General features: G+C 61.5%; 52 protein-coding genes and 2 tRNA genes (2 of these 54 only partly in view). 29 read left to right on the top strand and 25 right to left on the bottom strand.

The annotated features are described in order from the left end of the window. Window positions 1-113: the start of a hypothetical protein gene (locus ACIPO9_RS20130; protein WP_400783007.1), read on the bottom strand. Its footprint begins 448 nt before the window's first position; 113 of the gene's 561 nt are visible here — the first part of the coding sequence; it begins with the start codon at window positions 111-113; its stop codon lies off the left edge, out of view. A 1,185-nt stretch (window positions 114-1,298) separates the two neighbouring features. Here ACIPO9_RS20130 and ACIPO9_RS20125 point away from each other — a divergent pair. Continuing rightward, the gene (locus ACIPO9_RS20125) at window positions 1,299-1,925 is read left to right on the top strand and encodes a response regulator transcription factor (RefSeq protein WP_274136755.1); all 627 of its coding nucleotides are present in this window, start codon (window positions 1,299-1,301) and stop codon (window positions 1,923-1,925) included. A gap of 105 nt (window positions 1,926-2,030) precedes the next feature. Here the strand turns inward: ACIPO9_RS20125 and ACIPO9_RS20120 are convergent, their stop codons facing one another. From ACIPO9_RS20120 to metG, 4 genes are all read right to left on the bottom strand, one after another. Further along, the gene (locus ACIPO9_RS20120; RefSeq protein ID WP_274136753.1) at window positions 2,031-2,213 is read right to left on the bottom strand and encodes a PA3496 family putative envelope integrity protein; all 183 of its coding nucleotides are present in this window, start codon (window positions 2,211-2,213) and stop codon (window positions 2,031-2,033) included. 107 nt (window positions 2,214-2,320) lie between these two features. Continuing rightward, on the bottom strand, window positions 2,321-2,959 hold the full coding sequence (gene nth / locus ACIPO9_RS20115) for an endonuclease III (RefSeq protein ID WP_400604460.1): 639 nt from the start codon (window positions 2,957-2,959) through the stop codon (window positions 2,321-2,323). Window positions 2,960-3,014: 55 nt separating this feature from the next. Then, window positions 3,015-4,049, bottom strand: a complete 1,035-nt coding sequence (gene rsxB, locus ACIPO9_RS20110; protein WP_400783004.1) for an electron transport complex subunit RsxB — start codon at window positions 4,047-4,049, stop codon at window positions 3,015-3,017. A gap of 48 nt (window positions 4,050-4,097) precedes the next feature. Further along, window positions 4,098-6,146: a methionine--tRNA ligase gene (metG, locus tag ACIPO9_RS20105; protein WP_400783001.1), complete on the bottom strand. Its 2,049-nt coding sequence runs from the start codon at window positions 6,144-6,146 to the stop codon at window positions 4,098-4,100. Between the two features lie 796 nt (window positions 6,147-6,942). Here metG and apbC point away from each other — a divergent pair. Beyond that, a complete protein-coding gene (gene apbC, locus ACIPO9_RS20100; protein ID WP_400782999.1) occupies window positions 6,943-8,037 on the top strand; it encodes an iron-sulfur cluster carrier protein ApbC in 1,095 nt (364 codons plus the stop codon). Window positions 8,038-8,079: 42 nt separating this feature from the next. Here apbC and catA read toward each other — a convergent pair whose 3' ends face one another. Continuing rightward, window positions 8,080-9,009 (bottom strand): catechol 1,2-dioxygenase, encoded by a 930-nt coding sequence (catA, locus tag ACIPO9_RS20095; RefSeq protein ID WP_400782997.1) that lies wholly within the window; start codon window positions 9,007-9,009, stop codon window positions 8,080-8,082. Between the two features lie 198 nt (window positions 9,010-9,207). After that, on the bottom strand, window positions 9,208-10,911 hold the full coding sequence (locus tag ACIPO9_RS20090) for a sigma 54-interacting transcriptional regulator (protein WP_400782995.1): 1,704 nt from the start codon (window positions 10,909-10,911) through the stop codon (window positions 9,208-9,210). Between the two features lie 355 nt (window positions 10,912-11,266). Here ACIPO9_RS20090 and ACIPO9_RS20085 point away from each other — a divergent pair, with 355 nt between their 5' ends. The 7 genes from ACIPO9_RS20085 to ACIPO9_RS20055 all read left to right on the top strand — a co-directional run bounded on the left by ACIPO9_RS20085 (window position 11,267) and on the right by ACIPO9_RS20055 (window position 16,951). Continuing rightward, complete coding sequence (locus ACIPO9_RS20085; protein ID WP_400782992.1) at window positions 11,267-11,524, top strand: phenol hydroxylase subunit; 258 nt, start codon at window positions 11,267-11,269, stop codon at window positions 11,522-11,524. A gap of 63 nt (window positions 11,525-11,587) precedes the next feature. Further along, window positions 11,588-12,583, top strand: coding sequence for an aromatic/alkene monooxygenase hydroxylase subunit beta (locus ACIPO9_RS20080; RefSeq protein ID WP_400782990.1), 996 nt, complete (start codon window positions 11,588-11,590; stop codon window positions 12,581-12,583). Beyond that, window positions 12,580-12,849, top strand: a complete 270-nt coding sequence (locus tag ACIPO9_RS20075) for an MmoB/DmpM family protein (RefSeq protein ID WP_400782989.1) — start codon at window positions 12,580-12,582, stop codon at window positions 12,847-12,849. Before ACIPO9_RS20080 ends, ACIPO9_RS20075 begins: the two co-directional genes overlap by 4 nt. Before the next feature lie 42 nt (window positions 12,850-12,891). Further along, window positions 12,892-14,463, top strand: a complete 1,572-nt coding sequence (locus ACIPO9_RS20070) for an aromatic/alkene/methane monooxygenase hydroxylase/oxygenase subunit alpha (RefSeq protein WP_400782987.1) — start codon at window positions 12,892-12,894, stop codon at window positions 14,461-14,463. 61 nt (window positions 14,464-14,524) lie between these two features. Beyond that, the gene (locus ACIPO9_RS20065; protein WP_400782985.1) at window positions 14,525-14,884 is read left to right on the top strand and encodes a phenol hydroxylase subunit P4; all 360 of its coding nucleotides are present in this window, start codon (window positions 14,525-14,527) and stop codon (window positions 14,882-14,884) included. Window positions 14,885-14,894: 10 nt separating this feature from the next. Further along, window positions 14,895-15,956, top strand: a complete 1,062-nt coding sequence (locus tag ACIPO9_RS20060; RefSeq protein WP_400782983.1) for an NADH:ubiquinone reductase (Na(+)-transporting) subunit F — start codon at window positions 14,895-14,897, stop codon at window positions 15,954-15,956. 134 nt (window positions 15,957-16,090) lie between these two features. After that, window positions 16,091-16,951 carry a transporter gene (locus ACIPO9_RS20055; protein ID WP_400783026.1) on the top strand — a complete coding sequence of 287 codons (861 nt, stop codon included), beginning with the start codon at window positions 16,091-16,093 and terminating at the stop codon, window positions 16,949-16,951. A gap of 62 nt (window positions 16,952-17,013) precedes the next feature. Here ACIPO9_RS20055 and ACIPO9_RS20050 read toward each other — a convergent pair whose 3' ends face one another. Then, window positions 17,014-17,223: a cold-shock protein gene (locus tag ACIPO9_RS20050; protein WP_274136797.1), complete on the bottom strand. Its 210-nt coding sequence runs from the start codon at window positions 17,221-17,223 to the stop codon at window positions 17,014-17,016. Window positions 17,224-17,533: 310 nt separating this feature from the next. On the opposite strand from ACIPO9_RS20050, the gene dcd reads away from it, so the two are divergent. Both dcd and ACIPO9_RS20040 read left to right on the top strand, forming a co-directional pair. Beyond that, complete coding sequence (dcd, locus tag ACIPO9_RS20045) at window positions 17,534-18,100, top strand: dCTP deaminase (RefSeq protein ID WP_016965530.1); 567 nt, start codon at window positions 17,534-17,536, stop codon at window positions 18,098-18,100. A 109-nt stretch (window positions 18,101-18,209) separates the two neighbouring features. Beyond that, the gene (locus tag ACIPO9_RS20040) at window positions 18,210-18,431 is read left to right on the top strand and encodes a hypothetical protein (protein WP_274136796.1); all 222 of its coding nucleotides are present in this window, start codon (window positions 18,210-18,212) and stop codon (window positions 18,429-18,431) included. 242 nt (window positions 18,432-18,673) lie between these two features. Here ACIPO9_RS20040 and pdeM read toward each other — a convergent pair whose 3' ends face one another. The 6 genes from pdeM to ACIPO9_RS20010 form a co-directional block, all read right to left on the bottom strand. Then, entirely contained in the window at window positions 18,674-19,330 is a 657-nt protein-coding gene (gene pdeM, locus ACIPO9_RS20035) for a ligase-associated DNA damage response endonuclease PdeM (RefSeq protein WP_400782981.1), read from the bottom strand. Next, window positions 19,327-21,819, bottom strand: a complete 2,493-nt coding sequence (locus tag ACIPO9_RS20030; RefSeq protein WP_400782978.1) for a ligase-associated DNA damage response DEXH box helicase — start codon at window positions 21,817-21,819, stop codon at window positions 19,327-19,329. The genes pdeM and ACIPO9_RS20030 overlap by 4 nt, the downstream gene beginning before the upstream one ends. A gap of 68 nt (window positions 21,820-21,887) precedes the next feature. Continuing rightward, window positions 21,888-22,262 (bottom strand): DUF2892 domain-containing protein, encoded by a 375-nt coding sequence (locus ACIPO9_RS20025; protein ID WP_274136793.1) that lies wholly within the window; start codon window positions 22,260-22,262, stop codon window positions 21,888-21,890. Between the two features lie 84 nt (window positions 22,263-22,346). Continuing rightward, on the bottom strand, window positions 22,347-22,835 hold the full coding sequence (locus ACIPO9_RS20020; protein ID WP_074752637.1) for an RNA methyltransferase: 489 nt from the start codon (window positions 22,833-22,835) through the stop codon (window positions 22,347-22,349). Between the two features lie 158 nt (window positions 22,836-22,993). After that, complete coding sequence (locus ACIPO9_RS20015) at window positions 22,994-23,356, bottom strand: YajD family HNH nuclease (RefSeq protein WP_274134278.1); 363 nt, start codon at window positions 23,354-23,356, stop codon at window positions 22,994-22,996. A 94-nt stretch (window positions 23,357-23,450) separates the two neighbouring features. Further along, complete coding sequence (locus ACIPO9_RS20010) at window positions 23,451-24,137, bottom strand: spermidine synthase (RefSeq protein WP_274134279.1); 687 nt, start codon at window positions 24,135-24,137, stop codon at window positions 23,451-23,453. Between the two features lie 112 nt (window positions 24,138-24,249). Here ACIPO9_RS20010 and ACIPO9_RS20005 point away from each other — a divergent pair, with 112 nt between their 5' ends. Beyond that, complete coding sequence (locus ACIPO9_RS20005; RefSeq protein WP_400604447.1) at window positions 24,250-24,543, top strand: hypothetical protein; 294 nt, start codon at window positions 24,250-24,252, stop codon at window positions 24,541-24,543. Between the two features lie 10 nt (window positions 24,544-24,553). Here ACIPO9_RS20005 and ACIPO9_RS20000 read toward each other — a convergent pair whose 3' ends face one another. Beyond that, entirely contained in the window at window positions 24,554-25,027 is a 474-nt protein-coding gene (locus ACIPO9_RS20000; protein ID WP_400782976.1) for a cyclic nucleotide-binding domain-containing protein, read from the bottom strand. 110 nt (window positions 25,028-25,137) lie between these two features. Further along, entirely contained in the window at window positions 25,138-27,195 is a 2,058-nt protein-coding gene (locus tag ACIPO9_RS19995) for a S9 family peptidase (RefSeq protein ID WP_400782973.1), read from the bottom strand. Window positions 27,196-27,303: 108 nt separating this feature from the next. On the opposite strand from ACIPO9_RS19995, the gene ACIPO9_RS19990 reads away from it, so the two are divergent. From ACIPO9_RS19990 to ACIPO9_RS19965, 6 genes are all read left to right on the top strand, one after another. Continuing rightward, window positions 27,304-27,813 carry an MFS transporter gene (locus ACIPO9_RS19990; RefSeq protein WP_400782970.1) on the top strand — a complete coding sequence of 170 codons (510 nt, stop codon included), beginning with the start codon at window positions 27,304-27,306 and terminating at the stop codon, window positions 27,811-27,813. A gap of 138 nt (window positions 27,814-27,951) precedes the next feature. Continuing rightward, window positions 27,952-28,728, top strand: a complete 777-nt coding sequence (locus ACIPO9_RS19985; protein ID WP_400604440.1) for a class II glutamine amidotransferase — start codon at window positions 27,952-27,954, stop codon at window positions 28,726-28,728. 9 nt (window positions 28,729-28,737) lie between these two features. After that, window positions 28,738-29,262: a DUF2937 family protein gene (locus ACIPO9_RS19980; RefSeq protein ID WP_400782968.1), complete on the top strand. Its 525-nt coding sequence runs from the start codon at window positions 28,738-28,740 to the stop codon at window positions 29,260-29,262. A 185-nt stretch (window positions 29,263-29,447) separates the two neighbouring features. Further along, on the top strand, window positions 29,448-30,200 hold the full coding sequence (locus ACIPO9_RS19975; protein WP_400782965.1) for a 5-oxoprolinase subunit PxpA: 753 nt from the start codon (window positions 29,448-29,450) through the stop codon (window positions 30,198-30,200). Further along, window positions 30,197-30,901: a 5-oxoprolinase subunit PxpB gene (gene pxpB, locus ACIPO9_RS19970; protein WP_400782963.1), complete on the top strand. Its 705-nt coding sequence runs from the start codon at window positions 30,197-30,199 to the stop codon at window positions 30,899-30,901. The genes ACIPO9_RS19975 and pxpB overlap by 4 nt, the downstream gene beginning before the upstream one ends. Continuing rightward, window positions 30,898-31,824, top strand: a complete 927-nt coding sequence (locus ACIPO9_RS19965) for a biotin-dependent carboxyltransferase family protein (protein ID WP_400782960.1) — start codon at window positions 30,898-30,900, stop codon at window positions 31,822-31,824. Before pxpB ends, ACIPO9_RS19965 begins: the two co-directional genes overlap by 4 nt. A gap of 93 nt (window positions 31,825-31,917) precedes the next feature. Here ACIPO9_RS19965 and ACIPO9_RS19960 read toward each other — a convergent pair whose 3' ends face one another. Both ACIPO9_RS19960 and ACIPO9_RS19955 read right to left on the bottom strand, forming a co-directional pair. Then, entirely contained in the window at window positions 31,918-33,096 is a 1,179-nt protein-coding gene (locus tag ACIPO9_RS19960) for a VWA domain-containing protein (protein ID WP_400782958.1), read from the bottom strand. 30 nt (window positions 33,097-33,126) lie between these two features. Next, window positions 33,127-33,972 carry a MoxR family ATPase gene (locus ACIPO9_RS19955; RefSeq protein WP_274134292.1) on the bottom strand — a complete coding sequence of 282 codons (846 nt, stop codon included), beginning with the start codon at window positions 33,970-33,972 and terminating at the stop codon, window positions 33,127-33,129. 203 nt (window positions 33,973-34,175) lie between these two features. Here ACIPO9_RS19955 and ACIPO9_RS19950 point away from each other — a divergent pair, with 203 nt between their 5' ends. After that, window positions 34,176-34,406, top strand: coding sequence for a DUF4160 domain-containing protein (locus ACIPO9_RS19950; RefSeq protein ID WP_400782955.1), 231 nt, complete (start codon window positions 34,176-34,178; stop codon window positions 34,404-34,406). Continuing rightward, a complete protein-coding gene (locus tag ACIPO9_RS19945; protein WP_400783025.1) occupies window positions 34,403-34,909 on the top strand; it encodes a DUF2442 domain-containing protein in 507 nt (168 codons plus the stop codon). The genes ACIPO9_RS19950 and ACIPO9_RS19945 overlap by 4 nt, the downstream gene beginning before the upstream one ends. 6 nt (window positions 34,910-34,915) lie before the next feature. On the opposite strand, the gene ACIPO9_RS19940 is transcribed toward ACIPO9_RS19945, so the two are convergent. Further along, window positions 34,916-35,992: a DUF748 domain-containing protein gene (locus ACIPO9_RS19940; RefSeq protein WP_400782952.1), complete on the bottom strand. Its 1,077-nt coding sequence runs from the start codon at window positions 35,990-35,992 to the stop codon at window positions 34,916-34,918. Between the two features lie 139 nt (window positions 35,993-36,131). On the opposite strand from ACIPO9_RS19940, the gene cysK reads away from it, so the two are divergent. The 3 genes from cysK (at window position 36,132) to ACIPO9_RS19925 (ending at window position 39,405) form a co-directional block, all read left to right on the top strand. Further along, on the top strand, window positions 36,132-37,106 hold the full coding sequence (gene cysK / locus ACIPO9_RS19935; protein ID WP_400782950.1) for a cysteine synthase A: 975 nt from the start codon (window positions 36,132-36,134) through the stop codon (window positions 37,104-37,106). A 131-nt stretch (window positions 37,107-37,237) separates the two neighbouring features. Continuing rightward, window positions 37,238-38,176: an aspartyl/asparaginyl beta-hydroxylase domain-containing protein gene (locus ACIPO9_RS19930; RefSeq protein ID WP_274134295.1), complete on the top strand. Its 939-nt coding sequence runs from the start codon at window positions 37,238-37,240 to the stop codon at window positions 38,174-38,176. A gap of 374 nt (window positions 38,177-38,550) precedes the next feature. Beyond that, window positions 38,551-39,405 carry a DMT family transporter gene (locus ACIPO9_RS19925; protein WP_274134296.1) on the top strand — a complete coding sequence of 285 codons (855 nt, stop codon included), beginning with the start codon at window positions 38,551-38,553 and terminating at the stop codon, window positions 39,403-39,405. Window positions 39,406-39,546: 141 nt separating this feature from the next. On the opposite strand, the gene ACIPO9_RS19920 is transcribed toward ACIPO9_RS19925, so the two are convergent. Beyond that, window positions 39,547-41,172, bottom strand: a complete 1,626-nt coding sequence (locus tag ACIPO9_RS19920) for a methyl-accepting chemotaxis protein (RefSeq protein WP_400782947.1) — start codon at window positions 41,170-41,172, stop codon at window positions 39,547-39,549. A 432-nt stretch (window positions 41,173-41,604) separates the two neighbouring features. After that, a complete protein-coding gene (locus ACIPO9_RS19915; protein ID WP_400782945.1) occupies window positions 41,605-45,078 on the bottom strand; it encodes a NahK/ErcS family hybrid sensor histidine kinase/response regulator in 3,474 nt (1,157 codons plus the stop codon). A 346-nt stretch (window positions 45,079-45,424) separates the two neighbouring features. Between ACIPO9_RS19915 and ACIPO9_RS19910 the strand changes: the two genes are divergently transcribed. Then, entirely contained in the window at window positions 45,425-46,570 is a 1,146-nt protein-coding gene (locus ACIPO9_RS19910; RefSeq protein ID WP_400782944.1) for a TDT family transporter, read from the top strand. A gap of 111 nt (window positions 46,571-46,681) precedes the next feature. Then, complete coding sequence (locus tag ACIPO9_RS19905) at window positions 46,682-48,553, top strand: MFS transporter (RefSeq protein ID WP_400782943.1); 1,872 nt, start codon at window positions 46,682-46,684, stop codon at window positions 48,551-48,553. 104 nt (window positions 48,554-48,657) lie between these two features. Here ACIPO9_RS19905 and ACIPO9_RS19900 read toward each other — a convergent pair whose 3' ends face one another. Next, complete coding sequence (locus ACIPO9_RS19900; protein ID WP_400604415.1) at window positions 48,658-49,611, bottom strand: bile acid:sodium symporter family protein; 954 nt, start codon at window positions 49,609-49,611, stop codon at window positions 48,658-48,660. A 134-nt stretch (window positions 49,612-49,745) separates the two neighbouring features. Then, a complete protein-coding gene (gene rdgC / locus ACIPO9_RS19895; protein WP_274134302.1) occupies window positions 49,746-50,666 on the bottom strand; it encodes a recombination-associated protein RdgC in 921 nt (306 codons plus the stop codon). Between the two features lie 160 nt (window positions 50,667-50,826). On the opposite strand from rdgC, the gene ACIPO9_RS19890 reads away from it, so the two are divergent. Next, window positions 50,827-50,902: transfer RNA gene (locus ACIPO9_RS19890), tRNA-Val, on the top strand. 20 nt (window positions 50,903-50,922) lie between these two features. After that, a tRNA-Asp gene (locus ACIPO9_RS19885) sits at window positions 50,923-50,999 on the top strand. Window positions 51,000-51,133: 134 nt separating this feature from the next. On the opposite strand, the gene ACIPO9_RS19880 is transcribed toward ACIPO9_RS19885, so the two are convergent. After that, a complete protein-coding gene (locus ACIPO9_RS19880; RefSeq protein ID WP_274134303.1) occupies window positions 51,134-51,604 on the bottom strand; it encodes a MaoC family dehydratase in 471 nt (156 codons plus the stop codon). Between the two features lie 50 nt (window positions 51,605-51,654). Beyond that, window positions 51,655-52,599: a lysophospholipase gene (locus tag ACIPO9_RS19875; protein ID WP_400782940.1), complete on the bottom strand. Its 945-nt coding sequence runs from the start codon at window positions 52,597-52,599 to the stop codon at window positions 51,655-51,657. A gap of 208 nt (window positions 52,600-52,807) precedes the next feature. Here ACIPO9_RS19875 and fadD2 point away from each other — a divergent pair, with 208 nt between their 5' ends. Both fadD2 and fadD1 read left to right on the top strand, forming a co-directional pair. Then, window positions 52,808-54,496: a long-chain-fatty-acid--CoA ligase FadD2 gene (gene fadD2, locus ACIPO9_RS19870; protein ID WP_274134305.1), complete on the top strand. Its 1,689-nt coding sequence runs from the start codon at window positions 52,808-52,810 to the stop codon at window positions 54,494-54,496. A 393-nt stretch (window positions 54,497-54,889) separates the two neighbouring features. Next, a protein-coding gene (gene fadD1, locus ACIPO9_RS19865) for a long-chain-fatty-acid--CoA ligase FadD1 (RefSeq protein ID WP_274134306.1) crosses the window boundary here: on the top strand, window positions 54,890-56,134 show its 5' portion. 453 nt of this gene lie beyond the right edge of the window; the window shows 1,245 of its 1,698 coding nt (coding positions 1-1,245); the start codon lies at window positions 54,890-54,892; its stop codon lies beyond the right edge, outside the window.

Genomic DNA, 56,134 nt, shown 5'->3' with positions numbered 1-56,134 from the left:
CCTTCAGCAACCACATTGATGATCCCTCCCTGGGCGACATAGCGTTCGATGGCCTGGGCAATCTCTAGGTTTTCAGTAAAGGTCTTCGCTGTTAATTCTGCTTTTCTGGTCATGGTTTATTCCTTTGAACATGTAGGTATAAGGCGTAGCCCGGCGAACATGCAGGTGCCCGGATAACTTTCACGCATCGGCTGCGGCATGTTCAGGGTTGGCCGAAGCCCGCTCGCGCTCGACATCAAGGCAAGATAAATAGCGGAATGGTGGTCAGGGTGTTACAACTCGGGATTGGCTTAGTGTGCCGTTTTAGTTGTCGGATTAGAGCGGTAATTCATAAAAAAAGTAACGATTGAATTCGGGATTTGCAAGTGGAAAATATTTTTTTGAAAGAGTTTTTCAAAAGTGATTTCCAAGTTCTTACATGGGAGGCGCAGCGGTCTGTCAGTGTTGTAGTATTTTTCTTATTTGAGCGAAGTTGTCTGGATTTAATAAGAAGAATGGTATTACGTAGGCGTCGGAAGAATGCTTTGCCGCACAAACGTTACTGATGAGGCTGCATGACTACTCCTGCCGATTGACTCAGACCTGGGGCGCCTCTTCGATTCATGACAAAAAAACGCTGGCTGCTCTGCGCCGAAGGGCCCGGCGGGACGAATGATGCGGATTCAGAAGTTTCCGAATATGTCGTAGGCTTTTTCCGTAAATATATATGTATGTAAAAAGACTTTTTCCAGTGTGTATTTTTCAACCACGCCGTTCGCTGAACGAGTCGTGGTGTGACTTGCAATATTTTCTGGTGGTGCACCTCTGGCATGTCCGCGCGATGCGCTTATTCTGATCGAATACGCCACCGCAAGGTTCGCTGGCCCGAAAGTCGGCCGGGCCGGCAAGGGGGCAGGGTCGGTTCAAGGCGCGCCGCCAGGATGAGTCGTCAGCCTTTCATTTTGGAAAGATCGTCCGCCGGGCGCGTATATATTCTTCACGTCGCGCTCGGACCGATCGAATAGTCCCATGAGGTATTACGCAAATGGACGAGCATGCTGTAGTAATGGGCGTGTGGGTTGTGTGGCCTACGCGCCATGAGCCTTCATCGCAGCTCACAGGAGTTCATCAGGCAGAGAAAGACAAATGGAAGCCCTGCCAATGAACGCATATAAGTCAAAAAATGTAGGAAATTTCTGTTGCTTGAGTGGGAAAGGTCTTTGCCTGCTTGTACAGCGGGAGGAGCGCCATGCAAAGCACTAAACGACTAAGCTATTGTGCGGGCTCTGAAAATTCGAATAGCGAAGAATGGATTGCTCATGAATAAAGTGTTGATCGTGGATGATCACCCTGTCATTCGACTCGCCGTGCGCATGTTGATGGAGCGCCACGGTTACGAGGTCATCGCCGAAACGGATAACGGTGTGGACGCGCTGCAACTGGCGCGGGAGCATTTGCCCGACATCGTCATCCTGGACATCGGCATTCCCAAGCTCGACGGCCTGGAGGTCATCGCCCGTCTCACGGCCATGACATTGCCCTTCAAGGTGCTGATCCTGACGTCCCAGTCCCCCGGGCATTTCTCGATGCGCTGCATGCAGGCGGGCGCCGCAGGCTACGTGTGCAAGCAGCAGGACCTCACCGAGTTGCTCAGCGCGATCAAGGCCGTTTTGTCCGGGTACAGCTATTTCCCGAACCAGGCGCTGCACACGGTGCGTTCCAGCCTAGGCAATGCCAGCGAGGCAGAGATGGTCGATCGCCTGTCGGCGCGGGAAATGATGGTGCTGCAGCAGTTGGCGCGTGGGAAAACCAACAAGGAGATTGCCGATGGCATGTTTCTGAGCAACAAGACGGTCAGTACCTACAAGACCCGGTTGCTGCTCAAGCTCAACGCCCACTCGCTGGTGGACCTGATCGAACTCGCCCAGCGCAACGGGCTGGTGTAGGGATGGGCGTACATCCCTACCGGAATCTTGCAGGCTGCCCCAATTGAATTCATGTCGTCAGGCCTGGCCTCTCATGCTGCCCGAGAGGCTGTTGGCGCCCGAAGATCAGAGGTCGAAGTCGTAGTCCGCCAACTGCTTCTGCAAACGGCGTTCTTCCAGCAGGTTGTCGATGGTGCGGCGCTTGCTGAGGTTGGTCTTTGCGGTTTCCGCAGGTACTTGCGCGGCTTCGTCTGTATCTGTGGATACGAAGTCGTCGTCTACATCCATCTGCTCTTTGTCAGTACTCATGAAAGTCGACTCCAGGCTTAGACTGTCTTTGGCGGACCTTATAACGACAAACCTCGACCGGGTAAAAAAGATTTTTTCAATCGATCAACCCCTGTAAACGCTATCGCTCAATCGTCTGAGGTTTTCTGCTTGAATTCGCACAGGTCCTCGATTCTGCAACTGCCGCAGCGGGGCTTGCGGGCGATGCACACGTAGCGGCCATGCAGAATCAGCCAGTGATGGGCGTCCAGCAGATAGTCCTTGGGGACGAACTTCATTAACTTGTTTTCGACCTCCACGACATTCTTGCCGGGTGCAATGCCGGTGCGATTGCTCACGCGAAAAATGTGGGTGTCCACCGCCATGGCCAGTTGCCGGAACGCGGTATTGAGCACGACATTCGCCGTCTTGCGTCCCACGCCGGGCAGTGCCTCAAGGGCTTCGCGGGTCTGCGGCACTTCTCCGCCATGCAGTTCGACCAGCATGCGGCAGGTCTCGATGACGTTCTTGGCCTTGCTGTTGTACAGGCCGATGGTCTTGATGTAGTCCGACAGCCCTTCGACGCCCAGGTCGTAGATCGCCTGGGGCGTATTGGCAACGGGATACAACCGGGCGGTCGCCTTGTTGACGCCTACGTCCGTGGCTTGAGCGGAGAGGATGACCGCGATCAGCAGTTCGAAAGGTGTGGTGTAGGAGAGTTCGGTTTTAGGGTCGGGATTGTCCTCGTGCAAGCGACGAAAAATTTCCAGACGTTTTGCTGCATTCATGAGAGGCGCTTTCCCTGGGAAACGGTCGTGTCGGGCGTCGGGTGTTCTGGCAGGTTCAAGCCGGGCCGGGTTCAAGGGCCTTGAGTGTGTGTTCGGCTTGCATAACCTGATCGCTCAAGGCGGCGATGTCCTCACTGGAGGCTTCAGCAGCCTGGGCCTTCTTCAGCGCGGCGCGACTCATCGCCAATTGAATCTTCGCGCGGTTCAGGGTGGCCTTGTCAGCTTTTTCCATCGCAGCGGGCGGTGCAGGCTGCGCGGCAGCCTCCCGCGATTCAGCGGCCTGCAGTTTCGCCAGCACCTCTTCAGCATCATCCAGCTCGCGCTGCATGACCACCAACTGCGCGGCTTGCTCGGCAATGGGCGGATGACCGAAGGCTTTCAGTGATTTGTTCAACTGGGCGCGGCTCATGGCAACGTTGATCCGTGCCTGTTTCAGTGCCGCCTCGGCATCCGGGGCTTTCTGGGCGCTGATCCTCGCCAGTGCGGCCTGTACCGGGTCCGGCGTGGCCGCTCGTGGCGCTGTCAGCGGCTGCTTGCGCGCCAGGCGTTCTGCCTGTCGCTGGCGTTCCTCACGCTGCAACCTGGCGTTGCGTGCTTCGAAGCGCTGGCGAGCGTGATTGCGTTTGGCTGTGCGCTCGGCTCGTTGAGCGTCGTTCGCCGCCAGGCCGCCGACAATCGGTACCACGGTCGCCAGGGGCAGGGGAAGCATGTCGATGCAGTCCACGGGGCAGGGCGCCACGCACAGGTCGCAGCCGGTGCACTCATCGACGATGACCGTGTGCATCAGCTTCGCGGCACCGACGATGGCATCCACCGGGCACGCCTGAATGCACTTGGTGCAGCCGATGCATTCGGCTTCGCGGATAAACGCGACCTGAAGCGGGGCGCTGCCGCGTTCGGTGTCCAGGGCGATGACGTTGACATTCAGCAGGTGCGCCAGGGCTGCGATGGTTTCATCGCCGCCAGGAGGACACTTGTTGATCGCTTCACCGCTGGCGATCCCTTCGGCGTAGGGCTTGCAGCCGGGGTGGCCGCATTTGCCGCACTGGGTTTGCGGCAACAGGGCGTCGATGCGCGAAATAAGGCTCATGATTTGACCCGGCCAACGCCCCGCAAGAAACGTTGGCCACGTGCAGGGTTACTTGATGCGCTGACCTGGCTTGGCGCCGCTGTCAGGGCTCAGCAGGTAGATCTCTTCGCCACCAGGGCCTGCCGCCATCACCATGCCTTCGGAGATGCCGAAACGCATTTTGCGCGGCTTGAGGTTGGCGATCATCATGGTCAGGCGACCTTCCAGTTCGGCGGGGTTCGGGTAGGCGCTCTTGATGCCGGAGAACACGTTGCGCTTCTCGTCACCGATGTCCAGGGTCAGGCGCAGCAGTTTGTCGGCACCTTCCACGTGCTCGGCCTTTTCGATCAGCGCGACGCGCAGGTCGATGGCGGCAAAGGCGTCGAAGTCGATTTCCGGCGACAGCGGGTCCTTGGCCAGTTCGCCATTGCCTTGTGGCGCGGAACCGGTGTCGGTGGCGCTGGCGGCGAGGTCTTCTTTCGAGGCGTTGGTCATGGCTTCCACTTTGGCCGGGTCGATACGGGTCATCAGGGCCTGGAACGGGTTCAACTGATGGTTGCTGAGCAGGGTCTGGTGGTCGTCCCAGGTCAGCGGGGCGACGTTGAGGAACTGTTCGGCGTCGGCCGCCAGGTTCGGCAGCACCGGCTTGAGGAAGATCACCAGTTGGCGGAACAGGTTCACGCCCAGGGCGCAGATGGCCTGGACTTCGTCCTGCTTGCCTTCCTGCTTTGCCAGCGACCACGGCGCCTTGTCGGCGATCCAGGCGTTGGCGCGGTCGGCCAGGGCCATGATTTCACGCATGGCACGGGCGAAGTCGCGGGCCTCGTAGGCTTCGGCGATGCTTGGGGCAGCGGCGAGGAAAGCGTCGGTCAGCTCCGGCGCGGCATTGCCGGCCACCAGCACGCCCGCGTTGCCCTTGTGAATGAAACCTGCGCAGCGGCTGGCGATGTTGACCACCTTGCCGATCAGGTCGGAGTTGACCTTCTGCACGAAGTCTTCGAGGTTCAGGTCCAGGTCGTCGACGCCACGGCCCAGCTTGGCCGCGTAGTAGTAACGCAGGTACTCCGGCGACAGGTGCTCGAGGTAGGTGCGCGCCTTGATGAAGGTGCCGCGGGACTTGGACATCTTCTGGCCGTTGACGGTCAGGTAGCCGTGCACGTTGATGCCGCTCGGCTTGCGGAAGCCCGAGCCTTCGAGCATGGCCGGCCAGAACAGGGCGTGGAAGTTGACGATGTCCTTGCCGATGAAGTGGTACAGCTCGGTGGTCGAATCCTTGTTCCAGAACGCATCGAAATCCAGGCCCGGGGTGCGGTCGCACAGGTTCTTGAAGCTGGCCATGTAGCCGATCGGTGCGTCCAGCCAGACGTAGAAGTACTTGCCGGGTTCGTCCGGAATTTCAAAACCGAAGTACGGCGCATCGCGGGAGATGTCCCACTGTTGCAGGCCCGAGTCCAGCCATTCGGCGATCTTGTTCGCCACGGCGTCCTGCAGGGTGCCGCTGCGGGTCCAGCTTTTGAGCATGGCGTCGAAGGCAGGCAGGTCGAAGAAGAAGTGCTTGGAGTCCTTGAGTACCGGGGTCGCGCCGGAAATGGCCGATTTCGGGTCTTTCAGGTCGGTCGGGGCGTAGGTTGCGCCGCATTTTTCGCAGTTGTCGCCGTACTGGTCTTCGGTGCCGCACTTGGGGCAGGTGCCCTTGATGAAGCGGTCGGCCAGGAACATTTTCTTTTCCGGGTCGAAATACTGGGTCACCGAACGAGTGGCGATGTGCCCGGCGTCACGCAGACGGGTGTAGATCAGGCTCGACAGCTCGCGGTTTTCTTCGGCGTGGGTCGAGTGGAAGTTGTCGAAATCCACCAGGAAGTCGGCGAAGTCACCGCTGTGCTCGGCCTGGACATTGGCGATCAGCTGTTCAGGGGTGATCCCTTCCTTTTCCGCGCGCAGCATGATGGCCGAGCCGTGGGCGTCGTCCGCGCACACATAAATGCACTGGTTGCCGCGGTGCTTCTGGAAACGCACCCACATGTCGGTCTGGATGTACTCGAGCATGTGGCCAAGGTGAATGGAACCATTGGCATAGGGCAGGGCGCTGGTGACGAGGATCTTGCGTGGCTCGGACATGGGGCTCGGCTACTTGAAGTGAAACGGAGGTCGGTAACTATAAAGGCCTGAGCGTTTTTTTTCATCCCGCAGATGCGCGATCTGCGGCGTTCGCGAAATCTGGATACAACATCGCCGGTCGCGGGCAAGCGCGCTCCTGCAGGATTGAAGTCGGACACACCCGTAGCAGCACGGCTTGCCGGCGGGGGCGTCTTCAAGATCGCCGACGCCGGCAAGCCGGACTGCTACGTTTCGTTTACCTCAACCCTGTAGGAGTGAGCTTGCTCGCGATGGCGGCCGCAAAATCGCCCCCGCCGGCAAGCCGTGCTGCTACGGGTCGGTGGTGTGTTTTAGATTTTGATCCTGATCTTCGTCCGCGATGGTGCAGACGACGCCGGGCGCGACGTTAAGGCGCCAGGCCGAGCGCAGGCGTCGTGCAGGGGGATGAGCGGCAGGGATGCCGCGAAAGCCGTGCGGGCCATGGATGGCCCATCATGGCGTGCCCCCGGAACGGCGCCGGAGTCGAGGGAAGTCCGAAGGACCCTAGCCAGGAGCAAATGGTTTGCCTACTTTCCCGGAAGAAAGTAGGTCGCCCGTAAGGGGCGAAACCCTAAAGTCCAACCACCGCGAAAACGGATCAACCCCCAATCCCAAAGTCACCCAGCGACGCGGAGCGTCTAACCAGGCGTTACCACGCGCAGCGTGGGAACGATCAACAAGGACGGCAGAAAAGCCGGATGCAAAACCCGCCCCCTCTCACCTGACAGACGCGGTAGGATAGCCGCCTGTTTTGCTCAGTCTTTTTCGGGAGTGACCCATGAGCGCCGTGAATCGCGCAACGGTGGAAGCCGTCCTTCGCCAGTATACCGATCCTTATTTGAATCAAGACCCGGTCAGCGCCGGTTGCGTGCGTGCCATCGACATCGAAGGCGACCGCGTCAATGTGCAGCTGGAACTGGGCTACGCCGCCGACCTGTTCAAGAACGGCTGGGCGCAGATGCTGCAAATGGCCATCGAAGGCCTGGAGGGCGTGGCCTCGGCCAAGGTCCAGATCAACACGCTGATTACCGCGCACAAGGCCCAGGGCCAGATCCCGGGCCTGGCCAGCGTCAAGAACATCGTTGCCGTGGCCTCGGGCAAGGGCGGCGTGGGTAAGTCCACCACCGCCGCGAACCTGGCATTGGCGCTGTCCCGCGAGGGCGCGCGAGTGGGCATTCTGGACGCCGACATCTATGGCCCAAGCCAGGGCGTGATGTTTGGCATTCCCGAAGGCACCCGACCCCAGGTCAAGGACCAGAAATGGTTCGTGCCAATCCAGGCCCATGGCATCGAAGTCATGTCGATGGCCTTCCTGACCGACGACAACACTCCCATGGTCTGGCGCGGGCCGATGGTCTCCGGCGCACTGCTGCAGCTCATCACCCAGACGGCCTGGAACGACCTCGATTACCTGGTCATCGACATGCCGCCAGGCACCGGCGATATCCAGTTGACCCTGGCGCAAAAGGTCCCGGTGGCCGGTGCGGTCATCGTCACCACCCCGCAGGATCTGGCGCTGCTGGATGCGAAAAAGGGTGTCGAGATGTTCCGCAAGGTCAACATCCCGGTGCTGGGCGTGGTCGAGAACATGGCCGTGCACATCTGCTCGAACTGCGGCCATGCCGAGCACCTGTTCGGTGAAGGTGGCGGCGAGAAACTCGCCTCGCAGTACGGCGTGGAATTGCTGGCGTCGCTGCCGTTGTCGATGCTGATCCGCGAGCAGGCCGACGGTGGCAAACCCACGGCCATCGCAGAGCCTGAAAGCCAGATCGCCATGGTCTACCAGGAGCTGGCCCGCCATGTTGGCGCGCACATTGTGTTGCAGGAAGCGGCAACGCCTGCGATGCCCAGCATTTCCGTCAGCGACGATTGAGTGGCTGCCGTTCCCGCGCAACAGGTGCGGGAACGGCAAGGCTCACACCTCCAGTGCGCGCAGGCGCTGTCTGCGCGTCTCCTCATCCGGCATCTGGCTGGCCAGCAGCGTGAAGTCGAACTCGATCTCGGCGAAACGCCCGCTCACTCCTTTCGCATCGGCGGCTGCCGGGTCATCGTTGAAGTGAATCTCGGCGATCAATTCGTCTCGAGTGGCGTAGGCGAAATCATCGTGCAGGTATTTGTCGCCCGCCAGATTGATCTGGGTCGTCAGATGGCGATGACCAGGCGCGCTGATGAAGAAGTGGATGTGCGCCGGGCGCTGGCCGTGCCGACCGATGGCGTCCAGTAGCTGCTGGGTCGGGCCGTCCGGCGGGCAGCCGTAGCCACTGGGCACGATGCTGCGCAACTGGTAGCGGCCGTCGGCGTCGGTTTCGATGCGCCGACGCAGGTTGTAGTCCGACTGACTGCTGTCGAAATACGAGTAGCTGCCAAGGGTGTTGGCGTGCCAGACGTCGACGATGGCGCCGGCCAGCGGCTGGCCGTCAACGTCCAGCACCCGACCCTGCATGAACAGCACGGTGCCCGGATCGCGGCCATCGTCCAGCCGAGCGAAATGCTTGCTCAGTGGAGCGCCTGCGACATACAGCGGACCTTCGATGGTGCGCGGGGTGCCGCCCTCCAGGCCGGCTTCGGCATCCTGGGCGTCCAGCAACAGGTCCAGATAGTGCTCAAGTCCAAGGCCCGCGGCGAGCAACCCGGCCTCGCTGCGTGAGCCCAGCACGTTCAGGTAGTTCACGGCGGTCCAGAATTCTTCGGGGGTCACCTGCATGTCTTCGATCAGGCGCACGCTGTCCTGCAGGATGCGATGAATCAGCGCTTTGAGTCGCGGGTTGCCTGCGTCGTTGTGCAGGCCGCTGGCCTCTTCGAGAAATTGCCGGGCAGCCGCCGTTTGGGAAATTTTCACGGTCATGAACGCATCTCGTCTTCTTGTTGTGGTGTGCAGGCAAGCCTTTGCCTGCGTCGTTCACCTCAGAGCAAGCCTGATGCCAATGTGCCAAATATCTGTTAACTGTCTGTTTTTATTAAATAAATGCATTTGTTCATTGCGACCTCCAAGCGAGCCGGCTTGAGCAGATGCTCAATTGGGCTCGCCGGGTTGCTCAAATGATCAATGTTCCCCCGGTGCTTCCTCTGCCGGGCCTTTCTTGAGCCGATAGGCCAGGGCTGGCCGCGTCATGCCCAGCAGCCGTGCCGCCTCGGAGACGTTCTGCTGACTGCGGTCCAGTGCCGCCTGCATGAGTTGGTCCTCGACCGATGCGAGGTTGATACCGGCATCGAAAATCTGATCGATCCAGGCCTGCGCCTGTTTGCCGGTCTGGCTGGCCAGGCGCCCGTCGCTGGTCAGGCCCACGCTTGGCGACGGTGGCGGGTCGTTGGGAAAGAGTGAATCGACCGCGATGCTCTGGTTCACGTCGGTGATGATGACCCCGCGCTCCATCAGGTTTTCCAGCTCGCGGATATTGCCCGGCCAGTCGTAGTGCAGGCAGGCTTGCAGGGCGCGGTCTGACAGACCCAGGGTCTTTTTCCCATAGCTTTCGTGCAGCTTGTCGAGGAAGTGCTCGATCAGCAGCGGGATGTCTTCGCGCCGGTCGCGCAGTGCCGGAATGTTCACCGGGAACACGTTCAGGCGATAGAACAGGTCGGCGCGGAACCGCCCGGTCTTGACCGCGTTTTCGAGGTTTTCATGGGTGGCGGCGATCACGCGCACATTGACCCGCCGCGTCTGGGAATCACCCACACGCTCCAGTTCCTGCTCCTGCAGGACGCGCAACAACGAAGCCTGGGCACGCGGGGTGAGTTCGATGATTTCGTCGAGGAACAGCGTGCCGTTGTGGGCGCGTTCGAAGCGGCCCATGCGCGACTGCTGGGCACCGGTATAGGCGCCTTTCTCGACACCGAACAGCTCGGCCTCGATCAGGTCCGGCGGGATCGCGGCGCAGTTGAGCGCCACGAACGGGCCGCCCGCGCGCTCGCTGCGCAGGTGCAGGCTGCGGGCGATGACCTCCTTGCCGACCCCGGTTTCACCCAGTAGCAACACCGACGCCTTGCCCGCAGCCACCTTGTCGATCAGCGAACAGGTCTTGCGATAGACCGCCGACTCGCCGATGCCATAGAACTGCCCGGCCGCCTGTTGCAGGCGTTGGCGCATGTTGGCGACCTGGACCTGCAGCACTTGCAGTTCGTCGATGATCGGATCGCTCTGGAAGTAACGCATGAAGGTGTCGGCATCGTCCCATTGTTCCGCCGGTTTGCCGATGATCCGGCACTTTTCGTCACCGCAGCCGCGGCAGCTCACTTCTTTGTAGAGGATCTGCCGGCCCAGGAAAAACGAGCTGTAACTGATGGCATAACCCAGCAGCATCCAGCACACCGGCTGTTCGGAATGCAGGTGTTCGGACGCACAGTTTTCCACCTCGAAAGAGTCCTGCCACTCGATGTCGGCGTAGAAATGGCCGTTGTCCAGGTCGATGTCGATTTCCTGGGGCAGGACGTTGACCATGCCCTTGAGCGAGTGCAGTTGGGGGCCGGTGAAAAACATTTCGACATCGCTGCCATGGGGACGCAGCTTGCGGGCGAGTTCGGCGTCCTTGAGCCCGGATTGATAGCCCAGGCGCAGGAAAAATCCCTTGGCCCGCTCGATGCCGAGCATCTCGATCAGCTCGCGTCTGCAGGACGCCATCATCGACACCTGGACCAACAGCATGCGCTGTTCCTCAAGCCAGATCTTGCCTTCGGTGCCATGAAAGCGAACCTGATCGGTCAGGTCCTTGAGCGCCGGCGCAGGCTGCGACGCTTTGTACGTGGTCATCATTGATACGCCCCTGATTTGTAGTTGTTGGGGTGGCGTTGAGGCTTGCATCGCGACCTCGGTTTTGGCTCAGGCCGGTCGCGCTTTTCTTTTTCTAAGCGGCCTGAAAGCGCGAGAAAAGTCAATCGCCCGAATCGATTTGTCATTTGCGTGAGTGGCGGCTTGGGCTTGATCAAATGGTGAATCCGGCGGGCGCGATCAGCCGCCAGCAGGCGCTGGTGCGAAGTGCCATTGAAAATATAACTATCTGAAATAGAAAGGAAAAATAGAGAGTTTGGCGATTTTTTACTGCGCTGGCACAGCCGTTGCTGAGGACCCTTTGCCTTGACCGGGCAAGCCTCAGCAGGAGTTGCCGAACATGAACAACAACACCCCCTTCGACCAGATGCAGCGCTACGTGCGAGTACGCAGTGGTCCGGACGAAACCTTCGTCGAATTCGACTTCGCCATCGGCTATCCCGAGCTGTTCGTCGAGCTGGTCCTGCCGCGTCGGGCCTTCGCGCTGTTCTGCGAGCACAACAACGTGCAGCACATGGATGCGGCCATGGCCCAGGCCGTGGACGACGACATGCGCAAGTGGCGATACGGCGAGGGCAATGAGCCCACCGAGCATTGAGCGCCGCCCATCCCTGGCCTGCCCGAACACCTGACGCACCCATAAAAACAACAGGACTCTGTCATGAGTATCGAGATTAAAACCACCACCGTGGAGCCCATCAGGCACACCTTCAGCCACACCCGCCGGCGCTTCGGCGACAAGCCTGCCAGCCGTTACCAGGAGGCCAGTTTCGATATCGAATCGGCCACCAACTTCCACTACCGGCCCCTGTGGCAACCGGACAAATTGCTCAACGACGCCAGCCGCACCGCCGTGGTGATGGCCGACTGGGGTGCGATCAGCGACCCTCGCCAGTTCTATTACGGCGCCTACGTGCAGGCCCGGGCCAAGATGCAGGAGAACGCCGAGCACGACTTCGCCTTTTGCGAAAAGCGCAACCTGCTGGCCGGCCTCAACTCCGTTCAACGGGAGCAGATCACCCGCTTATTGCTGCCCCTGCGCCATGCCGAGCTTGGGGCGAACATGAACAACAGCGGCATCGCCGCCGACGGTTTCGGCACCAGCCTGACCCAGATGCACATGTTCACCGCCATGGATCGCCTGGCCATCGCGCAGTACCTCTCGCGGATCGGGCTGATGCTCGAAGACGATGGCCTGGCCTTGCTCGCCTCGGCCAAGCAGCAATGGCTTGAAGATCCGGCCTGGCAGGGCATGCGCCGCTACGTCGAGGACACCCTGGTGGTGCGTGACTGGTTCGAGCTGACCCTGGCGCAGAACCTGGTCAGCGATGGCCTGGTGTACCCGCTGCTGTTCCAGGCGTTCGACGAGCAACTGAGCGCCAACGGGGCAGGGCAGGTCGGGATGCTGACCGAGTTCATGCGCCTGTGGTTTGCCGAAAGCCAGCGCTGGGTCGATGCGCTGATCAAGACCGTGGCCGGTGAGAGTGCCGCCAACCGCGAGCTGATCGAAGGCTGGATCGCCCACTGGCGCCCTCGTGCCGTGCAGGCGCTGGCACCACTGGCGGATATCGGACCTGGCGCTGACGCACTGACCTCTATCGACAACGACTTTGCAGCCCGCCTGAAGAAGCTTGGCCTGGCCGGAGGTGCCCAATGAATTCCCTCGTGTACATCGCGTTCCAGGACAACGACAACGCCCGTTACATCGTCGAGGCCATCGCCCAGGACAACCCTCACGCCCAGATCCAGCACCAGCCGGCCATGATCCGCGTGCAGGCCCCCAACCGCCTGGAAATCCATCGCGCCACGGTCGAGGAAAAGCTCGGCCGCGCCTGGGACGTGCAGGAAATGCTGATCGACGTCATCACCCTGGGCGGCAACGTCGAGGAAGAAGACGACAGCTTTGTCCTGCACTGGAACTGACACGCGCAGCCACTTCGCCAAGAACAAGAACCGGAGAACATCATGGTCGCCAAGCGCCTGAATCAGAAAGACAAATACCGTTGCCTGACCCGCGATCTGGGTTGGGAGCCGAGCTATCAGACCAAGGAAGACATCTTCCCCTACGAGCGTTTCGAGGGGATCAAGATCACCGACTGGGACAAGTGGGAAGACCCTTTCCGCCTGACCATGGACGCCTACTGGAAATACCAGGCCGAGAAAGAGAAGAAGCTCTACGCGATCTTCGATGCGTTCTCGCAGAACAACGGTCACACCAACATTTCCGACGCCCGCTACGTCAACGCGCTGAAGCTGTTCCTGTCCGGCGTGACGCCGCTCGAATACCAGGCCTATCAGGGCTTTGCCCGGGTCGGCCGGCACTTCGGCGGCACCGGCGCGCGGGTCGCCTGCCAGATGCAGGCCATCGATGAACTGCGCCATGTGCAGACGCAGATCCACGCCATGAGCCACTACAACAAGCACTTCAACGGCCTGCATGACTTTGCCCACATGCACGACCGGGTGTGGTTCCTGTCGGTGCCCAAGTCGTTTTTCGAGGATGCCCGCACCGCCGGCCCGTTCGAATTCCTCACGGCCATTTCGTTCTCCTTCGAGTACGTGCTGACCAACCTCCTGTTCGTGCCGTTCATGTCGGGCGCCGCCTACAACGGCGACATGGCGACGGTCACCTTCGGCTTCTCGGCGCAGTCCGACGAGGCGCGGCACATGACTCTGGGCCTTGAGGTGATCAAGTTTCTGCTCGAACAGCACGAAGACAACGTGCCGATCATCCAGCGCTGGATCGACAAGTGGTTCTGGCGCGGCTACCGGCTGCTGACGCTGGTGGGGATGATGATGGACTACATGCTGCCCAACAAGGTGATGTCCTGGGCCGAGGCCTGGGAGGTGTATTTCGAGCAGGCCGGCGGCGCGCTGTTCAAGGACCTTGAGCGCTACGGCATTCGTCCGCCCAAGTACGTCGAGCAAGCCAATATCGGCAAGGAGCACATCTCCCACCAGGCCTGGTCGATCTTCTATCAGTACAGCCAGGCGACCAACTTTCACACCTGGATGCCCACCGACGAGGAGCTGGACTGGCTGTCGGCCAAGTACCCGGACAGCTTCGACAAGATCTACCGCCCGCGTTTCGAGCATTGGCGCGCCTTGCAGGAAAAGGGCGAGCGCTTCTACAACCCGACCTTGCCGATGCTGTGCCAGATCTGCCAGATCCCGCTGTCGTTCACCGAGCCGGACGACCCCAACACCTTGAGCCATCGCAGTGCCGAGTACGAGGGTGAGCGCTACCACTTCTGCTCCGACGGTTGCTGCGACATCTTCCAGTACGAGCCGGTGAAGTATGTGCAGGCGTGGCTGCCGGTGCACCAGATTCTGCAGGGCAACTGTGGCGGCGCGGATGTCGAGTCGGTGGTGCGCGACTACTACAACATTCATTCAGGGCAGGACAACTTCGAGTACCAGGACTCGCCCGAGCATCGGCGCTGGCAACAGTGGCACCCCAACGGCAAGGGTGCGGCCCACGCCCCGATGGCCGACCAGGCGCCACCGGATACCGATACCCCGCGCAAGGCTGGTTGACTCGACCCGCGGCGGGTGCCGGTCGCCCGCCCTTTTTTATAAGAACAAGGAAACACACATCATGTCCGTGATCGCCATCGGCAACTACAGCGCCGAACCCCTGGACCTGCAACGCAACTTCCACGGTGCGCAACTGGTGTACCTGTGCTGGGAAAACCACCTGCTGTTCTGCGCGCCGTTCACCTTTCCGCTGCCTGCGCAAATGGGCTTCGGCGACTTTCTCACCCAGGTGCTCACCCCGGCCATTTCGCAACATCCGGACGCCGCCTCGGTAGACTTCAGCGCCGCTCGCTGGCGCCTCAACGACGCGCCTTTCACCCCGGACAACACCTTGAGCCTCGGGGACAACGGCATTACCCACAAGAGTCTGCTGCACCTGTCCACGCCAGGCCTGAACGGGTTGGCGGGCAGCGGCAACTGAGGAGGTCGCCATGAGTTATCAAGTCACCATCGAGCCGACCGGCGAGCAGATCGAGGTCGAAGAGGGCCAGACCATCCTGCAGGCGGCCCTGCGCCAGGGCGTGTGGCTGCCGTTCGCCTGCGGGCATGGCACCTGCGCGACGTGCAAGGTGCAGGTGCTGGAGGGCGAGGCCGATATCGGTGCCGCATCCTCTTTTGCCCTGATGGACATGGAGCGCGATGAAGGCAAGGTGCTGGCGTGCTGCGCCGTGCCCCAGAGCGATATGGTCATCGAGGCCGACATCGACGTCGACCCGGACTTCAAGGGTTACCCGGTCACCGATTACCGCGCGGTGGTCAGCCGGATCGTGGACCTGTCGCCGACCATCAAGGGTATTCACCTGAAGCTGGACCGACCCATGGCGTTCCAGGCCGGCCAGTACATCAACCTGCAGTTGCCGGGCATTGAAGGCACGCGGGCGTTCTCCCTGGCCAACCCGCCGGCACAGGCCGACGAGATCGAACTGCACGTACGCAAGGTCGACGGCGGAGTGGCCACCGGCTTCATTCATGAGCAGTTGCGCGAGGGCGACGGCGTCGAGGTCTCGGGGCCGTACGGGCAGTTCTTCGTGCGGGGATCACAGGCTGGCGACCTGATTTTCATCGCCGGCGGGTCGGGTCTTTCCAGCCCTCAGTCAATGATTCTGGAACTGCTGGCCCAGGGCGATAAACGCAGCATCGTGCTGTTTCAGGGCGCGCGTACACGGGCCGAGCTGTACAACCGTGAGCTGTTCGAGGGGCTGGCGCTCAGGCACGCCAACTTCGTGTACGTCCCGGCCCTGAGCCAGGCTGCCGAGGATGAGCAGTGGTCTGGCTTTCGCGGCTACGTGCACGACGCAGTGAGAAAGCACTTCGACGGCCGTTTCAGCGGCAACAAGGCCTACCTGTGCGGTCCGCCGCCGATGATCGACGCGGCGATCACCTGCCTGATGCAGGGCCGGCTGTTCGAGCGCGACATCTTCATGGAGCGCTTCTACAGCGCAGCCGACGGGACGGGCGAGTCGCAACGCTCGGCGCTGTTCAAGCGCATCTGACACCACGCTTTTCGCAAACCGACACCCTTGCTTCCTGATCCCGAGATCAGGAGGCGGGATGCGCTCGACCCATAACAATAAAAAGGTTGATTCTGATGGCTGAAAAAAACACAGGTACGCTGCTTCCCGTTTCCATGCTCGCACTGCTGGGGCTCTGCTGCGGCGCGCACGCTTCCGAGGGAGGCGGCAGTTCCTACCCCATGGGGGCGGAAAACTACATGTCGGGGGCCATGCCGCCACCCGGCTTTTACGGGCAGTTGTTCGTCAATCACTATGAGGCAGACAACTTGCGGGGCAATGATGGCAAGAAGCTTCCAGTGGATTTTCAGGTGCGCGCCAACGCGATCACGCCACGGCTGATCTGGGTTACTGACCAGACCCTGCTGGGCGGCAGTTTGGCCATGCACGCCATCGTACCGCTGGTGGATCTGAAGGTTTCGCTCAATGGCCAGTCCCAGAGCAAGCAGGGGCTGGGTGACGTGATTTTTGGCACGGCGCTGGGATTTCATCACAGCGATAAACTTCACAGCATCGTGTCGCTGGATTTCATCGCGCCGACCGGGCGCTACGACCGGGATGACCTGACCAATATCGGCCGAAATTACTGGGTGTTCGAGCCGGTTTACGCCTTGTCCTACATCGACCCGGACGGGCTGAATGTGGACACCAAGATCATGTACGACTTTAACCGCAGGAACCCTGACACCGACTACCGTTCCGGGCAGGAACTGCACGTCGATTACGCGGTGGGCTGGGGGCTGGGCAATGGCTGGGTGCTGGGTGTGGGCGGGTACATGCTGCGCCAGACCACCGACGACCGGCAGGACGGCCACACCATCGAAGACAACAAGGGCCGGGCGTTCGCCATCGGGCCTTCAGTCAAGTACACCAGCAAGGACGGCTGGTTCCTGACGGCCAAGTGGGAGTCGGAAACGCAGGTGAGAAACCGCGCCCAGGGCGATGCCTACTGGCTGAAACTGACTGTGCCGTTCTAAACCACAGGCATAAAAAAACCCCGCTGCGAGAGCGGGGTTCTTATCAAGCGAGGAAGCGCAAGTTAGACAACTTGTACTTCTTCAGCCTGCATGCCTTTCTGGCCGCGGGTAGCGACGAAAGAAACCTGCTGGCCTTCTTTCAGGGTTTTGAAACCGTCAGCCTGGATGGCTTTGAAGTGTACGAACAGGTCGTCACCGGATTGTGGGGTGATGAAGCCGAAGCCTTTCTCATCGTTGAACCACTTGACGGTACCGGTTTGGCGATTAGACATGGTGTATCTCCTTGGACAAAGTTAACTGCGACTCAGGAAGTACCCTGGCCGAGACTGAGTGCAAAGAGCAGGAAAAATTCTTGGAGATGGTTGGATCGAAATTCAACATCGTGTAGAGATTCTCAGTGACACAAGCAACACAGTGGACGCACCTTACCCCTTTTTCAGCAATGTGCCAATGGCATTCGGACGTTTATTTCCCCAGATGACCGACGGTTTGCAGCCCGCGCCGTTCGCAGTCTTTGTGCCGCACGCCCGACCCCGGTAAGATGCCCGACATCTTTTTCACCTCGCTATTCAGGACAACGCCATGAGCATCAAATCGGACAAGTGGATTCGCCGCATGGCGCAAGAGCACGGCATGATCGAGCCCTTCGTGGAACGCCAGATGCGCGGCGAAGGCCCGGACCGCCTGATCTCCTTTGGTGTGTCCAGCTACGGCTACGACGTGCGCTGCGCCGACGAATTCAAGGTGTTCACCAACATCAATTCGGCGACCGTCGATCCGAAAAATTTCGACGAGAAGAGCTTCGTCGACATCAAGAGCGACGTCTGCATCATCCCGCCGAACTCGTTCGCACTGGCCCGCACGGTCGAATATTTCCGCATCCCGCGCAACGTCCTGACTATCTGCCTGGGTAAGAGCACCTACGCGCGCTGCGGCATCATCGTCAACGTGACGCCGCTTGAGCCGGAATGGGAAGGCCACGTGACGCTGGAGTTCTCCAACACCACCACGCTGCCGGCCAAGATCTACGCCAACGAAGGCGTGGCGCAGATGCTATTCCTCGAGTCCGATGAGGAATGCGAGGTTTCCTACAAGGATCGCGGTGGTAAATACCAGGGTCAGCGTGGTGTCACACTGCCACGTACCTGATTGCACCGTTGGTCATCCTGAAAAGGAATTTGTCGGGAAAAGCGCACTCTATTGACTGAACTGTTCCCATCCGCGCCTCGCGGATGGGGCCTACGCTCAGGAGTGCCCTATGAAGAGACAACACAAACCGAGCAGCAAGGAGTACGACCCCGGACAGAACCAGGTCGGAATGCTGGCTTGGTCGCTGTTAGCGCATCCCCATCTGAACAACATGGTTGCCGGCGGCATTCCCGGCCAGCCAACGCCCGATACGCCCAACGATTACCCCCAGCCTGAAGAGCCCGGCGAGCCGACGTTGCCAGACGAGCCGCCTCCCGCTCCGGTTGCCTGACCCCTATTTCCCCGATGGCCCCTTTCCGGCTATCCACTTCGTAGCAGCACGGCTTGCCGGCGGGGGCGATGTAAAGATCGCCCCCCGCCGCAGCGGGTATGCCAGATAAATCCTGTGGGAGCGGGCTTGCCCGCGAATGCGTCGGCACCTAGTGCCCAGGTCGTGGCTGGGCGACCGTCTTCGCGGGCAAGCCCTCTCCCATAGCGATCGCACTCATCTGGGGACCGTGCCCACGGTTCCCTCTATACGGCTTCCCACACCGCTCCATCCCCCACCACATACACCCGGCTGCCCGGCTGGCGCTCGATGTTCATGCCGCCTGTGAACGCGCCGAAGGCCGGCAGCAGGCTGATGTTTTGCAAGATGTAGAAGCAGGGCAGGCGCAGGCGTTGTCGGCCTTTGCCCAGCAGCCGGTAGGCCGGGTGCACATGGCCAGCCAGTACATGATGGCTGGAATGCGGCGTGGGCTCGTGTTGCAAGGCGAACGGGCCCAGTAAAAGCGGTTCAGCCACCACCTCAAAACCCAGGCTGACCGGTGGATCGCCCGCGCGTTTGTCGTGGTTGCCGCGGATGAGGGTGATTTGGAGTGAGGGATGCCGCTGGCGCCAGTCCTGCAACGCGGCCAGCGTCGCCGAGGCGTGGGATTCGGGGGCGTGGAGAAAGTCCCCCAGAAAGATCAGCCGCTCGCAGTCGTACCCGGCCAGCAGCGCATCGAGCCGCGCAAGATTGTGATCGGTGGTGCCGTGGGGCACTGGCTGCCCGAGCCGACGGTACGCGGCCGCCTTGCCGAAATGGGCGTCGGCGATCAGCAGCGCGCGTTCGGCAGGGTAATAGATGGCCTTGTCTGCCAGCAGCCACAGCTCGGCGCCTGCCAACTGGATCGCAAGGTAGGGCCTCATGAACTCACCTCCGGCCCTGCCGCGGTTTCGAGGTCGCGCACCATCCGCGCGATCCGGTCGGACAGTTTCTCGGTGCTCATGCTCTCGCGCATGCGCTCCACCAGCAGCGGGAAGGCCATGGGGGTGGGCCGCTTGATCAGGTGCAAGTCCAGGGTGCGCTGATTGATACGGCGCAGCGTGTGCTCAAGGCGGCTGACGTCCAGCTCCTGACGCAACACCTCTTCCTCGGCCTGAGTCAGCAACAGGTTGCCCGCGTCATACTGCTTGAACACCTCGAAAAACAGGCCGCTGGAGGCTTGCAACTGACGGTTGCTTTTCGGGGCGCCGGGGTAGCCTGAGAACACCAGCCCGGCAATCCGGGCGATTTCCCTGAAGCGGCGCAGGGCCAGTTCACCAGCGTTGAGGCTGGCAATGATGTCAGCCAGCAGCCCGTCCTCGCTGAAGAGTTGCGGGTTCAGCTGCCCGGACCAGTCCACTTCGGTCGCGCTCAGCAGCTCGAAGCCGTAGTCGTTGACGGCGATGGAGAAGGTCAGCGGCGTGTCTCGGCTCAAACGCCAGGCCAGCAGGCTCGCCAGGCCCAGGTGCACATGGCGCCCGGCGAACGGATACAGGAACAGGTGCCAGCCCTCCCGCGACTTGAGCACCTCGGCCAGCAGCGAATCCTTGCGTGGCAGGGATGACCATTGGCGCTGAACTTCCAGCAGCGGGCTGATGCTGTGCATTTCCGGGCCGTCGAACACATTGTGGGCAGCGGCGTCGAATCGGGCGACCACCGCGTCAGCCAACTCGCTGGACAGTGGCATACGTCCGCCATTCCAGCGTGGGACCGCCGCCTTCTTGGTTGTAGCCCGTCTCACATAGGCGGTCATGTTTTCCACCCGTACCAGCTCAAGCAGGCGTCCGCTGAACAGAAAGCCATCACCGGGCTTCAACCGGGCGATGAAACCTTCCTCGACGCTGCCCAGCGAGCCACCCCCGCCGCCTTTGCTCCAGTACTTCACGTTGATGCTGGCATCGCTGACGATGGTGCCGACGCTCATGCGATGGCGCCGGGCCAGACGTGCATCGGGCACGCGCCAGATGCCGTGCTCGTCAGGCTCGACCCGGCGATAATCCGGGTAGGCCGTGAGGGACAGCCCGCCGTGGCGCACGAAGGCCAGCGCCCAGTCCCATTCTTCGTCGGTAAGCTGGCGATAGGCCCAGGCCGTACGAACCTCGGCCAGCAGCTCGTCAGGCAAGAAACCGCCGCCCAACGCCATGCTGACCAAATGCTGTACGAGGACATCCAGCGGCTTGTGGGGTGATTCCCGGGGTTCGATCAGACGCGCCTCTACGGCGTCACGGGCCGCGGCGGCTTCCACCAATTCCAGGCTGTGGGTCGGCACCAGCGTCACGCGGGATGGTCGCCCCGGCGCATGGCCCGAACGACCGGCCCGTTGCATCAGACGGGCGACGCCCTTGGCCGAGCCGATCTGCAGCACGCGCTCGACCGGCAGAAAATCTACCCCCAGATCAAGGCTGGAGGTGCAGACCACGGCCTTGAGGTGACCTTCTTTCAGGGCACGCTCGACCCAGTCGCGAACCTCGCGCGACAGCGAGCCATGGTGCAGCGCGATCAATCCGGCCCAGTCTGGCCGGGCTTCAAGCAGCGCCTGATACCAGATCTCCGATTGCGCCCGGGTGTTGGTGAACAGCAGGCAACTGGCACTGCTGTCCACCTCGGCCAGCACCTGGGGCAACATGCGCAGCCCCATGTGCCCGGCCCAGGGAAAGCGCTCGATGGAGGGAGCGATGAGGGTATCGACGATCAGTTCCTTGACCACCTTGCCCTCGACCGTGGTGCCGTGTTCACCCACCAGCACCTGCTGCGCGTGGGCCTGATTGCCCAGGGTGGCGGACAGCCCCCAGACCATCAGTTCGGGATTCCAGCGGCGCAGGCGCGCCAGGGCCAGTTGCAATTGCACGCCGCGCTTGTTGCCGATCAGTTCGTGCCATTCGTCGACGACGATCATTTTCAAGGTCGAGAAAATCACCTGGGCGTCGGCGCGGGTCAGCAACAGGGTCAGGCTTTCCGGGGTGGTGATCAGGGACGAGGGCAGGCGTCGCCCCTGCTTGGCGCGTTCGCTGCTGGAGGTGTCGCCGGTACGCAGGCCGACACTCCAGGGGATGTCCAGATCCAGCAGCGGCGCTTCGAGCGCCCGCGCAGTATCGGCGGCCAGCGCGCGCATGGGAGTGATCCACAGCACCGTCAGGGGCGCGGCGGGCGCTTTGCGTTTGCGCGGTTTTTCGTCAGATGGAGGAGGGGGCTTGCGGGCGAAGCTGTTGAGCGCCGCGAACCACACTGAATAGGTCTTGCCCGCGCCGGTGCTGGCGTGCAGCAGCCCGGACTCGCCGCGAGCGACGGCATACCAGACAGCCTGTTGAAAGGCGAAGGGTTTCCAGCCGCGAGCCGCGAACCAGCGTTTGGCGAAGGGAGTGGTTTTGGGCATGCGACGGCTCTGACCGGGTTTAATTCAAAGACCGCCGCTTGACGCATTTAGTTTGATGCGTGTGCAGCTCAGACGCCTTTGGGGCCTTTGACCGCGTCGATGCTTTGCACCACGGCCTCTTCGGCCGCCACTTCGGCCTTGGTCTTGAGCTTGCTCAGTTCGGCGCCGGCTCTTTCGATGCGGGCCCGGGCGATGTCCATGTCGCTGCGGCTCTTTTCCAACAGCGCCTTGGCCGAGCAGTGCCCGGTGATGCCGCGGGCCAGTACGGCGCCGCCGATGGCCAGTTGCACCAGTCCGAAGATCCCGCCGCGGCGCAGGCCCTTGCCCATCATCAGTACGCCACCGGCCAACGAGCCGATGCGCTCCCAGCCCTGGACGTTCTGTGGCGCAACTTCATCGTGCAGCGTGCGTTCGACGCGTTTCAGGATCGGGGTATCACTCATGATGCGTTCTCCATGAAGAGGTAAGGTCCTTAAAGCTGACTGTCACAAACGCGAACTGTTCAATGCGTCTGTCGCGGCAGGCGCTCAGGTGCGGTCGGTTTCGCGACCGAACTGCGGGCCTGAGCGGGTGTTGTTGCCTTTGGCCATGCGGTCGTAGAGCACCACGTTGACGGTCGCCGCCAGATTCATGCAGCCGGTGGTGGGGATGTAGACCACGTCTTCGCACCAGTCGCGGATCTCTTTGTCCAGCGAGCCGTCTTCGGGGCCGAAGATGTAGATGGCGCGGTCCGGGTGAGTGTATTCAGGCAGTGCCCGAGCGCCCTCGACCAGCTCCACCGCGACCGGCACGCAGCCCAGCGGAATGATTTTCTTCAGGTCGTCGATGCCGATCAGCGGAATGTCCTGGTGGATCTTCTTGGTGTCGGTGACGAAATCCCGAGCCCGCTCGTAGCGCTTGCCGGTGTAGAACACCGACGCCACGCCATAGCAGCCCGCCGCACGCATCACGGACCCCACGTTTTCCGGGGATTTGGGGTTGTACAAGCCGATGCAGGCGTAACGTTTGTTGGCCACGGGGAGAGGGTGCTCTTCAGGGAAAGCGCGGGATTATACGCGGGGGTGAAGACACTGGGGATACCGTAGGAGCGCGCTTGCCCGCGATGGCGGCTGTGCATTCGACGGATTTCCATCGCCTGACACGGCCAGTCGCGGGCAAGCGCGCTCCTACAGGCTCAATCTTCTTTCTTCATCAATCCGGCAAGGGCTGCAAACGGATTGTGCGTGGCCTTGGCCGTTTTCGGCGTGCCCAGGGACGAGTCCGAGAAGTACTGCTGGTCGGTGTAGCGCGAGTGTTCGTTGTCGTGGCAGAACAGGCAGAGCAGTTCCCAGTTCGAGCCGTCTTGCGGGTTGTTGTCGTGGTTGTGGTCACGGTGGTGAACGGTCAGCTCGCTCAGGCGCTTGCCGGAAAATTCACGGGCGCAGCGGCCGCAGACGTGGGGGTACATCTTCAGCGCTTTGTCGCGGTAGCCCATTTCCTTGTCGCGCTTGGCATCGGCAAGGATGCGGTCGAGCTTGGAGGTATTGGTGGAGCTCATGGTGTCACCTGGTTCGTGTACGGTTGGCAATGGTCCGATTCTAGCGTTTCGGGCGCCATTGGCCGCGGTTTTTTTAGGCAGGGCGACAGGGGGATCAACCCTTGAGTTTCTCGGCGATCCAGATGGTATGGCGCGTGCCTTTGTTGCCGTGGGCGTACACCTTGACCTCTTCGGCCTTGAAGCCGGCCTTGCGCAGTTTGTCGCTGAAGGCGGCGTCCGCGCTGGCAGACCACACCGCCAGCACGCCCTTGGGCCGCAGGGCCGTGGCGCAGGCGGCCAGGCCACCGGCCGAATACAGCCAGCTGTTGGCTTTCTGGGTCAGGCCTTCGGGGCCGTTATCGACATCGAGCATGATCGCGTCGAAGCCTTGGGGCTCGCTTTTCAGCACCTTGGCGACGTCCTGGATGACCACTTTGGCGCGCGGATCCTGCAACGGATTGCCTGATTTCTCACCCAGCGGGCCGCGATTCCACTCAACCACGCCGGGCACCAGTTCGGCCACCACCACCTCGCCGTTCTTGCCCAGGTGCTTGAGGGCTGAGGCCAAGGTGAAGCCCATGCCCAGACCGCCAATCAATACCCGCGGTTGCGTGCGCGAGGCGACTTTTTTGCAGGGGATTTCCGCCAGCGCATCTTCGGACCCATGCATGCGGGTGTTCATCAACTGGCCGCCGTCGCCGCCCTGGATCTTGATCACGAAATCTTCGCCGTACTCGAACAGGCACAGGGCGCCGCCGTTATCGGGAATCGGGGTGGTGTCGAGCAGAACGAAACGTTTCATGGGGGACTCGTCGAGGGGCGCGGTCAGGGCACAGGGCAATTTGTCAGCGCACGAAGCGCTGCGCAGGAGTAGCCTGAGCGTCACAGCAGAAGATTGGCAGTGGAGGCCAACGATGAAGCGGTCCATTCTAGCGGCGATTGCTGCGCTGATGCTTGGCGTATCGCCGGTTTTTGCCGAAAGCCTGCAACCTGTACTCAACACGCCGGAGCCGGTGGCGGCCACCTCGGGATCGCCGGGCACCGCAACGCCGACCCCCTATCCGCAGATTTCCCCACCCAGCGTTCCCCACGTGGGCGGGCAGGGTAATCCGCCACTCTTGCCGAAAATCCCCCAGCCCGGCCCGCCGAAAGAGGATGAGCCGTTGCCGGGGTTGCAGCCGCAGCAGCCGGGCAAGCCCAATCAATGATTGGCGTGGGCTATTCCTGCTGCGCCAGCACCTGCCCATCCATCATGCGCAAGCGCTTGGACATGGCGATGGCAATGGCGCGGATGATCTTGGCGGCGACCTTGGGGGCGTCGTTGAGCATCTTGTCCAGCGAGTCACGGCCCAGGTTCAGCAGGTAGCAACTGGAGGCAGCGATGCAACTGGCCGAGCGGCGTTCTCCGTCCAGCACGGCCATCTCTCCGAACGCCCGGCCCGCCCGCAGAATGGCGGTTTCCACCGGCTTGCCTTCGCCATTGACCTTCTGCACCGACACCGTGCCCGAATGAATGATGCACATGAAGGTGCCCGCATCGCCTTCGTTGAAGATCGCCTCGCCTTTTTCGATATTGCTGATGCTGAAGTAACCCGCCGCCGCAGAGAAGTCGGCAGGGGTCAGGGCCAGGAACAGCCCGCAGTCCATCAGCATTTCGCGGATTTCATTGTTCAGAGATGAAGGTGTCGGCATGGCATGTTCTTGTTGAATGAGATGAAGAATGAAAACTGACCACAAAAACAGCTCCGTCTTACAAGCGGTACGGAGCCGTCTGATATGACCAACGGGCTTTGAAGAGTTCCTCAGGCCAGTTGCAATACCTTGAACACAAATCCGTATTCGAGCGCCACGTCACGCAATCCCTGATAGCGACCGCTCATGCCGCCGTGGCCGGCACCCAGTTCGGTCTTGAGCAACAGCAGGTTGTCGTCCGTTTTGCTGGCGCGCAGCTTTGCCACCCATTTGGCCGCCTCCCAGTATTGCACCCGGCTGTCGTTGTAGCCGGCGATGACCAGCATCGCCGGATAGGCCTGGGCCGCAACGTTTTCGTAAGGCGCGTAGGCCTTGATCCGCGCGTACACCTCAGGCTCCTGCGGGTTGCCCCACTCGTCGTACTCAGTGACGGTCAACGGCAGCTCGGGATCAAGCATGGTGTTGAGCACGTCGACGAACGGCACCTCGGCAATGGCTGCCTTGAACAGATCGGGGCGCTGGTTGACCACCGCCCCGATCAACAGCCCTCCCGCGCTGCCGCCGCTGATGACCAGTGTGTCGGCCGTTGTCAGGTTCTGTGCAATCAGATGTTCGGCGCAGCTTATGAAGTCGTCGAAGGTGTTCTGCTTGTGTTCCTGCTTGCCGGTGCGGTACCAGTTTTCACCCAGCTCGCCGCCGCCGCGCACATGGGCGATGGCAAAGGCGATGCCGCGATCGAGCAGGCTCAGGCGGGCGTGGGAGAACCAGGGGTCGAGGCTCTCGCCATAGGCGCCGTAGCCGTACAGGTAAAGCGGCACGGGGGTGCCTGCCAGTTCGCGCTTGACCACCAGGCTGATCGGTACCTGGGTGCCATCGGCCGCTGTCGCCCACAGGCGCTGGCTGACGTAGGCATCGGCGTCGAATACGCCGAGCACCGGGGTTTCCTTGAGCACGACCTGCTCGCCGGTGGCCAGCGCCAATTGACGCACCTGTGGCGGGCGATTGAGCGACTGATAGCGCAGGCGAATCTTGTCGCTTTCGAATTCAAGGGTGTCTTGCACATACAGGTTGTAGGCCGCGTCCGGCAATTGCACCCGATAAGCCGGCAAGCCTTGTGGGTGGATTTCGACGATGGGCAGGCCGCCTTCACGCAGGCTCAGGGTCAGGCCCCGGGCGTTGAGGCTGAAACCGTCGAGCATGATGCTGTCGCTGTGGGCGATCAGGGTTTGCCAGTCCTTGCGCTCAGGCACGCCACTGGTTTTTTCCGGCGCGTGGTACAGCGCGAAGTTGATCCCGGCCTGGTTGCTGCGGATCACCCAGCTCCAGGTGCCGTCGATCAGGCCATGGTCCACCGAATATTCGTGGCCTTCGCTGCGCGGGGCCATGCAGACGAAGGCCTGCTCGGGCTTGTCGGCGTCCAGCACCCAGCTTTCGCCGGTGGTCTTGCTGTCCAGTGCCAGCACCAGTTGGCGCTCGGAGCTTGAACGGTAGCAATGCAGGAAGAACCGCCCGTCCGGTTCGTTGAATACCAGGTCCGCAGAATCGTTGCCGAGTGTGTGGCGATACAGCTTGTGCGGGCGGTGGGTATCGTCCAGTTCGCCGAAAAACAGCGTCTGGCTGTCGTTGGCCCAGGTCATGCTGCCGTCGGAGTCTTCGAACGGCAGGCTGCTCACCACGCCAGTGGCCAGCTCCTTGACGTACAGCTGGTAGACCTCCTCGCCGCTGGTGTCCAGGCTGTAGGCCAGGCGCTGGTGGTCCGGGCTGATACTGAATGCGCCCAGCGAAAAGAAGCCGCCGCCGGCCAGCACATTGGGGTCGAGCAGCAGTTGTTCGGCGCTTTCGTCGACCGTTTGCGAGTCGTCGGCCGGGCGCGGGCAGCGGTAGTGGCGGGCGTATTCGTCGCCTTCGGTGGTGCGGGTGTAGTAGAGCCAGGGGCCCCAGGGCGAAGGCAGCGACAGGTCGGTTTCCAGAATCCGGCCCTTGATCTCCTGAAACAGCGTTTCGCGCAGGGCCTGCTGATCGGCCAGCTGACTTTCCTGGTAATGGTTTTCGGCCTTGAGGTAGTCGAGCACCTCATCGCTGTCGCGATTCTGCAGCCAGGCATACGGGTCGGCGCCGTCGGCCTTGCGGGCGAGCGGGGCGCTTGGGGAGGTGGCGGAAGAAGGCATGCTGGGCTCTCTCAAAGGGGCGGCGGACCGATAACTGAAGCCGGGTAAGCCAGGCTTGCGAAAAGTCGTTATCATAAGCGCCTCTTTACCTGCCTTACCACGGACGTCATGACCGACAACGACTATCTGATTGCCTGGGGCCTGTACGCATTCGCTGCGTTGGGTTGTCTGCTGGTGTGGTTCAAGCTGACGGGCTGGATGTGGCGCTACCTGCGCGAGCCGCTGCGGGTGATCGGCGCGGTGCTGCTGTTCTGCCCGACGGTCATCGACCCGGTCAAGGACACCTACGCCCCGGCGCTGGCCATCAGCGCCCTGGACCTTGCCTTCAAGGTGGGCAACAACGTCTGGCGCGCGGTGCTGGACCTGGCCACCTACGGCGCCATCGCCCTGGGCCTGTACGTCATCTTCGCGCTGATCCGCCTGCCATTCCTGCGCCGTAAGAAAGCCCGTCAGGCCCACGCCGAGGCCGCTGCCGCCCAGGCTGCCGCCGAACTGAAAGCGGACGACGAACCGTTCGCCGCCCAGGGCACCCCTCGTTACGCAAGCCAGCCGGCAGCCCCGGCGGGTGGTGACAAGGGCGGTGCGAGCGGTCGTTATCGGGTCGAACCCAAGCTTTAACCCTTGCCGAACACTGTAGGAGCGCGCTTGCCCGCGATTGAAGTGTATCTGTACTACAGCAGTTGCCTGATTTTCTGCTATCGCGGGCAAGCGCGCTCCTACAAGCTGATGTGTCGTTGAGTGTACCGAGAGCTGAGCATGTGTGAACTTCTGGGCATGAGTGCCAATGTACCGACCGACATCGTCTTCAGCTTTACCGGGCTGATGCAGCGGGGCGGCCGCACCGGTCCCCACCGTGATGGCTGGGGCATCGGTTTCTATGAAGGCCGCGGCCTGCGCCTGTTCCAGGATCCGGCTGCCAGCAGCGAGTCGGAAGTGGCGCAACTGGTGCAGCGTTATCCGATCAAGAGTGAAGTGGTCATCGGCCATATTCGCCAGGCCAACGTCGGCAAGGTCTGCCTGTCCAACACCCACCCGTTCGTGCGCGAGCTGTGGGGCCGCAACTGGTGCTTTGCCCACAACGGGCAGCTGGCGGATTTCCACCCCAGCGCGACCTTCTACCGTCCGGTGGGCGATACCGACAGCGAAGCGGCATTTTGCGACTTGCTCAACCGCGTGCGCGAGGCCTTTCCGGAGCCGGTCGAGGTCGAACGCCTGCTGCCGACGCTGGTCAATGCCTGTAACGAATACCGCGCCAAGGGCGTGTTCAACGGCCTGCTCAGCGATGGCGACTGGCTGTTCTGTTTCTGCTCGACCAAACTTGTGCACATCACACGCCGCGCACCGTTTGGTCCGGCTCGCCTGAAAGATGTCGACGTGATCGTCGATTTTCAGGCCGAAACCACGCCAAACGATGTGGTCACGGTGATCGCTACCGAGCCGCTGACCGAGAACGAAACCTGGAATCGCTACGAACCCGGCCACTGGAGCCTGTGGCGTCGTGGCGAATGCGTGGCCGAAGGCCGGACTGACTGAGAGGGATCTATGCTGCGCAGCTACGTACGACTGGTATTGTTCACCGCAGGCCTGTTGATCGGCGTGCAGATTCCCGGATTCATCAGTGATTACAGCAAGCGTGTCGAAGCGCACCTGATGGAAGCCCAGCAGAACCTGCGCGGCTACAACGAGACAGCGCAGCGCTTCTTCAATGGTGACGTGCAGGCGCTGATCCAGCACTATCGCAGCAGCGATGACCCGGTGTTCCGTACTGACGCCAACAACACCGCCAACCTGTTGAGCCGCAACCAGATCCTGGACCGCGAATGGATGGCGTTGCAGGGGCCGTGGTACAGCCGCGCGTTTCACGTGCTGACCGCCGCAGACCCGGCCATCCGCACCGAGACCTGGAATGGCTACACCTGGCAGGTGCTGCTGTCACCGGAAGTCATCGGCTGGGGCCTGGCCTGCGCGCTGCTGTTCTCGCTGGTGATCGAAAGCTTTGTGGTGTTCATCGACTGGTTGTTCGTTGGGAGGGTCTACAAGAAGCGGGTCAATCGCGACTGGCAGTGAGCCCTCAAGGACTGCGCTCCCGTAGCAGCACGGCTTGCCGGCGGGAGCGGTGTATCAGGCGACGCATCATCAACTGAACGACCGCTCCCGCCGGCAAGCGGAGCGCCGCCCGGCCGGGCTGCTACGGATCGCGTGCGGCGCGTAGATTCAACGTGTCTTCCCTCCATTCACACAGGAGATACCCCGTGGGCCGCCTGTTATTGAACTGTGACATCGGTGAAAGCTTCGGTGCCTGGACCATGGGTCTGGACGCCGAGGTCATGCCGTACATCGATTGCGCCAACATCGCCTGTGGCTTTCATGCCGGTGACCCCAGCGTCATGCGCAAGACCGTCGCCCTGGCGCTGACCCACGGCGTGACCATCGGCGCGCACCCGGCCTATCCGGACCTCGTGGGTTTCGGTCGCCGCTCCATGGCCTGCTCCCCACAGGAAATCCAGGACATGCTGCATTACCAGATCGGCGCGCTGGACGGTGTGTGCCGTGCCCAGGGCGGCCGGGTCAGCTACGTCAAACCCCACGGCGCGATGTACAACGACATGATGGCCAATCCGGTCCAATTGCGCGCCGTCATCGAAGCCATCGCCCGCTACAACCCCGAGCTGCCGTTGATGCTGCTGGCCATGCGCGACAACAGCGCAGCCCAGGCAATGGCCGATGAGTTCGGCGTGACTTTGTGGCTCGAAGCCTTCGCCGACCGCGCTTACGACAATGTCGGGCGACTGGTTTCGCGCAATCTGCCGGGCGCCGTTCACCATGATCCGGAGTTGATCATCGCCCAGGCGCTCACTCTTTCCCGCGGCGAAGCCTTGACCGCCAGCGACGGCAGTTCGTTGCTGCTCAACGCCGACACCCTGTGCGTGCATGGCGACAACGCCAGCTCCATCGCGGCGGTGCGGCGCATTCGTGAAGCCTTGGGCCAGACCTCTGCCTCATGAAGTTGCGCATCGAAGTCGTTGCGATCGATTGCCTGATGGTGCGCCTGTTCGATGCCATCGACGAGGCCAACATGCCGTGGATGCTCGCCGCCAGCCAGCGTCTGCGGGACGGATTCGGCGCGCATTTGATTGATCTGGTGCCGTCCTACACGACTTTGATGGTGCACTATGACTTGCTGGCACTGAGCCCACAGCAGGCGCGGGCGTTGATTGTAGAGGCGATGGTCAACCTCTCGCCGGATGCGACCCAAAGCGGCCGGAAGCATGTACTGCCCGTGTGGTACGACCCCAGGGTCGGGCCTGAGCTGGCGTTGCTCGCCGAACGTAGCGGCTTGCCGGTGGTTGAAGTGATCCAACGCCACAGCCAGCGCGAGTACCAGGTGTTCGCGCTGGGCTTCGCACCGGGCTTCGGTTTCATGGGGCTGGTAGAAGAAATTCTCGCCGCGCCGCGCATCAAGACCCCGCGCAAACGCGTCCCGGCGGGCAGCGTCGGCATTGCCGAACGTCAAACGGCGGTGTACCCGCTGCAATCGCCAGGCGGCTGGAACATCCTTGGCCGCACCCCGGCCAAACTCTTTGATCGTGAAATCGACGGCTATAGCCTGCTGCAGCCTGGCGACACCGTGCGCTTCGAGCCGGTCGATCGCGCCGAATTCATTCGCCTGGGCGGCGACGATTCTCCGCTGGAGGCGCTGGCATGAGCGTGCTGACGGTCAAAAGCAGCACCCCACTGTGCCTGCTGCAAGACGCAGGACGGTTTGGCGTTCGTCATCTGGGCGTGACCCAGGGCGGCGCGCTGGACTGGGTTTCCATGTCGTGGGCCAACAAGCTGCTGAACAATCCGCTGGACGCCGCGGTTATCGAGGTCACGCTGGGCGGGCTGACGCTGGTCGCCAGCGATGATTGCTGCCTGGCCCTGGCCGGTGCTGACCTGGGCGCCATGCTCGATGATCGCCCGGTTGCACCCTGGCGCAGTTTCTTCCTCAACAAGGGCCAGCAACTGCGCTTCACACAACCGGTCACCGGCGCACGAGCCTACCTCGCCGCGCCCGGCGGTTTTGAAGCGGCAGACCTGCTCGGCAGTAGCGCCACGGTGGTTCGGGAAGGGCTGGGCGGCCTGGACGGCACCGGCAAGGCGTTGACCGAGGGCGACCGCCTCACCTGCCGCAATCGCTCCATCGCGCTGCAGACCCTGCCTGAACACCTGATCCCGAACCTGGCCGACCCACGCCCGCTGGACGTCGTGCTCGGCGCACAGATCGGCCAGTTCAGCGGCCTGAGCCTGTTCGACGCCTTCAACAGCGACTGGACCCTGGACAGCCGCGCCGACCGCATGGGCATCCGCCTGCTCGGCCCGGAGCTGGTGTATCAGGGCAAACCCATGATCTCCGAAGGCATCCCCCTGGGCGCCATCCAGGTCCCACCGGACGGCCAGCCCATCATCCTGCTCAACGACCGCCAGACCATCGGCGGCTACCCACGCCTCGGGGCACTGACTCCGTTGTCACTGGCGCGGCTGGCGCAGAAGCTGCCGGGGAGTGTGGTGCGCTTGCGAGCGGTGGTGCAGGAGATGGCGCATAAGGAGCAGGTGCACGCGTTCGATCAACTCCACAGGATGCTGTAGGAGCGCGCTTGCCCGCGATTGCGATGTAACTGCACTCCATCAGTTGCCTGATGTTCTGCTATCGCGGGCAAGCTCGCTCCTACAGGCGCGGTGTCATTTGGCCAAATACCGCATCCCTTCCTCCAGCCCCCTCAACGTCAGCGGATACATCTGATCTTCGATCAAATCCCGCACGATATTTGTGGAGGTGGTGTAACCCCAGGCGTCCTTGGGGTAGGGGTTGATCCAGATGATTTTCTTGAACTTGGCCTGGAAGCGTTGCATCCAGACGTAGCCGGCTTCTTCGTTCCAGTGTTCGACGCTGCCGCCCGGCTGGGTGATTTCGTAGGGGGCCATGGCGGCGTCGCCGATGAAAATCACTTTGTAGTCGGCGCCGTATTTGTGCAGCAAGTCCTGGGTTGAAGTGCGCTCGGAGGTGCGGCGCAGGTTGTTCTTCCACACCGATTCATAGATGAAGTTATGGAAGTAGAAGTACTCCATGTGCTTGAACTCGGTCTTGCAGGCCGAGAACAGTTCTTCGCAGATCTTCACGTGGGCGTCCATCGAACCGCCGATGTCGAACAGCAGCAACAGCTTGATGGTGTTGCGCCGTTCCGGGCGCATCTGGATGTTCAGCAGGCCTGCATCGCGTGCGGTGTGGTCGATGGTGCCGTCGATGTCCAGTTCGTCCGCCGCACCCTGGCGGGCGAACTTGCGCAGGCGGCGCAGGGCCACCTTGATGTTGCGCGTGCCCAGTTCCACCTGGTCGTCGAGGTTCTTGTACTCGCGCTGATCCCAGACCTTGGCTGCCTTGCCCTGGCGCTTGCCCGCATCGCCGACGCGAATGCCTTCCGGGTTGTAGCCACCTGAGCCGAACGGGCTGGTGCCGCCGGTGCCGATCCACTTGTTGCCACCGGCGTGGCGTTCCTTCTGTTCTTCCAGACGCTTCTTGAATTCTTCGATGAGCTTGTCCAGGCCGCCCAGCGACTGAATCTGCGCACGCTCTTCGTCGGTCAGCGAGCGCTCGAACTCCTTGCGCAGCCAGTCTTCGGGGATCAGCGCCTGCAAGTGGTCGTCGAGCTTTTCCAGCCCGTTGAAGTAGGCACCGAAGGCCCGGTCGAACTTGTCGTAGTGGCGCTCGTCCTTGACCAGAATCGCCCGGGACAGGTAGTAGAACTCGTCCATATCGGCGAAGGTCACACGCTGTTTCAGGGCGTTGATCAGATCCAGCAGTTCACGTACCGAGACCGGCACCTTCGCTGCGCGCATTTCGTTGAACAGGTTGAGCAGCATGAACAGGGCCCCGCACTTATCCGGAAGAACTCAGCGATTGCCACGACGGCTCATGAACGCCAGACGCTCGAGCAACTGAACGTCCTGCTCGTTCTTGACCAGGGCGCCTGCCAACGGCGGAATGGCCTTGGTCGGATCACGTTCGCGCAGCACCGCCTCGCCGATGTTGTCTGCCATCAGCAACTTGAGCCAGTCCACCAGCTCCGAAGTCGAAGGCTTTTTTTTCAGGCCTGGCACTTTGCGCACGTCGAAGAACACGTCCAGCGCTTCGCTGACCAGGTCCTTCTTGATGTCGGGGTAGTGCACGTCAACGATCTGCTGCAGGGTGTTGCGATCGGGGAACGCGATGTAATGGAAGAAGCAGCGGCGCAGGAAGGCGTCCGGCAGTTCTTTTTCGTTGTTGGAGGTAATGATGATGATCGGGCGTTTTTTCGCCTTGATCGTCTCGTCGATCTCGTAAACGTAGAACTCCATCTTGTCGAGTTCTTGCAGCAGGTCGTTGGGGAACTCGATGTCGGCCTTGTCGATTTCGTCGATCAGCAGGATGACCCGCTCTTCGGACTCGAACGCCTCCCACAACTTGCCTTTCTTCAGGTAATTGCGCACGTCGTGGACCTTGTCGACGCCCAGTTGCGAGTCACGCAGGCGGCTGACCGCGTCGTACTCGTACAGCCCCTGATGGGCCTTGGTGGTCGACTTGATGTGCCAAGTGATCAGCTTAGCGCCAAAGGACTCGGCCAGTTGCTCGGCCAGCATGGTCTTGCCGGTGCCGGGTTCGCCCTTGACCAGCAGCGGACGCTCCAGCGTGATGGCGGCGTTGACGGCAAGCTTGAGGTCGTCGGTGGCGACATAGGCGCGGGTGCCTTCGAACTTCATCGGAAAATCCTCGAACGTAAAGTGCGGGCAACAGACCCGAACGGCGCTGATTCAGCATAAAGAATGCAGCGACTATAACGCGGCCCCCACCGGGCTGTGAACGCAGACCCTTTATTCAGTTGCTGAATGGTGGGTCGGGAGCCGACAGCGCGAAATTGTAACGCACATTGATGTATCGCCAATTTGGCTATACATTGAGGACTATGTCAACCAAACACAGATTCAGAGACAAATACAGGATTCAACTGCGGGAAAAGGACCACCTGCCACCTCACGTACACCTGACGGGTGGAGGCCTGGATGTGCTGATCTGCCTGCAGTTGGTTGAACCCATGCGCGGCCGTGCACCAGCCGCAGTGCTCAAGGAAGCGCTTGAATGGGTACGGGCCCACCAGAGAGAACTGATGGAGGAATGGAACCGATGGCATCCATGAAACGACCACGTCTGAAGGCCGTGGAGGCGCTCGCCGATTGCAGGTTGGAGCTAACGTTCATCAATGATCAGCGCTTCGTGATCGACATGAGCGCAGACATACGGCATTACCCGGGCCTTGCGCCATTGCAGGACGATCAGGTGTTCATGCAGGCACAGATCGGTGACGACGGCTGGACAATTGAATGGCTGGGTCCTGACATCCAGCTCGGCGCGGACACGTTGTATCTCGATGCACAGGCCCAGGCCGCCACAGATGAAAACACGCGGATTTTCATCGGTTGGCGCGCCAGAACCGGGCTTCCCTTGGCGCTGGCGGCCGAAGCATTGGGTGTCAGTACGCGCAGTATTACGCGCTACAGCAATGGCAGGGAGGCGACGCCGCGCACGTTGGCCCTTGCATGCCTGGGGTGGGACGCCCTGCAAAATCAAGGACAGGGCGGCATCCTCATTGCAGAAGAACGGCCCGCGTACGGCGTGGGGGCCGATCAGGAGCAGGAGTGATTCACGTCACTGCGCCTCACTCCTGCCACTGTCATACCGCGTATTGAACGCCTGCACGAATGCGTTGCGCAGGATCTGCAGGAATGCCTGGAAGGCACTGACGTCCTGTTTGTGCACGCTGCCGCTGAGTTCGACGCGGGTGGCGAACTGGTTTTTGCGCTGGTTCTTGAGCACGGTTTCGCTGGCGCCGACCATGGCTTCCCAGATCGAGCGGAAGAAGCCCTTGTTCTTGTTCTCGACGTCTTGCTGCCAGTTGAAGATGTCGACGTCGCGCAGCAGGGGTTTGATGTAGCCGGACAGTTGGCCCTTGTTGGCCTGGGCTTCGATGACGATGTCGCCGCTGCCGGCGTTAAAGTCGAACTTGCCGTAGGCCGAGGCGAAATCGTTCAGGCGCTTGAGTTGCAGGCCGGTGGCGCGCAGCTTGAAGTCGAAGTTTTCGAAGTTGCTGAGAGGGTCGAAGGTGGCGCTGCTTTCAAGCGGTGCGTGGCCTTCGAGCAGCGCCTTGCCCTCGAAGCGGGCGTCGCGCTTGCCGGCAGCATCGACAACGTTGGTCAGGTTGTAGACGCTGGCGTTGACGTCGTCGGCCTGGATTTTCACCCGTGGCGTGGAATTGAAGTTGCTGAAGGTGATCTTGCCGTCCTGCACCCGCACCTCGTCCAGGGTGATGGGCAGGAGTTTGTTCAACTGGGCGCGCCAGTCGGTGCCGGCACCGGTCTGGGACTGCTGTTTGTCGGTGCCGCCGTCGACGAAGTTGAGTTCCGGGCTGATAAACGCAACCTGTGCCACGACGGCGTGGTCGTACCAGAGTGAGTGCCAGCTGACGGCCAGATCGATGACCGGCGCCTTGAGCAGGGGCACCGGGACCTTGCCGTCCGTCTTGACGATGCTCAGGCCGTTGATCTTGTAGGCCCCGCGCCACAGGGCAAGGTCCACATCGGCGACGTGGCCGCGGTAGTCGCCCATGTCGGCGAGCTTGTCGTTGAGGTAGTTGCGCACCACGTAGGGCAGCGCGATGTGGATGGCGATCAACACGACGACGAGGCCCACAACTGTCCACAGTGGCCAGCTATAGCGACGTTTCATGGCAAGGCTCTCCGGTTGCCGACTGATGACTGCCTGATTTGTTGACTGTAGGCCACGTCACAGGTTCGCTGTGACTGGACGCAATATGTGCCCACGGCATACGCTTTGGGTTTTTCCCCACCTGCACAAGGACCCGGTCATGAGCCGTATTTACGCAGACAACGCCCACTCCATCGGCAATACGCCATTGGTGCAGATCAACCGCATCGCGCCACGCGGGGTCACCATCGTGGCCAAGATCGAGGGGCGTAATCCGGGGTATTCGGTCAAGTGCCGGATCGGCGCAAGCATGATCTGGGACGCTGAAAGCCGTGGCAAACTCAAGCCGGGAATGACTATTGTCGAACCGACCTCGGGCAACACCGGGATCGGCCTGGCGTTCGTTGCCGCAGCGCGCGGTTACAAACTGGTGCTGACGATGCCGGCTTCCATGAGCATAGAGCGGCGCAAGGTGCTCAAGGCCCTCGGCGCGGAGCTGGTGCTGACCGAGCCTGCCAAGGGCATGAAAGGCGCTATCGCCAAGGCCGAGGAACTGGTGGCCAGCGATCCGGCGAAATATTTCATGCCGGCGCAATTCGAGAACCCGGCCAACCCGGCCATCCACGAGAAGACCACCGGCCCGGAAATCTGGAACGACACCGATGGCGCCATCGACGTGCTTGTGGCGGGCGTGGGTACGGGCGGCACCATCACCGGTGTTTCGCGCTACATCAAGCACACCATGGGCAAGCCGATCCTGTCGGTGGCGGTGGAGCCGATGTCTTCGCCGATCATCACACAGGCCAAGGCCGGCCAGGAAATCACCCCAAGCCCCCACAAGATTCAGGGCATTGGCGCAGGTTTCATCCCGCAGAACCTGGACCTGGACATCGTCGACCGCGTCGAGCTGGTCAGCGAGGACGAAGCCAAGGCCATGGCGCTGCGGCTGATGCAGGAGGAGGGGATCCTGTGCGGGATCTCCTGTGGCGCCGCGATGCAGGCCGCGGTTCGCCTGGCCGAAAAGCCGGAAATGCAGGGCAAGACCATCGTGGTGATTCTGCCGGATTCGGGCGAACGTTACCTGTCGAGCATGCTGTTCAGCGACCTGTTTACTGAACAGGAGCTGACCCAATAGTCGCCCGGACAGGCAACCTGGCTTTTTACCGGGCTTGCGAAGGCTTATAGTGGCCGCGCAAAACACTGCGGGAGCGGTTGAGTTCGCTCCTGCAGGAAAAACGGTCACCCGGCTGTTCCAAGGAGAGATTCATGACCCTTTCATTCGCTGCCAAGGCGGCGATCCTGCTGCTGTTCCTGGGCAGCACGCTGTATGTGCATTTGCGTGGCAAGGCGCGTTTGCCGGTATTGCGCCAGTTCGTGAACCACTCTGCACTGTTCGCGCCGTACAACGCCTTGATGTACCTGTTCTCCAGCGTGCCGTCCAAACCCTATCTGGACCGCAGCAAGTTCCCTGAGCTCGATGTGCTCAAGGACAACTGGGAAGTCATTCGTGACGAAGCGATGCACCTGTTCGACGAGGGCTACATCCGCGCCGCCGCCAAGGACAACGACGCCGGTTTCGGCTCGTTCTTCAAGAAGGGCTGGAAGCGTTTCTACCTCAAGTGGTACGACAAGCCGCTGCCTTCGGCCGAAACCCTGTGCCCGAAAACCGTCGAGCTGGTCAGCCGCATCCCCAACGTAAAAGGCGCGATGTTCGCCTTGTTGCCAGGTGGCAGTCACCTCAACCCGCACCGCGATCCCTTTGCCGGCTCTCTGCGTTATCACCTGGGGCTTTCGACGCCCAACTCCGACGACTGCCGGATTTTCGTTGATGGCAAGGTCTACGCCTGGCGCGACGGCGAAGACGTGATGTTCGATGAAACCTACGTGCACTGGGTCAAGAACGAGACCGACGTGACCCGCGTGATCCTGTTCTGCGACATCGAGCGGCCGCTCTCCAATCGTTTCATGACCCGCGTCAACCGCAGCGTCAGTGCGTTTCTGGGCCGCGCCACCGCGCCGCAGAACACCGATGACGAGCGCGTCGGCGGGATCAACCAGGCCTATGCCTTCAGCAAGCGTTTCAGCAATGCCTTCAGTGGCAAGGTCAAGCAATTCAAACGCGCCAATCCCAAGGCTTACCGCGTGCTGCGTCCGGTGCTGGCTGTGATCGTGCTGACCCTCCTGGGCTACTGGCTGTTCGGCTGACACAAACTGTTGCATCATCCACCGCGCGCTGGTTATATTCAGCGCCGGTGTCTTGAATCAAGTCGAAACACCCAACCCCCATTCCGAAGAAGATCAGCGCCATGCCTGCTTCCCGCCCACTGTTCGCGTTTGATGCCGCAGCCTTCGCTGTGGAGAAACCGTGTGGCGACCAGCAAGCGTTCTACATCACGCGCTATCCACCTCCATCCCCTGTGACCACCCCTGTTGTGTGCGCCGTTGTCGCACCGCCAGCCGTGGTTGTGCTTGGCTGATCGACTGCCCCCGCGCCGTCGAATCACGCTGCAAAGCCCAACAAAACGTTTGTGAATCCGGTTCTCGCCGGGTCCGTTTTTGTCTGAATCACAGGTGACTTCATGTTTGCCAACAAAGCCCTGGCCTCGATGGCCACGACTACCCTGTTCGTCCTGCTCTGGAGTAGCGGGGCCATCGTTTCCAAGTGGGGTTTGACCCACGCTTCTCCCTTTGCCTTCCTGCTGTTTCGTTTTCTGCTGGCGCTGGTGGCGCTGGCGATTCTGATCCCCACTCTGGGCTACAAGTTGCCCGCAACCCGGCAGTCGATGCGCTACGCCCTGGCGACCGGCGCGATTCTGCTGGGCGCCTATCAGATCTGCTACCTGCTGGCGCTGGACATGAAGGTGGCGCCTGGGGTGATGGCGACCATCATGGGCGTGCAGCCGATCCTCACGGCAGTGCTGGTCGAGCGCAGCCGTGCCTGGTCGCGGATGTTCGGTTTGTGCCTGGGGCTGGCCGGCCTGGTGCTGGTGGTGTTCCAGGGCATTGGCGACGGTGGCTCGCTGGCCGGGATGGCCTTTGGTGTGTTGGGCATGCTGGCCATGACCGGCGGCTCGATCATGCAGAAGCGCATCACCGACAACCCGCTGGGTACGCTGCCGGTCCAGTACTTCGCCGGGACCCTGGTATGCGCGGCCTTCGTGCCGTTCCAGCCGTTTCACTTCGAGCACAGTTTCGGCTTCTACGTGCCGGTGTTGTACATGGGTTTGGTGGTGTCGGTTTTGGCGACCTTCCTGCTGTACCGGCTGATTGCCCAGGGCAACCTGGTGAACGTCACCAGTCTGTTCTACCTGGTGCCGGCGGTGACGGCGATCATGGATTACCTGATCTTCGGTAATCGCCTGGCCTTGTTGAGCCTGTTGGGGATGGTGTTGATCGTGGTGGGGCTGATTTTTGTGTTTCGTAAGGTGAAATAAACAACGGCGTGCGGTGCCATCCTTGGCACCGCACGCCGTCGCTTGTAGGAGCGCGCTTGCCCGCGATTTGCGGTGTGTCTGTATCAACGAGGTTGATGTGCAGACGCCGTCGCGGGCAAGCGCGCTCCTACAGCCTATGCGCTACAACACAAACCTCGTCACCAACCCGTTCAAATCCACGGCCAGTCGCGACAATTCCTGGCTGGCCGCGGATGTCTGGGTGGCGCCCGCCGCAGTTTGCGTCGAGAGGTCGCGGATGCTCACCAGGCTGCGGTCCACTTCCCGCGCCACCAGAGACTGCTGCTCCGCCGCGCTGGCGATCACCAGGTTGCGCTGGTTGATCTGCGAGATCGCCGCCGTGATCTTCTCCAGTGCCTGACCGGCGCCGCTGGCCCGTTGCAGGGTCTGCTCGGCCTGGTTCGCACTGTTCTGCATGGCCCCGACCGTGTCCTGAGTGCCGGTCTGGATGCTGCTGATCATCTGCTCGATTTCCTGGGTCGAATCCTGGGTGCGCTGCGCCAGTGAGCGAACCTCATCGGCGACCACCGCAAACCCGCGTCCCGCCTCTCCAGCCCGCGCCGCCTCGATGGCAGCGTTCAGTGCCAGCAGGTTGGTCTGCCCGGCGATGCCACGAATCACCTCCAGGACCTTGCTGATGTCCTGCGCCTGAGTGGCCAGGCCCTGGGCCTGCGCCGATGCGCTCATGACTTCTCCCACCAGCCCCTGAATCGACTCGATGGTCTGGGCGACCTGCAGATGGCCGTGCTGGCTGTCGGCATCGGACGCCCGTGAGGCCTCGGAGGTGGACACCGCATTGCTGGCCACCTCATCCACCGCCGCGCTCATTTGCGTGACCGCCGTGGCGGCCAGTTCGATCTCGTCGTTCTGTGCCTGCAGGCTTCGGGTGCTTTGCTCCATCACCGAACTCATTTCTTCGGCGGCCGAAGCCAGTTGCTGCGACGATTCGCTGATGCCCTGAATGGTCGAGCGCAGGTTCTGTTGCATGCTCGACAGCGCCGCCAGCAGTTGTGCAGGCTCATCCTGACCTTCCTGGGTGATGCGCGCGGTGAGGTTGCCACCGGCGATGGTCTGCGCCACCTCCAGTGCCTGGCGGATTGGCTGGACGATACTGCGGGTCAGCAGCCAGGCCAGAATCAGGGTCAGGATCAAGGACGACACGATGATCGACGCGACGATAGTCCACGATCGCTCATACAGCTCGGTGGCGTCGCGGGCCGCAGTGTCCGCGCCTTGCAGGTTCAAAGTGATGAGGCCTTCCAGCGCCGCGTCCAGCTTTCTGCCGATGCCGGCCAGTTCGCTGTTGATGCGGGCTGCGGCCTGTTCGACTTGCCCGGCATCGATGCTGACGATGACGGCGTCCAGCACCCGCTGATAGTCAGTGAACAGATTCTGCACTTCGGAGAGCTGCGCCAGATCCTGCGGCTCGTTGGTCAGGGCCTTGTAGGCGCTGAGGTGACCGTTCCAGGCGCTGCGCTCTTCGGCGATCACACCCTGGCTCTTGCGATGGCTGCCTGGATCATTGTTGGCGATCAGGCGCAGCGCCTCCATGCGAATGGTCATGACGTTGTCGGCGGCGTCGTGGATGGCTTCGATCTTGGGCATCCAGTTCTGCTCCAGGACTTCGGCACTGGCGCGCAACCACGACATCTTGGCCAGGCAGAACACGCCGACCACTGCCAACAGCAGGCCCACGACTCCAAAACCCAATCCCGCCCTGATCCCGATACGCATGTTTCTGATGAACATCTACAACTCCTTTGGCATTCGAATTTGAGGTTCTCCAAGCCTTTTTTTGTAGTTTTGTGCGAGGGCTCTCCAGCCTGTATATCAAATAGCTATCACATTGATAAAGGCGGGGTTTTTCGCATGTGAGCAGGTTTTGAAGCGGGAGGAGGGGCTGAAATTCGCGGATGCAGATCTGTAACAAATCTGAGACACGCGGTCGGCCCCAGCAATCGCGGGAAGGTGAAGTGTTGGTTTTTGTTAAATGTTGACCGAACGGCCGTTCTGATTCTGACTAAACGGCCGAGTTAAAATAAATGTGTGGAAACACAAAAGGCCCGGTGAACTGTAGGAGCGCGCTTGCCCGCGACCTGCGGTGTTGCGGCTGCGATGCGTGTACCTGACACACCGCAGGTCGCGGGCAAGCGCGCTCCTACAAGAGCAGATGATGATGTATCAATTCAAGCTCACATGCCGGCTCAACAACGCCCGCAACGCCGCTGGCTTCACCGGTTTTGCCAGATATTCCAACCCCGCCGCATGCACTTGGGCCAGCAGTTCCGGGCGGCCATCGGCGCTGATGAGCACGCCGGGCACCGGCTCGCCCAGTTGCGTGCGCAACCAGGCCATGACCTCCGTGCCGGTTTCGCCGTGATCCAGGTGATAGTCCACCAGCGCCAGGTGCGGGCGGATGCCGTCGTCCAGCAGGGCCTGGCATTCCTCGCGGTTGCGTGCGGTCCAGACCTGACAGCCCCAACGGCTCAACAGGCTGTTCATGCCGATCAGGATGCTGTCTTCGTTGTCGATGCACAGCACCTGCGTACCGTTGAGGGCTGCGCGCTTGGGCTCGGTGCTGGGCTGCGGTGCGAGGGTCGGGGTCCGCGCCAGCGGCACGGTGACGCTGAACACGCTGCCCTTGCCCGGCCATGAACGCACTTCAAGGCTGTGACCCAGGACGCGACACAGGCCGTCGGCAATCGCCAGCCCCAAGCCCAGGCCCTTCTCGGCGCGGGTCTGGTGGCTGTCCAGGCGCTTGAACTCTTCGAAAATCACCTGACGCTTGTCTTCGGGAATGCCCGGCCCGCGATCCCACACTTCCAGGCTCAGATGCTGGCCCTTGCGTCGTACGCCCAGCAGGATCGGCCCCTTGGCGTAGCGGAAGGCGTTGGTCAGGAAGTTTTGCAGCACCCGGCGCAGCAGCTTCACGTCACTGGCGATGCGCAGGTTGCTGCCGCGCACCCGGAAGCTCAAACCCTGCTCCTGGGCCAGCGCCTTGAACTCGGCCCCCAGGGTGTCGAACAGGTTGCTGAGGGGAAAGGGCGCAATAGTCGGTGCGAACTTGCCGTTTTCCAGGCGGGAAATATCCAGCAGGTCGCTGATGAGGTCTTCGGCCGAACGCAGCGAGCTGTCCAGATGGTGAATCAGCTTGCGCGCCTCATCCGGCACATTGTCGTCTGTGTGCAAGAGGGCCGCGGAGAACAGCCGCGCGGCGTTCATCGGCTGCATCAGGTCATGGCTGACGGCAGCGAGAAAACGGGTTTTCGACTGGCTCGCCGCTTCGGCATGGGCCTTGGCTTCGGTCAGTGCCAGGTTCAGTTGCGACAGCTCGCGGGTACGCTCGGCCACGCGCTGCTCAAGGCTTTCGTTGACGCCCTTGAGTGCCTGCTCGGCTTCGCGGAACGCGGTGATGTCAGTGAAACTCATGACGAAGCCGCCGCCGGGCATCGGATTGCCGATCAGCTCGATCACCCGGCCATTGGGAAACAGCCGTTCGGAGGTGTGGGCACGGCCCTGGCGCATCCAGTGCAGGCGCCGGGCCACATGCACCTGCGCCTCGCCGGGCCCCAGCAGGCCGCGCTCGGCGTTGTAGCGGATGATGTCGGCGATGGGCCGCCCGACGCTGATGAGGCCATCCGGGTAGTTGAACAGTTCCAGATAGCGGTCGTTCCAGGCCACCAGCCGCAGGGACTGATCCACGACGCTGATGCCCTGGGTGATGTTCTCGATGGCGCCTTGCAGCAGCGCCCGGTTGAACTGCAAGACTTCGGACGCTTCGTCGGCGATGCGCACCACGTCTTCAAGCTGCATGTCGCGGCCTTCGATGGCCGCCTTGACCACCGCACGGGTCGACGAGGCACCCAGCACGCCCGCCAGCAGCCGTTCGGTGTGGGCGATCCATTCGCCGTTGGCGTTCTGGTTGGGGTTGAAGCCCTTGCCCTGGCGATAGGCGAAACGGATGAAACTCTGCTGCGCCCGCTCTTCACCGACAAAACGCGCCGAGAGCTTGAGCAAGTCCTCGATCTGCACCGCCAGCAGCGAGCGGCTATTGGACCTGGCTTGCAGTTCCTGGCCGATGAAACGCCCGGCCTGCCAATGCTCCGACACCCGCGTGCGGGACAGCAACGACACCCACGCGAACAGGATGAAGTTGCCCGCCATCGACAGCAGCACGCCTTGGGTCAGCGGGCTGATCGGCAGGTTGAACGGGTTGCTGTGCAGCCAGGCCAGCAGCGGAAAGCTGTTCAGCGACCAGCCCATGCTGTGGGCGGTCATGGGCAGGACCAGGGTGTAGAACCAGATGAACACCCCGGCCGCGAGCCCCGCGAACACCCCGCGGCGGTTGGCCTGTTTCCAGTACAACGCGCCGATCATGGCCGGCGCCAGTTGCGTGATGGCGGCGAACGCCACCTGGCCGATGGTCGCCAGGCTCGCCGTCGAACCCAGCAGCCGATAGCTGACGTAGGCCAGCAGCAGAATGGCCACGATGCTGACCCGGCGCACCGAAAGCATCCAGTAGCGGAACACCTCGAAGGGGCGCTCGGCGGTCTTGCGTCGCAAGAGCCAGGGCAGGAGCATGTCGTTGGAGACCATGGTCGACAGCGCCACACTGGCGACGATCACCATGCCGGTGGCCGCCGAGGCGCCACCGATGAACGCCAGCATCGCCAGCGCCGGGTGGGCGTGGGCCAGCGGCACGCTGATGACGAAGGAGTCGGGCAGTACCGAGCTTGGCAGCAGCATCTGCCCGGCCAGTGCGATGGGCACCACGAACAGCCCGGCCAGTAGCAGGTACATCGGGAACACCCACTTGGCCAGACGCAGGTCCTGGGGCTCGATGTTCTCGACCACCGTCACATGAAACTGTCGGGGCAGGCAGACGATGGCCATCATCGCCACGCCGGTCTGCACCACCATCGACGGCCAGTTGACCGTCTCTTTCCAGTATTCCTCAAGGCGCGGCGCCAGCATCGCCTGGTTGAACAGGTCGTCGACTCCGTCATACAGGCCGAAGGTCACGAAAATACCCACGGCCATAAAAGCGAACAGCTTGACCAGTGATTCGAAGGCAATCGCCAGCACCATGCCGCGGTGGTGCTCGGTGGCGTCCAGGTTGCGGGTGCCGAACACGATGGTGAACAGCGCCAGCACCAGCGAGACGATCAGCGCCGTGTCCTGTGCGCGGGTGCCGGTGGCGTCGGCGCCGGCACCGATCAGGATGTTCACCCCCAGCACGATGCCCTTGAGTTGCAGGGCGATGTAGGGCAACACGCCAATCAGGCAGATCAGCGCCACCACCACCGCCAGCGTTTGGGATTTGCCGTAGCGGGCGGCGATGAAGTCGGCAATCGAGGTGATGTTTTCCTGCTTGCTGATGAGCACCATTTTCTGCAGCACCCAGGGCGCCAGCAACAGCAGCAGGATCGGCCCCAGGTAGATCGGCAGGAAAGACCACAGCTGTTCTGCGGCCTGACCCACGGCGCCAAAGAAAGTCCAACTGGTGCAGTACACCGCCAGCGACAGGCTGTACACCCAGGCGCGCAGCCGAGGGGGCAGGGCGGCGCTGCGCCGGTCGCCGTAGAAGGCGATGGCGAACATGATGGCCATATAGGCCAGGGCGACGGCGGCGATCAGTCCGCTGGACAGCGACATGGGGAACTCCAGACTCAAGCAAATATCGTTTCAGCGGCGATCCATCACCGCCCGGACAGTCTCGCACGCCCGGTGGCGTTCGTCTGTCTCGACCAAGGTCTGAGCGGCAGGGTGTCGCAGGACAGACGCCACCGTTGTAGGAGCGCGCTTGCCCGCGATAGTGGTCCTCCAGATACATATTCATGGCGGGCAGGACGCCGTCGTCCGAATGCGGCCCAGAGCAAGCGCGCTCCTACAGTTGGTTATATCTGTTTTATCTATGACATATAGAGAAATTACCCGCTTAGTAGATATACACCCCGGACGTACCATGATTCCCACCTCACACGAGGACAGGAGACCCTTCATGACCTACGCCACCTTCACCCCCGGCAAGCCTTTCAGCCAACTGAGCCATCCCCGGGAAGTCATTCGCCAGTTCACCCCGAACTGGTTCGCCGCCACCATGGGCACCGGGATTCTCTCGGCCGTCCTGACGCAACTCCCGGTGCAGGTGCCCGGCCTGTTTCAGTTGGCCGAAGCGCTGTGGATGCTCAACATCGTCATGTTCGTGACCTTTGCGCTGCTCTACATCGCGCGCTGGGTGATGTTTTTCGAGCAGGCGCGCAGGGTGTTCGGGCATTCCACGGTGTCGATGTTCTTCGGCACCATTCCCATGGGCATGGCGACCATCATCAATGGCCTGTTCACCTTTGGCCTGCCGCGTTGGGGCGATGGCGTGCTGCCGCTGGCTGAAGCGCTGTGGTGGCTGGATGTGGCGATGTCGCTGGCCTGTGGCGCGCTGATCCCGTTCATGATGTTCACCCGCCAGGAACACCGCATCGACCAGATGACGGCGGTCTGGCTGTTGCCGGTGGTGGCGGCGGAGGTTGCGGCGGTCAGCGGTGCCCTGCTGGCGCCGCATCTGGCGAGCAGCCACAGCCAGTTCAGCGTGCTGATTACCAGCTATGTGCTGTGGGCGCTGTCGGTGCCGGTGGCGTTCAGCATCCTGACCATCCTGCTGTTGCGCATGGCCCTGCACAAGTTGCCCCACGAAAGCATGGCGTCGTCGAGCTGGCTGGCGTTGGGGCCGATCAGCACCGGCGCCTATGGCCTGATCGTGCTGGGTGCCGACTCGCCCGCTATCTTCGCCGCCAATGGCCTGCCGGGTGTGGGCGAGATTGCTGCGGGGCTGGGGCTGCTGGCCGGGATCATCCTGTGGGGCGTGGGGGTGTGGTGGCTGTTGATGGCGACGCTGATCACTGCGCGCTACCTGCGCAACGGCATGCCGTTCAACCTGGGGTGGTGGGGGTTCACCTTTCCCATCGGGGTCTTTGCCCTGACCACCCTCAAGCTGGGCGCCTTGCTGCACCTGGGATTCTTCTCGGCATTCGGTACGCTGCTGGTGGCGGGTCTTGCGGCGCTATGGCTGATCATCATGCGGCGCACGGTGATCGGCGCCTATCGCGGCGAGCTGTTCGTTTCGCCCTGTATCGCAGGCTTGAAACCATGATCCCCGACGCTATCGACAATTAACGGTTGAACGTCTTCAATGTGGCTCGGATTGGTTCGCTGGCGTTCCAATCCTGTAAGCCGATTCCGGCGCCACTCAGGATCGAGATCGATGAGTCAGTCGCAGTTCAGTCTGTTGGGTAAGCGGCGTTTCCTGCCGTTTTTCGTGACGCAGTCCCTCGGGGCCTTCAACGACAACATCTTCAAGCAGTCGCTGATCCTCGCCATCCTCTACAAGCTGGCCATCGACGGCGACCGGTCGATCTACGTCAACCTCTGCGCTTTGCTGTTCATCCTGCCATTTTTCCTGTTTTCGGCGCTGGCCGGGCAGTTCGGCGAAAAATACCCCAAGGATCGCCTGATCCGCATGATCAAGGTGCTGGAGATCGCCATCATGGTGGTCGGCGCCGTGGGCTTTCTGTTCGATCACCTGTCGCTGATGCTGGCGGCGCTGTTCGCCATGGGCACCCACTCGGCGCTGTTCGGGCCGGTCAAATACTCGATCCTGCCGCAGCACCTGCATGAGAATGAGCTGGTGGGTGGCAACGGCCTGGTGGAGATGGGCACCTTTCTGGCGATCCTGGCCGGCACCATCGGCGCCGGGATCATGATGTCCACGACTCACTATGCCCCTGTGGTGTCGGTGGCCATGGTCAGCATCGCCTGTCTGGGTTACCTGGCCAGTCGCGGCATTCCTCCGGCGCCTGCGGCGAGCCCGGAGATGCGCCTGAACTGGAACATCTTCAGCGAGTCCTGGGCCACGCTCAAACTCGGCCTGGGGCAGACCAAGGCGGTGTCGCGCTCCATCGTCGGCAACTCGTGGTTCTGGTTCGTCGGTGCGATCTACCTGACCCAGATCCCGGCCTACGCCAAGGAATTCCTTTACGGTGATGAAACCGTGGTCACGCTGATTCTCACCGTGTTTTCCATCGGCATCGCTGCAGGCTCGATGCTGTGCGAGCGGTTGTCGGGGCGCAAGGTGGAAATCGGCCTGGTGCCATTCGGTTCGATGGGCCTGACGGTGTTCGGCCTGTTGCTGTGGTGGCATTCCGGAAACTTCCCGCAGAACGTCCAGGCCAACGACTGGCTGGCGATTCTGGGCTACGGCCAGGCGTGGTGGGTGTTGCTGGACATTCTGGGCATCGGGATCTTTGGCGGCTTTTACATCGTGCCGCTGTATGCGTTGATCCAGTCCCGCACGTCGGAGAAAGAGCGCTCGCGGGTCATCGCTTCTAACAACATCCTCAACGCGCTGTTCATGGTGGTGTCGGCGATTGTCTCGATCATCTTCCTGAGTGTCGTCAAGCTGTCGATCCCGCAACTGTTTCTCGTGGTGTCGCTGATGAACATCGCGGTCAATACCTACATTTTCAAGATCGTCCCGGAATTCACCATGCGTTTCATGATCTGGCTGCTCAGCCATTCCATGTACCGCGTCGAGCACCGTGATCTGGAGCAGATCCCAGAGGAGGGCGCGGCGCTGCTGGTGTGCAACCATGTGTCGTTCGTCGATGCGCTGCTGATTGCAGGCTCGGTGCGTCGGCCGATCCGGTTCGTCATGTATTACAAGATCTTCAACATCCCGGTGCTCAACTTCATTTTCCGCACCGCCGGTGCGATCCCGATTGCCGGGCGTGGCGAGGATCTGCTGATCTACGACCAGGCGTTCAAGCGCATTGCCGAGTATTTAAAGGAAGGCGAGCTGGTGTGCATCTTCCCAGAGGGGAAATTGACCACCAATGGCGAGATCGACGAGTTCAAGGGCGGCATGACCCGCGTGCTGGAGGAGACCAATGTGCCGGTGATTCCGCTGGCGTTGCAGGGGTTGTGGGGCAGCTTTTTCAGCCGCGATCCGGACAAGGGCGTGTTTCGCCGCTTGTGGTCGCGGGTGACCCTGGTGGCGGGGCCTGCATTGGCGGGCGATCAATCAGAGCCCGCGCTGGTGCGCGAGCGGGTGGCGCAGTTGCGTGGGGAGATGCGCTAACCCCCCCCTTGTAGGAGCGCGCTTGCCCGCGATTGCGCTGTGTCAGATTTGATATTGCTGACTGACACGACGCTGTCGCGGGCAAGCGCGCTCCTACAGGTGCGTTATTCGGTGGCGGTTTCGCCGGCGGGCTCCGGCTCCATCTTGCGGAAATACGTCGAAAGCAACGCGCCGCTGATGTTGTGCCACACGCTGAACAGCGCACTCGGCACGGCCGCCAGTGGCGAGAAGTGCGCGCTGGCCAGTGCGGCGCCCAGGCCTGAGTTCTGCATGCCGACTTCCAGCGACAGCGACTTGCGCTGCGCCAGTGGCAGTTTGAACAGCTTGCCGGTGAAGTAACCCAGCAGGAAGCCGAAGCTGTTGTGCAGGATCACCACGGCCATGATCAACAGGCCGGATTCTGCGATCTTCGCCTGGCTGGCCGCGACCACCGCGCAGACGATCATCACGATACTCACCACCGAAATCAGCGGCAGCACGTCGACGGCGAATTGCACCCTGGCGCCGAGCAGACGCTGGGCAACGACGCCGAGCACGATCGGCAGCATCACCAGTTGCAGGATCGACCAGAACATTTCCATGAAAGACACCGGCAGCCAGGCAGAGGCCAGCAGCCAGATCAGCGCAGGGGTCAGCAGCGGGGCGAGGAGGGTGGTGACGGCGGCGATGGCCACCGACAGCGCCAGATCGCCTTTGGCCAGCCAGGTCATGACGTTGGACGAAGTGCCGCTCGGGCAGCAGCCGACCAGGATCACACCCACGGCGATTTCCGCCGGCAGGTGAAACACCTGGCACAACAGCCACGCCACACCCGGCATGATCACGAAGTGCGCGACCACACCCAGGGCCACGCGCCACGGGTGGCGCACGACCTCGGAGAAATCTTCAAGCTTGAGCGTCAGGCCCATGCCGAACATGACCAGGCCCAACAAAGGCACGATCAGGGTCTTGAGGCTGATGAACCAGCTCGGGAACAGGAACGCCAGCACGGCGAACAACAGCACCCAGTATGCAAAGGTATTACCGACAAAACGACTCAATGCAGCCAGGGCACGCATGGCTTGCTCCTTTTATTGTTTGGTTCTACATGCTGTAGGAGCGCGCTTGCCCGCGATTGCGGTGTGTCAGCAATGTAGATGTTGTCTGACACACAGCAGTCGCGGGCAAGCGCGCTCCTACAAGGCGTGGTGAATCAGATACCCTGCGGAATCTCTTCACCGCCCAGTGCGTTGAACAGGTCAGGCAGGAAGTCGCCGAAGGTCAGCATCATCAGGGTGAAGCTGGCGTCCTGCTGGCCCAGGGCGTCGTCGCCGCCGTCCTGTTCGGCCTGATCCTGCAACAGGTCTTCGAACTTCAGGCGCTTGACGCCCAGTTTGTCGTCCAGCACGAAGGACAGCTTGTCCTGCCAGGCCAGCGACAGTTGAGTCACGACCTTGCCGGTGCTCAGGTGCAGCTGGATTTCGTCGCTGGTCAGGTCCTGACGCTTGCATTTGACGATGCCGCCGTCTTCGTGGGTGTCGCGCAGTTCGCACTCGTCCAGCACAAAGAAGTTCTCGGCAGTCTCGCCGCTCTTGACCCAGTCGGTCATGACGGCGGTCGGTGCGGTCTTCACGGTCACCGGACGAACCGGCAGCGAGCCAACCACTTCACGCAGGGTCGAGAGCAGGTCTTCGGCGCGTTTCGGGCTGGAGGCGTTGACCAGAATGACGCCTTGTTTAGGGGCGATGGCGGCGAAGGTCATCGAGCGGCGAATGAAAGCGCGCGGCAGGAAGGCCTGGATGATTTCATCCTTGAGCTGGTCGCGTTCCTTCTTGTAGACCTTGCGCATCTGCTCGGTCTCGATCTCTTCGACTTTCTCTTTAAGTGCATCGTTGACCACGCTGCCCGGCAGGATGCGTTCTTCCTTGCGCGCGCTGATCAGCATGAAATCGCCACTGACGTGCACCAGTGGCGCGTCTTCGCCCTTGCCGAACGGGGCGATGAAACCGTAAGTGGTCAACTCCTGGCTGGCACAAGCACGTGCAGGCTTGGTCGCCAATGCGGTTTCCAGCGCCTCTGCGTCAAATGGCAGGTCTTGGGTCAGGCGGTACACAAGCAGGTTTTTGAACCACATGGGGTACATCTCTCCTTTATACAAAGGGGGGCATTATTCGCTGCCAGGCCCTCGCGGCCAACCCTGATGTAACCCTTTGGTTGGATTATAAAAATTTTTTAAAAAAGTGCTTGCCAGAGGTCGGATCGCTCCGTAGAATGCGCGCCACACCGAGAGACAAGGGTGATTAGCTCAGCCGGGAGAGCATCTGCCTTACAAGCAGAGGGTCGGCGGTTCGATCCCGTCATCACCCACCACTCGTTGAAAGGTGTTACGCGCAGCGGTAGTTCAGTCGGTTAGAATACCGGCCTGTCACGCCGGGGGTCGCGGGTTCGAGTCCCGTCCGCTGCGCCATATTGAGTTACGAGGCCCTTGAACTCCTCGTAACGACAGAGAAAGCGACCTTAGGGTCGCTTTTTTTGTGCCTGCGATTTGGTCAACGCCAGGTTTGCAGAAGCCGGCATGCCGGCCCCTGCCATGTCGGCTGGTCAGCCCACGGTAATGGTTGGCAGTTCAGCCAGACTCACCGTCTGCTCTTTGCGCGGCGCCAGAATCTCTGCTTCGCCTTCCACCACCAGGTCACCGTTCTGATTGAACACGTTGGTGGCGATGCGCACCTTGAACTTCGGCAGCTTTTCCAGGATTTCCAGGCGTACGGTCAGGGTGTCGCCGATTTTTACCGGCTTCTGGAAGCTCATCTGCTGACCCAGGTAGATGGTGCCCGGCCCGGGCAACTCGCAAGCGACCGCTGCGCTGATCAGCGCGCCACTGAACATGCCGTGGGCGATGCGATCCTTGAACATGGTCTTTGACGCGAACTCCTGGTCCAGATGCACCGGGTTGCGGTCGCCGGACATCTCGGCGAATAGCTGGATGTGGCGCTCTTCGACGGTCTTGGTGTATTCGGCTTTCTGGCCGACTTCAAGGGCTTCGTAGGGCGTATTGGTGACTTGAGACATGTTGCGGTCCTGTGACGTTATAGGGAAATAAGCGGCTTTGACCTGAGCGGTCATTCGCTGCGCCGGGGTCTTGGCCGTGCCAGCGCGTCCTCGAGCCAGGCGAGTAAATCACGAGTGACTTCCTCACGGTGGGTCTCATTGAAGACTTCATGCCGCGCCTGCGGATAGATCTTCAGCGTGACGGACTGATGATCGGTGCCGGTCAAGGCGTCTGCCAGATCCTTGAGACGCTTGCCTTCGCTCACCGGATCACATTCGCCGCCCATAATCAGGATCGGCAGGCTCTTGTCGATCTGCGAAAGGTTGGAGGTTTTGCTGATTTGCTGCAAGCCGCCGAGCATGTCCAGCCAGAACTGATTGGTGCAGCGAAACCCGCAGAGTGGATCCCTGACGTACTTGTCGACTTCCTCGGGATCGCGGCTGAGCCAGTCGAATGGCGTGCGAACCGGCTTGAACCTGTTGTTGAATGAGCCAAATGACAGGTATTCGATCAGCGCACTGCGCCCGGTAGCCCCTTGACGCCAGCGCTCCATGCGCGCCACCACGGCGGCGCTTCGATAAAGTGAAACCGGCTGGAAATTCGAACCGCTGAGCACCGCGCCCTGGACGCTGGCGCTGTGGTGCAGCAGATAGGCCTGGGCAATGTAGCTGCCCATGCTGTGGCCCAGCACGAAAACCGGCGCCCCGGGATGACGCTGGGTCGCGCAGGCCTGCAGGATCGCCAGGTCACCCACCACCTTGTTCCAGCCATCCTGGTCGGCGTAGTGGCCCAGGACGCCATTGGCTGCGGTGCGGCCATGGCCGCGCTGGTCGTGGGCATACAGGGCAAAGCCGGCTTCGGCCAGCGCTGCGCCCAGGCGCTCATAGCGCCCGCTGTGTTCGGCCATCCCGTGTGACAGCACCACCACCGCCCTGGGGCCTGTCATCGGCAGCCAGGCGTTGACGTACAGGCGATTGTGATCACTGGTGTCCAGCCAAAAGGCATCGTGTTTCATGGCGTTTCCTTACGTGGTATCGAATGACCTTGTAAAAAATTGTCTCGAATTAGCGCGCTGACACTCATCTAGAACCAGTGTATAGCTCTTGCCAGATGGCATGCCGTTCACCCACAAGATTCACGACGCTGATGACGATTTGCCTTCTGTGCGCCAACTGCTAACGTCCGGCAGCAACGGCATTCTCAGGTAAGAGGATAAAAACAACATGCAACCTGATTTCTGGAACGACAAACGCCCGGCCGGGGTTCTCCCCGATGTGGACCTTGCGGCATACAAATCTGTGGTGGAGGTCTTCGAGCTCAGTTGCAGGAAGTTCGCCGATCGCCCGGCCTACAGCAACATGGGCGTGACCCTCAGCTATGCCGAGCTTGAGCGCCAGTCGGCGGCGTTCGCCGGTTACCTGCAGCAGCGCACCGATCTCAAGCCCGGTGATCGCATCGCCGTGCAGATGCCCAACCTGATCCAGTACCCCATCGCCGTGTTCGGCGCCATGCGCGCCGGGTTGATCGTGGTCAACACCAACCCGCTGTACACCGCCCGCGAGATGCGTCACCAGTTCAAGGATTCCGGTGCCCGCGCGCTGGTGTACCTGAATGTGTTCGGCAAGAACGTCCAGGAAGTGCTGCCCGATACCGACATCCAGTACCTGATCGAAGTGAAGATGGGCGACATGCAGTCCCCGGCCAAGGGCTGGCTGGTCAACACGGTCGTGGAAAAGGTCAAGAAACTCGTCCCGGAATATCACCTGCCCCAGGCAGTGCCGTTCAAGAGCGTTCTCAAGCAGGGGCGCGGCGTGCAGTTGCAGCCGGTGGCGCTGGATCTGGAAGACATCGCGGTGCTGCAATACACCGGCGGCACCACCGGCTCGCCCAAGGGCGCGATGCTGACCCACGGCAACCTGGTGGCGAACATGCAGCAGGTTTACGCCTGTATGTTGCAGCACGGGCCGGACGGCAGTCCGATCTTCAAGCAGGGCGGCGAGATCATGGTCGCGCCGCTGCCGATGTATCACATCTACGCTTTCACCTGTAACTGCATGTGCATGATGGTCAGCGGCAACCACAACCTGCTCATCACCAACCCTCGGGACATCGGCGGCTTCATCAAGGAGCTGAAGAAGTGGAAGTTCTCGGCCATGGTCGGGCTCAACACCCTGTTCGTGGCGCTGATGGATCACCCGGAGTTCAAGAGCCTGGACTTCTCCAGCCTGCGCCTGACCAACTCGGGTGGCACGGCGCTGGTCAAATCCACCGCCGAGCGCTGGCTCAAGCTGACTGGCTGTCCCATTGTCGAGGGCTACGGCCTTACTGAAACCGCGCCGGTGGCGACGGCCAATCCCTATGGTGACAAGTCGAAACTGGGCACCGTCGGCATGCCGGTACCGGGGACCACGGCCAAGGTCATCAGTGACGACGGCGCGGAATTGCCCCTGGGCGAGCGGGGCGAACTGTGTCTGAAAGGGCCGCAGATCATGCTCGGCTACTGGCATCGCCCGGAGGCCACCGCTGAAGTGCTGGACAGTGAAGGCTGGCTCAAGACCGGTGATATCGCCGTGATCGACCCGGACGGTTTCATCCGTATCGTCGACCGCAAGAAGGACATGATCATCGTCTCCGGCTTCAACGTGTACCCCAACGAGGTGGAAGACGTGGTGTCGCGCCATCCGAAGGTCGCTAACTGCGCGGTGATCGGCGTGCCGGACGAGCGTTCCGGTGAAGCGGTCAAGCTGTTCGTCGTGCCTCGGGAGGCCAGCCTCACCGTTGAAGAGCTCAAGGCGTACTGCAAGGAGAACTTCACCGGCTACAAGATTCCCAAGCAGATCGTGTTGCGAGAGTCGTTGCCCATGACGCCGGTGGGCAAGATCCTGAGGCGAGAGCTACGCGATATCGCCTGAGCCAGCTATATAAAGAAGCGGCGTGTTGAAAAACACGCCGTTTTTGTTTCAGGCAACGGATGATTGTAGGAGCGCGCTTGCCCGCGATGGCGGTGTGTCTGATATCGCATCATCAGCCGACAGGACGCCGTCGCGGGCAAGCGCGCTCCTACAGGATTTGTGGAATTCTGGTGATTAGGTTCATTGCTCTAAACGTGACTTAAACACATTCAAGAGTCATGTTTATGACTGTAGGGGCCACTATTGGCTCTAGTCGGCCTCAGACAAAGCTGCTACGCTCGGCCCGCTTTTTGTTCAGTCGATAAGCAAAAAGCAGTTGCTACGAATTCCAAACACAAGAAATCATCGCACAAAGCGGTGTGTAGAAACGTCGTCGCTGAGGAGTCGGCTTCCATGATAGAAAACTTCTGGAAGGATAAATATCCGTCTGGTATCGCTGCCGATATCGACCCGGACGAATATCCAAACGTTCAGGCGGTATTGAAACAGTCCTGCGAGCGTTTCGCCAACAAACCTGCGTTCAGCAACCTGGGCAAGACACTCACCTATGGTGAAATGTACGAGTTGTCCGGGGCGTTTGCCGCTTACTTGCAGCAGCACACCGACCTGCAGCCGGGCGACCGCATCGCCGTGCAGTTGCCCAACGTGCTGCAATACCCGATTGCCGTGTTCGGTGCCATTCGCGCCGGTCTGATCGTGGTCAACACCAACCCGCTGTACACCGCGCGGGAAATGGAACACCAGTTCAATGACTCCGGTGCCAAGGCGCTGGTGTGCCTGGCGAACATGGCGCACCTGGCCGAGAAGGTCGTGCCTAAAACCGGCGTCAAGCACGTCATCGTCACCGAAGTCGCGGACCTGTTGCCGCCGCTCAAGCGCCTGCTGGTCAACAGTGTCATCAAGTACGTGAAGAAGATGGTGCCGCCGTTTCATCTGCCGCGAGCCGTCAAGTTCAACGACGTGCTGGCCATGGGGCAGGGCAAGGCCGTGCAGGATGTCTCGCCGAAAAGCAGCGACGTTGCCGTGCTGCAATACACCGGCGGCACCACGGGCGTTGCCAAGGGCGCGATGCTGACCCACCGGAACCTGATCGCCAACATGCTGCAATGCAAGGCGTTGATGGGCTCCAACCTCAATGAAGGCTGCGAGATCCTCATCACCCCGCTGCCGCTGTACCACATCTACGCGTTCACCTTTCACTGCATGTCGATGATGCTGATCGGCAACCACAACATCCTGATCAGCAACCCGCGCGACCTGTCGGCGATGGTCAAGGAGTTGTCGAAGTGGAAGTTCAGCGGCTTCGTCGGCCTCAATACGCTGTTCGTGGCGCTGTGCAACAACGCCGATTTCCGCAACCTGGATTTCTCGGCGCTGAAGGTCACCCTGTCCGGCGGCATGGCGCTGCAACAGGCCGCTGCCGAGCGCTGGAAGGAAGTCACCGGCTGTTCGATCTGTGAAGGTTACGGCATGACCGAAACCAGCCCGGTGGCCACGGTCAACCCGATCCAGAAGATCCAGATGGGCACCATCGGCATTCCCGTGCCCTCGACCCTGTGCAAGACCGTCAATGACGCCGGCGAAGAACTGCCGCTGGGCGAAGTGGGCGAGCTGTGCGTCAAGGGCCCGCAAGTGATG

This window comes from Pseudomonas sp. NPDC090203 (assembly GCF_044746765.1).
In the GTDB taxonomy this organism is placed as follows: Bacteria; Pseudomonadota; Gammaproteobacteria; order Pseudomonadales; family Pseudomonadaceae; genus Aquipseudomonas; species Aquipseudomonas putida_AD.
Note: the sequence above shows the minus strand (reverse complement) of the source record. Positions and strands in the feature narration are given on the sequence as shown.

Bases quoted from the DNA above. Each gene is read 5' to 3' on its own strand.
- ACIPO9_RS20125 (WP_274136755.1), top strand. From the start codon at position 1,299: ATGAATAAAGTGTTGATCGTGGATGATCACCCTGTCATTCGACTCGCC.
- ACIPO9_RS20120 (WP_274136753.1), bottom strand. From the start codon at position 2,213: ATGAGTACTGACAAAGAGCAGATGGATGTAGACGACGACTTCGTATCC.
- nth (WP_400604460.1), bottom strand. From the start codon at position 2,959: ATGAATGCAGCAAAACGTCTGGAAATTTTTCGTCGCTTGCACGAGGAC.
- rsxB (WP_400783004.1), bottom strand. From the start codon at position 4,049: ATGAGCCTTATTTCGCGCATCGACGCCCTGTTGCCGCAAACCCAGTGC.
- metG (WP_400783001.1), bottom strand. From the start codon at position 6,146: ATGTCCGAGCCACGCAAGATCCTCGTCACCAGCGCCCTGCCCTATGCC.
- apbC (WP_400782999.1), top strand. From the start codon at position 6,943: ATGAGCGCCGTGAATCGCGCAACGGTGGAAGCCGTCCTTCGCCAGTAT.
- catA (WP_400782997.1), bottom strand. From the start codon at position 9,009: ATGACCGTGAAAATTTCCCAAACGGCGGCTGCCCGGCAATTTCTCGAA.
- ACIPO9_RS20090 (WP_400782995.1), bottom strand. From the start codon at position 10,911: ATGATGACCACGTACAAAGCGTCGCAGCCTGCGCCGGCGCTCAAGGAC.
- ACIPO9_RS20085 (WP_400782992.1), top strand. From the start codon at position 11,267: ATGAACAACAACACCCCCTTCGACCAGATGCAGCGCTACGTGCGAGTA.
- ACIPO9_RS20080 (WP_400782990.1), top strand. From the start codon at position 11,588: ATGAGTATCGAGATTAAAACCACCACCGTGGAGCCCATCAGGCACACC.
- ACIPO9_RS20075 (WP_400782989.1), top strand. From the start codon at position 12,580: ATGAATTCCCTCGTGTACATCGCGTTCCAGGACAACGACAACGCCCGT.
- ACIPO9_RS20070 (WP_400782987.1), top strand. From the start codon at position 12,892: ATGGTCGCCAAGCGCCTGAATCAGAAAGACAAATACCGTTGCCTGACC.
- ACIPO9_RS20065 (WP_400782985.1), top strand. From the start codon at position 14,525: ATGTCCGTGATCGCCATCGGCAACTACAGCGCCGAACCCCTGGACCTG.
- ACIPO9_RS20060 (WP_400782983.1), top strand. From the start codon at position 14,895: ATGAGTTATCAAGTCACCATCGAGCCGACCGGCGAGCAGATCGAGGTC.
- ACIPO9_RS20055 (WP_400783026.1), top strand. From the start codon at position 16,091: ATGCTCGCACTGCTGGGGCTCTGCTGCGGCGCGCACGCTTCCGAGGGA.
- ACIPO9_RS20050 (WP_274136797.1), bottom strand. From the start codon at position 17,223: ATGTCTAATCGCCAAACCGGTACCGTCAAGTGGTTCAACGATGAGAAA.
- dcd (WP_016965530.1), top strand. From the start codon at position 17,534: ATGAGCATCAAATCGGACAAGTGGATTCGCCGCATGGCGCAAGAGCAC.
- ACIPO9_RS20040 (WP_274136796.1), top strand. From the start codon at position 18,210: ATGAAGAGACAACACAAACCGAGCAGCAAGGAGTACGACCCCGGACAG.
- pdeM (WP_400782981.1), bottom strand. From the start codon at position 19,330: ATGAGGCCCTACCTTGCGATCCAGTTGGCAGGCGCCGAGCTGTGGCTG.
- ACIPO9_RS20030 (WP_400782978.1), bottom strand. From the start codon at position 21,819: ATGCCCAAAACCACTCCCTTCGCCAAACGCTGGTTCGCGGCTCGCGGC.
- ACIPO9_RS20025 (WP_274136793.1), bottom strand. From the start codon at position 22,262: ATGAGTGATACCCCGATCCTGAAACGCGTCGAACGCACGCTGCACGAT.
- ACIPO9_RS20015 (WP_274134278.1), bottom strand. From the start codon at position 23,356: ATGAGCTCCACCAATACCTCCAAGCTCGACCGCATCCTTGCCGATGCC.
- ACIPO9_RS20010 (WP_274134279.1), bottom strand. From the start codon at position 24,137: ATGAAACGTTTCGTTCTGCTCGACACCACCCCGATTCCCGATAACGGC.
- ACIPO9_RS20005 (WP_400604447.1), top strand. From the start codon at position 24,250: ATGAAGCGGTCCATTCTAGCGGCGATTGCTGCGCTGATGCTTGGCGTA.
- ACIPO9_RS20000 (WP_400782976.1), bottom strand. From the start codon at position 25,027: ATGCCGACACCTTCATCTCTGAACAATGAAATCCGCGAAATGCTGATG.
- ACIPO9_RS19995 (WP_400782973.1), bottom strand. From the start codon at position 27,195: ATGCCTTCTTCCGCCACCTCCCCAAGCGCCCCGCTCGCCCGCAAGGCC.
- ACIPO9_RS19990 (WP_400782970.1), top strand. From the start codon at position 27,304: ATGACCGACAACGACTATCTGATTGCCTGGGGCCTGTACGCATTCGCT.
- ACIPO9_RS19985 (WP_400604440.1), top strand. From the start codon at position 27,952: ATGTGTGAACTTCTGGGCATGAGTGCCAATGTACCGACCGACATCGTC.
- ACIPO9_RS19980 (WP_400782968.1), top strand. From the start codon at position 28,738: ATGCTGCGCAGCTACGTACGACTGGTATTGTTCACCGCAGGCCTGTTG.
- pxpB (WP_400782963.1), top strand. From the start codon at position 30,197: ATGAAGTTGCGCATCGAAGTCGTTGCGATCGATTGCCTGATGGTGCGC.
- ACIPO9_RS19965 (WP_400782960.1), top strand. From the start codon at position 30,898: ATGAGCGTGCTGACGGTCAAAAGCAGCACCCCACTGTGCCTGCTGCAA.
- ACIPO9_RS19960 (WP_400782958.1), bottom strand. From the start codon at position 33,096: ATGCTGCTCAACCTGTTCAACGAAATGCGCGCAGCGAAGGTGCCGGTC.
- ACIPO9_RS19955 (WP_274134292.1), bottom strand. From the start codon at position 33,972: ATGAAGTTCGAAGGCACCCGCGCCTATGTCGCCACCGACGACCTCAAG.
- ACIPO9_RS19950 (WP_400782955.1), top strand. From the start codon at position 34,176: ATGTCAACCAAACACAGATTCAGAGACAAATACAGGATTCAACTGCGG.
- ACIPO9_RS19945 (WP_400783025.1), top strand. From the start codon at position 34,403: ATGAAACGACCACGTCTGAAGGCCGTGGAGGCGCTCGCCGATTGCAGG.
- ACIPO9_RS19940 (WP_400782952.1), bottom strand. From the start codon at position 35,992: ATGAAACGTCGCTATAGCTGGCCACTGTGGACAGTTGTGGGCCTCGTC.
- cysK (WP_400782950.1), top strand. From the start codon at position 36,132: ATGAGCCGTATTTACGCAGACAACGCCCACTCCATCGGCAATACGCCA.
- ACIPO9_RS19930 (WP_274134295.1), top strand. From the start codon at position 37,238: ATGACCCTTTCATTCGCTGCCAAGGCGGCGATCCTGCTGCTGTTCCTG.
- ACIPO9_RS19925 (WP_274134296.1), top strand. From the start codon at position 38,551: ATGTTTGCCAACAAAGCCCTGGCCTCGATGGCCACGACTACCCTGTTC.
- ACIPO9_RS19920 (WP_400782947.1), bottom strand. From the start codon at position 41,172: ATGTTCATCAGAAACATGCGTATCGGGATCAGGGCGGGATTGGGTTTT.
- ACIPO9_RS19915 (WP_400782945.1), bottom strand. From the start codon at position 45,078: ATGTCGCTGTCCAGCGGACTGATCGCCGCCGTCGCCCTGGCCTATATG.
- ACIPO9_RS19910 (WP_400782944.1), top strand. From the start codon at position 45,425: ATGACCTACGCCACCTTCACCCCCGGCAAGCCTTTCAGCCAACTGAGC.
- ACIPO9_RS19905 (WP_400782943.1), top strand. From the start codon at position 46,682: ATGAGTCAGTCGCAGTTCAGTCTGTTGGGTAAGCGGCGTTTCCTGCCG.
- ACIPO9_RS19900 (WP_400604415.1), bottom strand. From the start codon at position 49,611: ATGCGTGCCCTGGCTGCATTGAGTCGTTTTGTCGGTAATACCTTTGCA.
- rdgC (WP_274134302.1), bottom strand. From the start codon at position 50,666: ATGTGGTTCAAAAACCTGCTTGTGTACCGCCTGACCCAAGACCTGCCA.
- ACIPO9_RS19880 (WP_274134303.1), bottom strand. From the start codon at position 51,604: ATGTCTCAAGTCACCAATACGCCCTACGAAGCCCTTGAAGTCGGCCAG.
- ACIPO9_RS19875 (WP_400782940.1), bottom strand. From the start codon at position 52,599: ATGAAACACGATGCCTTTTGGCTGGACACCAGTGATCACAATCGCCTG.
- fadD2 (WP_274134305.1), top strand. From the start codon at position 52,808: ATGCAACCTGATTTCTGGAACGACAAACGCCCGGCCGGGGTTCTCCCC.